Annotated in this window: 46 protein-coding genes and 2 pseudogenes (2 of these 48 running past the window's edge); 20 read left to right on the top strand and 28 right to left on the bottom strand. The window is 71.0% G+C overall.

Annotated features, from left to right (window positions below; all coding sequences use genetic code 11):
* Both ABZ725_RS03430 and ABZ725_RS03425 read left to right on the top strand, forming a co-directional pair.
* A protein-coding gene (locus tag ABZ725_RS03430) for a GNAT family N-acetyltransferase (protein WP_358801098.1) crosses the window boundary here: on the top strand, positions 1 to 524 show its 3' portion. Its footprint begins 478 nt before the window's first position; only the last 524 of its 1,002 coding nucleotides appear in the window; the start codon falls outside the window, past its left edge; its stop codon occupies positions 522 to 524.
* Entirely contained in the window at positions 521 to 1,366 is an 846-nt protein-coding gene (locus ABZ725_RS03425; protein ID WP_358801097.1) for a transglutaminase-like domain-containing protein, read from the top strand. The genes ABZ725_RS03430 and ABZ725_RS03425 overlap by 4 nt, the downstream gene beginning before the upstream one ends.
* Positions 1,367 to 1,383: 17 nt before the next feature.
* Here the strand turns inward: ABZ725_RS03425 and ABZ725_RS03420 are convergent, their stop codons facing one another.
* The 8 genes from ABZ725_RS03420 to ABZ725_RS03385 all read right to left on the bottom strand — a co-directional run bounded on the left by ABZ725_RS03420 (position 1,384) and on the right by ABZ725_RS03385 (position 9,118).
* On the bottom strand, positions 1,384 to 2,001 hold the full coding sequence (locus ABZ725_RS03420; RefSeq protein WP_351916753.1) for a response regulator transcription factor: 618 nt from the start codon (positions 1,999 to 2,001) through the stop codon (positions 1,384 to 1,386).
* Positions 1,998 to 3,197, bottom strand: a complete 1,200-nt coding sequence (locus ABZ725_RS03415; protein ID WP_358801370.1) for a histidine kinase — start codon at positions 3,195 to 3,197, stop codon at positions 1,998 to 2,000. Before ABZ725_RS03415 ends, ABZ725_RS03420 begins: the two co-directional genes overlap by 4 nt.
* 5 nt (positions 3,198 to 3,202) lie before the next feature.
* A complete protein-coding gene (locus ABZ725_RS03410; protein ID WP_358801096.1) occupies positions 3,203 to 3,943 on the bottom strand; it encodes an ABC transporter permease in 741 nt (246 codons plus the stop codon).
* A complete protein-coding gene (locus ABZ725_RS03405) occupies positions 3,940 to 4,875 on the bottom strand; it encodes an ABC transporter ATP-binding protein (RefSeq protein ID WP_358801095.1) in 936 nt (311 codons plus the stop codon). Before ABZ725_RS03405 ends, ABZ725_RS03410 begins: the two co-directional genes overlap by 4 nt.
* 99 nt (positions 4,876 to 4,974) lie before the next feature.
* Complete coding sequence (locus ABZ725_RS03400) at positions 4,975 to 7,446, bottom strand: hypothetical protein (protein ID WP_358801094.1); 2,472 nt, start codon at positions 7,444 to 7,446, stop codon at positions 4,975 to 4,977.
* 154 nt (positions 7,447 to 7,600) lie between these two features.
* Entirely contained in the window at positions 7,601 to 8,011 is a 411-nt protein-coding gene (locus ABZ725_RS03395; protein ID WP_351916761.1) for a DUF6113 family protein, read from the bottom strand.
* Positions 8,011 to 8,895 (bottom strand): N-acetyl-1-D-myo-inositol-2-amino-2-deoxy-alpha-D-glucopyranoside deacetylase, encoded by an 885-nt coding sequence (gene mshB, locus ABZ725_RS03390; protein ID WP_358801093.1) that lies wholly within the window; start codon positions 8,893 to 8,895, stop codon positions 8,011 to 8,013. Before mshB ends, ABZ725_RS03395 begins: the two co-directional genes overlap by 1 nt.
* Positions 8,896 to 8,923: 28 nt before the next feature.
* Entirely contained in the window at positions 8,924 to 9,118 is a 195-nt protein-coding gene (locus ABZ725_RS03385; protein ID WP_351916765.1) for a hypothetical protein, read from the bottom strand.
* A 180-nt stretch (positions 9,119 to 9,298) separates the two neighbouring features.
* On the opposite strand from ABZ725_RS03385, the gene ABZ725_RS03380 reads away from it, so the two are divergent.
* Complete coding sequence (locus tag ABZ725_RS03380; protein WP_358801092.1) at positions 9,299 to 11,437, top strand: prolyl oligopeptidase family serine peptidase; 2,139 nt, start codon at positions 9,299 to 9,301, stop codon at positions 11,435 to 11,437.
* Positions 11,438 to 11,601: 164 nt separating this feature from the next.
* On the opposite strand, the gene ABZ725_RS03375 is transcribed toward ABZ725_RS03380, so the two are convergent.
* The 5 genes from ABZ725_RS03375 to ABZ725_RS03355 form a co-directional block, all read right to left on the bottom strand.
* Complete coding sequence (locus tag ABZ725_RS03375; protein ID WP_358801091.1) at positions 11,602 to 12,669, bottom strand: dipeptide ABC transporter ATP-binding protein; 1,068 nt, start codon at positions 12,667 to 12,669, stop codon at positions 11,602 to 11,604.
* Positions 12,662 to 13,654: an ABC transporter ATP-binding protein gene (locus tag ABZ725_RS03370; RefSeq protein ID WP_351916771.1), complete on the bottom strand. Its 993-nt coding sequence runs from the start codon at positions 13,652 to 13,654 to the stop codon at positions 12,662 to 12,664. Before ABZ725_RS03370 ends, ABZ725_RS03375 begins: the two co-directional genes overlap by 8 nt.
* Before the next feature lie 147 nt (positions 13,655 to 13,801).
* Positions 13,802 to 14,815 (bottom strand): ABC transporter permease, encoded by a 1,014-nt coding sequence (locus ABZ725_RS03365; protein ID WP_358801090.1) that lies wholly within the window; start codon positions 14,813 to 14,815, stop codon positions 13,802 to 13,804.
* Positions 14,808 to 15,731: an ABC transporter permease gene (locus ABZ725_RS03360; protein ID WP_358801089.1), complete on the bottom strand. Its 924-nt coding sequence runs from the start codon at positions 15,729 to 15,731 to the stop codon at positions 14,808 to 14,810. The genes ABZ725_RS03365 and ABZ725_RS03360 overlap by 8 nt, the downstream gene beginning before the upstream one ends.
* A 6-nt stretch (positions 15,732 to 15,737) precedes the next feature.
* Positions 15,738 to 17,372 carry an ABC transporter substrate-binding protein gene (locus tag ABZ725_RS03355; RefSeq protein WP_358801088.1) on the bottom strand — a complete coding sequence of 545 codons (1,635 nt, stop codon included), beginning with the start codon at positions 17,370 to 17,372 and terminating at the stop codon, positions 15,738 to 15,740.
* A 563-nt stretch (positions 17,373 to 17,935) separates the two neighbouring features.
* Here ABZ725_RS03355 and ABZ725_RS03350 point away from each other — a divergent pair.
* The 6 genes from ABZ725_RS03350 (at position 17,936) to ABZ725_RS03325 (ending at position 25,032) form a co-directional block, all read left to right on the top strand.
* Positions 17,936 to 18,964: an ABC transporter permease gene (locus ABZ725_RS03350; RefSeq protein ID WP_358801087.1), complete on the top strand. Its 1,029-nt coding sequence runs from the start codon at positions 17,936 to 17,938 to the stop codon at positions 18,962 to 18,964.
* 82 nt (positions 18,965 to 19,046) lie between these two features.
* Positions 19,047 to 20,813, top strand: a complete 1,767-nt coding sequence (locus tag ABZ725_RS03345) for an ABC transporter substrate-binding protein (RefSeq protein ID WP_358801086.1) — start codon at positions 19,047 to 19,049, stop codon at positions 20,811 to 20,813.
* A gap of 119 nt (positions 20,814 to 20,932) precedes the next feature.
* Positions 20,933 to 21,913, top strand: coding sequence for an ABC transporter permease (locus ABZ725_RS03340; RefSeq protein ID WP_351916783.1), 981 nt, complete (start codon positions 20,933 to 20,935; stop codon positions 21,911 to 21,913).
* 54 nt (positions 21,914 to 21,967) lie between these two features.
* Positions 21,968 to 23,005: an ABC transporter ATP-binding protein gene (locus ABZ725_RS03335; RefSeq protein WP_358801085.1), complete on the top strand. Its 1,038-nt coding sequence runs from the start codon at positions 21,968 to 21,970 to the stop codon at positions 23,003 to 23,005.
* A 26-nt stretch (positions 23,006 to 23,031) separates the two neighbouring features.
* Positions 23,032 to 24,084 carry a dipeptide ABC transporter ATP-binding protein gene (locus ABZ725_RS03330; RefSeq protein WP_358801084.1) on the top strand — a complete coding sequence of 351 codons (1,053 nt, stop codon included), beginning with the start codon at positions 23,032 to 23,034 and terminating at the stop codon, positions 24,082 to 24,084.
* 156 nt (positions 24,085 to 24,240) lie between these two features.
* On the top strand, positions 24,241 to 25,032 hold the full coding sequence (locus ABZ725_RS03325; RefSeq protein ID WP_358801083.1) for a BTAD domain-containing putative transcriptional regulator: 792 nt from the start codon (positions 24,241 to 24,243) through the stop codon (positions 25,030 to 25,032).
* Positions 25,033 to 25,119: 87 nt separating this feature from the next.
* Here ABZ725_RS03325 and ABZ725_RS03320 read toward each other — a convergent pair whose 3' ends face one another.
* The gene (locus ABZ725_RS03320) at positions 25,120 to 28,455 is read right to left on the bottom strand and encodes a BTAD domain-containing putative transcriptional regulator (RefSeq protein WP_358801082.1); all 3,336 of its coding nucleotides are present in this window, start codon (positions 28,453 to 28,455) and stop codon (positions 25,120 to 25,122) included.
* Positions 28,456 to 28,776: 321 nt separating this feature from the next.
* On the opposite strand from ABZ725_RS03320, the gene ABZ725_RS03315 reads away from it, so the two are divergent.
* A complete protein-coding gene (locus tag ABZ725_RS03315; RefSeq protein WP_358801081.1) occupies positions 28,777 to 29,577 on the top strand; it encodes a HEAT repeat domain-containing protein in 801 nt (266 codons plus the stop codon).
* A gap of 170 nt (positions 29,578 to 29,747) precedes the next feature.
* Here ABZ725_RS03315 and ABZ725_RS03310 read toward each other — a convergent pair whose 3' ends face one another.
* Entirely contained in the window at positions 29,748 to 30,254 is a 507-nt protein-coding gene (locus tag ABZ725_RS03310; protein WP_358801080.1) for a DinB family protein, read from the bottom strand.
* Positions 30,255 to 30,412: 158 nt separating this feature from the next.
* Here ABZ725_RS03310 and ABZ725_RS03305 point away from each other — a divergent pair, with 158 nt between their 5' ends.
* Positions 30,413 to 31,153, top strand: coding sequence for a methyltransferase domain-containing protein (locus tag ABZ725_RS03305; protein ID WP_358801079.1), 741 nt, complete (start codon positions 30,413 to 30,415; stop codon positions 31,151 to 31,153).
* Between the two features lie 89 nt (positions 31,154 to 31,242).
* Here the strand turns inward: ABZ725_RS03305 and ABZ725_RS03300 are convergent, their stop codons facing one another.
* The 4 genes from ABZ725_RS03300 to ABZ725_RS03285 form a co-directional block, all read right to left on the bottom strand.
* On the bottom strand, positions 31,243 to 32,319 hold the full coding sequence (locus ABZ725_RS03300; protein WP_358801369.1) for an oligopeptide/dipeptide ABC transporter ATP-binding protein: 1,077 nt from the start codon (positions 32,317 to 32,319) through the stop codon (positions 31,243 to 31,245).
* Positions 32,320 to 32,490: 171 nt separating this feature from the next.
* Positions 32,491 to 33,558 carry an ABC transporter ATP-binding protein gene (locus tag ABZ725_RS03295; protein WP_358801368.1) on the bottom strand — a complete coding sequence of 356 codons (1,068 nt, stop codon included), beginning with the start codon at positions 33,556 to 33,558 and terminating at the stop codon, positions 32,491 to 32,493.
* A 259-nt stretch (positions 33,559 to 33,817) separates the two neighbouring features.
* Entirely contained in the window at positions 33,818 to 35,725 is a 1,908-nt protein-coding gene (gene typA / locus ABZ725_RS03290) for a translational GTPase TypA (protein ID WP_351918580.1), read from the bottom strand.
* 150 nt (positions 35,726 to 35,875) lie between these two features.
* On the bottom strand, positions 35,876 to 38,218 hold the full coding sequence (locus ABZ725_RS03285; RefSeq protein WP_358801078.1) for an ABC transporter family substrate-binding protein: 2,343 nt from the start codon (positions 38,216 to 38,218) through the stop codon (positions 35,876 to 35,878).
* 273 nt (positions 38,219 to 38,491) lie between these two features.
* Between ABZ725_RS03285 and ABZ725_RS03280 the strand changes: the two genes are divergently transcribed.
* Genes ABZ725_RS03280 through ABZ725_RS03265 form a run of 4 tightly spaced genes read left to right on the top strand, consistent with a single transcriptional unit; the run spans position 38,492 to position 42,371 of the window.
* Positions 38,492 to 38,782 carry a hypothetical protein gene (locus ABZ725_RS03280; RefSeq protein WP_358801077.1) on the top strand — a complete coding sequence of 97 codons (291 nt, stop codon included), beginning with the start codon at positions 38,492 to 38,494 and terminating at the stop codon, positions 38,780 to 38,782.
* Positions 38,783 to 38,800: 18 nt separating this feature from the next.
* Positions 38,801 to 39,634: a hypothetical protein gene (locus ABZ725_RS03275; RefSeq protein ID WP_358801076.1), complete on the top strand. Its 834-nt coding sequence runs from the start codon at positions 38,801 to 38,803 to the stop codon at positions 39,632 to 39,634.
* Positions 39,635 to 39,669: 35 nt separating this feature from the next.
* A complete protein-coding gene (locus ABZ725_RS03270; RefSeq protein WP_358801075.1) occupies positions 39,670 to 41,604 on the top strand; it encodes a fumarate reductase/succinate dehydrogenase flavoprotein subunit in 1,935 nt (644 codons plus the stop codon).
* Positions 41,601 to 42,371 carry a succinate dehydrogenase/fumarate reductase iron-sulfur subunit gene (locus tag ABZ725_RS03265; RefSeq protein ID WP_358801074.1) on the top strand — a complete coding sequence of 257 codons (771 nt, stop codon included), beginning with the start codon at positions 41,601 to 41,603 and terminating at the stop codon, positions 42,369 to 42,371. Before ABZ725_RS03270 ends, ABZ725_RS03265 begins: the two co-directional genes overlap by 4 nt.
* Here ABZ725_RS03265 and ABZ725_RS03260 read toward each other — a convergent pair.
* Both ABZ725_RS03260 and ABZ725_RS03255 read right to left on the bottom strand, forming a co-directional pair.
* Positions 42,352 to 42,684, bottom strand: coding sequence for a hypothetical protein (locus ABZ725_RS03260; protein WP_358801073.1), 333 nt, complete (start codon positions 42,682 to 42,684; stop codon positions 42,352 to 42,354). The two genes, ABZ725_RS03265 and ABZ725_RS03260, sit on opposite strands and share 20 nt — an antisense overlap.
* 79 nt (positions 42,685 to 42,763) lie before the next feature.
* On the bottom strand, positions 42,764 to 44,011 hold the full coding sequence (locus tag ABZ725_RS03255) for a hypothetical protein (RefSeq protein ID WP_358801072.1): 1,248 nt from the start codon (positions 44,009 to 44,011) through the stop codon (positions 42,764 to 42,766).
* A gap of 94 nt (positions 44,012 to 44,105) precedes the next feature.
* On the opposite strand from ABZ725_RS03255, the gene ABZ725_RS03250 reads away from it, so the two are divergent.
* Positions 44,106 to 45,758, top strand: coding sequence for a hypothetical protein (locus ABZ725_RS03250; RefSeq protein ID WP_358801071.1), 1,653 nt, complete (start codon positions 44,106 to 44,108; stop codon positions 45,756 to 45,758).
* 7 nt (positions 45,759 to 45,765) lie between these two features.
* Here ABZ725_RS03250 and ABZ725_RS03245 read toward each other — a convergent pair whose 3' ends face one another.
* The 6 genes and pseudogenes from ABZ725_RS03245 to ABZ725_RS03220 form a co-directional block, all read right to left on the bottom strand.
* Positions 45,766 to 48,492, bottom strand: coding sequence for a SpoIIE family protein phosphatase (locus tag ABZ725_RS03245; RefSeq protein WP_358801070.1), 2,727 nt, complete (start codon positions 48,490 to 48,492; stop codon positions 45,766 to 45,768).
* Between the two features lie 271 nt (positions 48,493 to 48,763).
* Positions 48,764 to 49,171, bottom strand: coding sequence for an ATP-binding protein (locus ABZ725_RS03240; protein ID WP_351918562.1), 408 nt, complete (start codon positions 49,169 to 49,171; stop codon positions 48,764 to 48,766).
* Positions 49,172 to 49,361: 190 nt separating this feature from the next.
* Entirely contained in the window at positions 49,362 to 49,772 is a 411-nt protein-coding gene (locus ABZ725_RS03235; protein ID WP_358801069.1) for a (deoxy)nucleoside triphosphate pyrophosphohydrolase, read from the bottom strand.
* A gap of 129 nt (positions 49,773 to 49,901) precedes the next feature.
* Positions 49,902 to 50,066 (bottom strand): annotated as a pseudogene (locus ABZ725_RS03230) (SPOR domain-containing protein); the annotation flags it as partial.
* A gap of 422 nt (positions 50,067 to 50,488) precedes the next feature.
* Positions 50,489 to 51,241 carry a GntR family transcriptional regulator gene (locus ABZ725_RS03225; protein ID WP_351918557.1) on the bottom strand — a complete coding sequence of 251 codons (753 nt, stop codon included), beginning with the start codon at positions 51,239 to 51,241 and terminating at the stop codon, positions 50,489 to 50,491.
* Between the two features lie 158 nt (positions 51,242 to 51,399).
* Positions 51,400 to 52,740, bottom strand: coding sequence for a DUF4190 domain-containing protein (locus ABZ725_RS03220; protein WP_358801068.1), 1,341 nt, complete (start codon positions 52,738 to 52,740; stop codon positions 51,400 to 51,402).
* 244 nt (positions 52,741 to 52,984) lie between these two features.
* Here ABZ725_RS03220 and ABZ725_RS03215 point away from each other — a divergent pair, with 244 nt between their 5' ends.
* From ABZ725_RS03215 to ABZ725_RS03200, 4 genes and pseudogenes are all read left to right on the top strand, one after another.
* A complete protein-coding gene (locus ABZ725_RS03215) occupies positions 52,985 to 54,169 on the top strand; it encodes a serpin family protein (RefSeq protein ID WP_358801067.1) in 1,185 nt (394 codons plus the stop codon).
* A gap of 35 nt (positions 54,170 to 54,204) precedes the next feature.
* Positions 54,205 to 55,107 carry a squalene/phytoene synthase family protein gene (locus ABZ725_RS03210; RefSeq protein ID WP_358801066.1) on the top strand — a complete coding sequence of 301 codons (903 nt, stop codon included), beginning with the start codon at positions 54,205 to 54,207 and terminating at the stop codon, positions 55,105 to 55,107.
* Between the two features lie 16 nt (positions 55,108 to 55,123).
* A pseudogene (locus tag ABZ725_RS03205) lies at positions 55,124 to 55,309 on the top strand (type II toxin-antitoxin system RelE/ParE family toxin); the annotation flags it as partial.
* Between the two features lie 107 nt (positions 55,310 to 55,416).
* Complete coding sequence (locus ABZ725_RS03200) at positions 55,417 to 56,604, top strand: hypothetical protein (RefSeq protein ID WP_358801065.1); 1,188 nt, start codon at positions 55,417 to 55,419, stop codon at positions 56,602 to 56,604.
* Between the two features lie 123 nt (positions 56,605 to 56,727).
* Here ABZ725_RS03200 and ychF read toward each other — a convergent pair whose 3' ends face one another.
* Positions 56,728 to 57,671: the 3' portion of a redox-regulated ATPase YchF gene (gene ychF / locus ABZ725_RS03195; RefSeq protein WP_351918548.1), read on the bottom strand. Its footprint extends 145 nt past the window's final position; 944 of the gene's 1,089 nt are visible here — the last part of the coding sequence; its start codon lies beyond the right edge, outside the window — the gene reads right to left on this strand; it ends in the stop codon at positions 56,728 to 56,730.

The raw sequence follows: 57,671 nt of genomic DNA, 5'->3' as shown, positions 1-57,671 counted from the left end.
CGGGGGCCGAGGGCGCCCAGGAGCCGCTGTGCGCGGAGCTGGAGCGGCGCGGGTGGGTGCGGGAGGTGACGGCCGAGCTGTGGGTCGGAGCGCTGGCGCCGGTCGCCGATCTGGCGACGGAGGCGGAGAGCGTGGCACTCGCGCGGGAGGCCGACGCGGCCTGGCTGGCCCGGTACCAGCGCAAGGGCGTGGACGAGGTGGCCCTGAAAGTGCTCGGCAGCGGGCCGTCGGTCTGGTTCGCCTCCGTGCCCGGACCGGAGGGCGGGGCTCCGGCCGCCATCGGACGGTGTGTCGTGGACGGGCGGTGGGCCGGGTTCGGCGCCGTCGAGGTCGATCCGGCGCAGCGGCGCAGGGGGCTCGCCACGGCCGTGATGGCCGCGCTGGCGCGGCGGGCGCTGACGGAGGGGGCGTCGGCCGCCTGGCTGCAGGTGGAGGAGGAGAACGCGGGGGCGCGGGCGCTGTACGCCGGGATGGGCTTCGCGGCGCATCACGCGTACCACCACTATCGGGAGCCGGCGGCGTGAGCGGGTTCGAGGGCGGCGAGGCGGTACGGCGGTTCGCGGAGGAGGTGCGGGCCGAGCGGCCCGATCTGGCGCTGCTGTGTCTGCTGATCGGCGCCGAGGCGGATGCCGAGCTGGACGAGGCCGGGCTGGACGCCGCTCAGATCGAGCTGGACCGGCTGGCGGGGCAACTGCCGTACCGGCCGTCGGGCGGGCCGCGGGCGTGGGCCGTGGCGCTGCGGGACCTGCTCGGCGAGGAGTACGGGTTTCGCGGGTCTGCGGCGGACTACGACCGGCTGGAGTCGTCGCTGCTGCATCAGGTGCTGAGGCGTCGGCGGGGGCTGCCGATCCTGCTGTCCGTGGTGTGGGTGGAGGTGGCGCGGCGGGCCGGGGCGCCGGTGTACGGGGTCGCGTTGCCGGGGCACTTCGTGGTGGGGTTCGGGCCGCCCGAGGACCCGGAGCGGCAGGTGCTCGTCGACCCCTTCGACGGGGGGCGGCTGCTGACGGACGAGGACACGTCGTCGCTGGTCGTCGGGGCCACGGGGGCGCCGCTGGAGGCGTCGATGCTGACGCCGGCCGAGCCGTTGGACGTCGTCGTGCGCATCCTGAACAACGTCCGGGCGTGGGCGGCGGCCCGGCCGGAGCGGTCCGATGTCGCCCTGTGGGCGGTGGAGTTGGGGCTGACCATTCCCTCGCACCCGGCCCGGTTGCGGTACGAGCGGGGGCAGTTGCTGGTGCGGCGGGGCGATTTCCTGGGCGGGGCGGCTGAGATGGAGGAGTACGCGGACCTGGTGGAGGTCGTGGACGAGGGAGCCGCGGAACGGGTGCGGAAAGAGGCGTTCGCCGCGCGGGCGATGCTGAACTGAGCCCAGCCGCAGGGCTGTTACAGCCAGCCCTTGTCCCGGGCGATCCGTACCGCCTCCGCCCTGTTGCGTACCGCCAGTTTCTGGATCGCCGTCGACAGGTAGTTGCGGACCGTGCCCTGGGACAGGTGCAGGGCCGTGGCCAGTTCCGCGTTGGTGGAGCCGTCGGCCGCCGCGCGCAGGACCTCCCGCTCGCGGTCGGTCAGCGGGTTGGCGCCCTCCGCCAGGGCCGCGGCGGCGAGCGTGGGGTCGATGACCCGCTCGCCCGCCAGGACCTTGCGGACCGCCTGCGCGAGTTGGGCGGCGGGGGCGTCCTTGACGAGGAAGGCGTCGGCGCCGGCCTCCATGGCGCTGCGCAGATAGCCGGGGCGGCCGAAGGTGGTGAGGACGACCAGCTTCAACCGCGGGAGTTCCCGGTGGAGTCGGGCCGCCGCCTCGATGCCCGTCGCGCCCGGCATCTCGATGTCGAGGAGGGCCACGTCGACGTCGTGGGCGTGGGCGGCGGCGAGGACCTCGTCGCCGCGCGCCACCTGGGCGACCACCTCGATGTCGTCCTCCAGGCCGAGCAGGGCCGCCAGGGCCTCGCGGACCATCGACTGGTCCTCGGCCAGCAGGACCCTGATCGTGCCACCACTCATGAGCGGGATCCTACGTCCGGCACCGGACCGGCCGGGACCCGGGCGGTCAGCCGGAAGCCTCGCTTGCCACCGCCCGTCTCCAGAGCGCCGCCCGCCTTCTCCAGGCGCTCGGTGAGGCCGGTGAGGCCGTTGCCGGGGCCCTTTCCGGAGCCGCCGGCGCCGTCGTCCTCGACGGAGAGTTCCAGGACGGGACCGTCGAGGGTCTGGCGGCGCACGAGGTCCACCGTGCAGCGGTCGGCGCCACTGTGCCGGACGACGTTGGTGATCGCCTCGCGCAGGGCCCAGGCGAGGGCGGACTCGCTGTCCTCGGGGACGCCGTCCAGGTCCGGTTCGGCGGGGATCGCGACGGTGATGCCGGCCGCCGTCAACGCGACCTGCGCACCCGCGAGTTCGGAGGCCAGGCGGGGGCGGCGGTAGCCGGTGACGGCCTCGCGGACGTCGACCAGCGCCTGCCGGCTGACCTGCTCGATGTCGGCGACCTGCTGGGCGGCCTTGTCGGGGTGGTCGGGGAGCATCCGGCCGGCCAGCTCGCTCTTGAGGGTGATGAGGGAGAGGGAGTGGCCGAGGAGGTCGTGCAGATCCCGGGCGAGGCGCAGGCGCTCCTCGTTGGCGGCGAGCTGGGCGACCGTGGCCCGGGCCCGGCGCAACTCGATCGTCGTACGCACCAGTTGGCTCACGCCCGTCATCGCGAAGCCGATGAGCAGGACCAGCAGCAGGAGGTTGAGCGCCTCCTCCTCGTCGGTGCGCAGGCCGACGAGGAGCAGCGTCGCGCCCGTGGCCGGGATCGTCCAGAACGCCACCCGCAGCGGGAGCACCATCCCGCAGGCCACGGAGACGTAGCAGTACAGGCCGAGCCAGGCGGAGCCGAGGGTGAGGGACAGGACGGTGGCGAGCACCGCCAAGGAGCCGATGAGGGCCCCGATGAGCTTCGACGGGTAGGGCGTGGCCCCCATGTCCCGGAAGAGGAGCGAGAGGTAGCCGGCCACGAACACCGCCAGGCCCAGCCAGCCGGCCACCGTGCCGCCGGTGGTGTGGTCGCCGGAGACGAGGTCGTGGACCGGCGAGCTGAGGAACACCAGCCAGACGCCGATCCACAGCGCCTTGCGCCGCCACAGTTCGCGCCGGTTGCGGGCCGGTTGCCCGATCGGGATCAGCGGCTCCCGCCGGGCCTCCTGGGACAGCTGGTCGTCGGTCATGCCGCTCACGCCTTCAGCGTGTCCTTCCGGTACAGCCAGGCCGCACCGCCCGTGAACAGGACGAAGAAGACGGCCAGGACGACGATGTCCTTCGCGTGCGGGGCCTGGCTCTGCTCGATCGCCTGCCCCAGGGCAGCGTACGCGTGCGTCGGCACCCACTTGGCGATGTCCTGCAGCCAGGTCGGGAAGGTCGTCGTCGGCATCCACAGGCCGCCGAGGATCGACAGGCCGAAGTAGGTGATCATCGTGATCGGGCGGACCGCGTCCCCGCTCGCGAGGTAGCCGATCGCCACGCCGAGGGCCGCGAAGACGAGGCTGCCGGCCCAGATCGCGCCGGTGAGCGCGAGCCACTGCCAGGCGTCCAGCCGGACGTCCTTCACGGCCGCGGCGACCGCGAAGACGACGACGATGGACGGCAGGCTCACCACCGCGGCGCTCGCCGTCTTGGCGAGGACGTAGCCGCGCCCCGGCAGGGTCGTCAGGCGCAGCTGGCGTACCCAGCCGCTCTGGCGCTCCTTGGCGATGCGCTCGCTGTTGCCCATCAGGACGGCCGTGAGGGCGCCGAAGGAGGCCATCGACACCATCATGTAGGTGGGCAGGGTCAGGCCCGTGCCGTCGACCTTCTCCGTGCCGTCGGCGCTGCCCGCGATGAGCAGGAACAGCACGGACGGGTAGATCACCGAGAAGAACAGGAACTTGCGGTTGCGCAGGGCGCGGGTGAGCTCCAGCTTGATCAGGCCGTTCACTTCGACTTCGCCTCCTCGGCGGTGGTGAGGGCGACGAAGGCCTGTTCCAGGCCGAGCCCGGCGACCTCGAGGTTGCGGGGGTAGAGGCCGAGGCCGTAGACCGCGTGGACGGTGGCGTCGGCGTCGGTGGACTGGATGCGGACGGTCCGGCCCGAGACGTCGAGGGCGGTGAGGAACGGCAGGGCACGCAGGGCGGCCTCGTCGATCTCGCCCGCCGGGCCGGCGTCCAGGTCGACGTCCAGGTCGAAGGCGATCCTGCGCGCCTCCGCCTTGGCCTTGATCTCGGCCGCCGTGCCGTCGGCCAGCAGCCGGCCCCGGTGCAGGACCAGCACCCGGTCGGCGATCGCGTCGGCCTCTTCGAGGTAGTGGGTGGCGAACAGGACCGTGCGGCCCTGGTCGGCCTGCTCGCGCATGGTGGCCCAGAACGCCTGCCGGGTGGTGACGTCCATGCCGGTGGTGGGCTCGTCCAGGACGATCAGGTCGCTGTCGCCGGCGGTGGCCAGGGCGAACCGGACGCGCTGGGCCTGGCCGCCGGAGAGCTTGTCGACCTTGCGGTCGGCGATCTGGGTGACGCCCGCGCGGGCGAGCACGTCGGCGGGCCGGTACGGCCTCGGGTGCAGGGCGCAGGCGAGCCGGACCAGTTCGGCGACCGTCACCTCGTCCATCAGGCCGCCGCTCTGCAGCATCGCGCCGACCCGCCCGGTGACGATCGCCTCGCGCGGGGTGGCGCCGAAGAGGCGGACAGTGCCGCTGTCGGCGTGCTTGAGGCCGAGCAGCAGGTCGAGGGCGGTCGACTTGCCCGCGCCGTTGGGCCCGAGCAGCGCCACGGTCTCCCCCGGGCGCAGGGCCAGGGTCAGGCCGTCCACGGCCCGTACGTCCCCGAAGCTCTTGGTCACCTGGTCGAACCCGACCACCGGTGCTGTCGTCGTCATGACGGCAATGGTCGTCCTGGGTACCGGGCGGGCGGCAGTGTCGGCCGTCCACGGTGCCGCATGACAGATGTCATACGGCACCGCGGCGTCGGACAGGTCCTAGCTGGGGTCGGTGTCGATGACGCCGGTCCGGTCGGTCTTGCTGACCAGGGCCGGGCGCAGCGCGCTGATGACGTCCTGGACGGTGACGGCGGTCTTCTGGCCGGTGCCGCGGGTGATCAGGACGCCGTCGAAGGCGTTCCCGTACAGCTCCTTCAGGGCGGCCTGGTCGTAGCTCTCCACCAGCTTGCCGTCGACGGCCTTGACGCCGAGGAACTTCCACAGGGAGTTCTTCGGGCTCATCGGCACGGAGTGCGCCGCGTCGGTCTCGACCGTGACCCTGTCGGACATCGCCGGTTCGGCGAACTCCTTCATCATCCGGTCGACCTCGGCGTCGGTGATCGTCGGCTGCTTGGCCGTGGTCGGGACCTTGACCGGGGTGGTCGTGCCCGTGTCGACCTGGGCGCGGTAGGCCGCCACGACGGAATCCGCGGCCTTCGCCGCGTCGATGCCCTTGCCCGCCTTGCCGTAGACGGCGACGGCCTTGCCGGACTCGAACTTGATCGTGCCCTCGGTGGCCGAGCCGGAGCCGCCCGCGGCGGTCGCCAGAGCCGCCTGGAGCTTCTCCTCGTCGACCGGCATCTCGGGCTCGACCTCACGGTGCTGCCCGAACAGCGAGCCGATCACGGAGATCGGGTTGTAGTCGCTCTTGGCGGCGGCGTCGACCGTGGCCGGCATGTCGAACTGCAGGCCCGCCTGGTCCGGCTTGAGGGTGACGGTGGCGCCGTCCACGGACAGCTTCAGCGGCGTGACGGCCCGCTTCTCGAAGGCGTCGTCGAGCTTCTTGACGGCGTCGTCGCGGGTGCCGCCGCCGATGTCCACGCCGAGCACGGTGGTGCCCTTGGGCACGTCGGAGTGGTTCATCAGCAGGCCGGCGCCGTAGAGGCCGATCCCCGCGACGACCACCAGGCCGCCCAGCAGGGGGGCCTTGCTGCGGCCCTTCTTCTTTTTCTTCTTCTTGGAGTCGCCCGCGGCCGGGCTCGGCCTGACCTGCTCCGAACCGTGCGGCGGGGTGCCCGGCCCGTCGGTGCGTGCGGGGCCCGGCGGGAAGGATCCGCCCGGCCCGGGCTGGCCGCCGGCGGGCACGACGGGGATGCCGCTGGTGACGGTGTGCCCGGAGACGTTGTCGACGGGCCGCCCGCCGTAGCCGCCCGCGCCCGGTTCGGGGGCGGGCTTCTGCGGGGTGAGGATCGCGGTGTCGTCGCTCAGACCACCGCCGGGGAGACGACCGGTGCCGGGGGCGGTGCCTGGTCCGGCGCCGGGGCCGGCGGAACGCGGGGCGCCGGGCGGGCGGGTCGCGGCGGGGGCGCCGGCCACCGGGGGCACCATCGGGCCGTCGCCGGTGACCGGGCCGCCGGTCGGGCCCGCGGGGCCGCCCTGCGGGCCGCCTCGGCCACCGGGGCCGCCGGGGCCGTCCGGACCGTTGAAGTCGTAGGAGCCGCCGAAGCCGTTCGGACCGGTCTGGCCCTGCGGACCGCCGAGCCCGTTCGGGCTGCGCCGGCCGCTCTGACCGTTCTGGCCGTTCTGACCGTTGTCGGAGAAGTACGGCAGGTTGTCGCGGCGCGGTTCGGCGGGGCCGCCGCCCTGAACCTGCCCCGGGCCCTGGCCCTGGCCCTGGCCCGGTCCCTGCACCTGGCCCGGACCTTGACCCTGGCGGCCCTGACCCTGGCCCTGGCCCGGTGCCTGGCCCGGACGGGGGCCGTTGCCGAGCGGGCCCACGGCCAGCGCCTCGGTCACGTCGAAGGAGCCGGTTCCGCCGCCGTGCCCCGGAGCCACGGGACCTCCGGTGGCGCCGCCGGGGAGCCCCGCACCGTTGGTGCCGCCGGGGCGGGGACCGCCCGACAGGCTCATGGAGCCGACCACGCCACCAGGACGCCCGGCGCCCGGCCGCGCACCGCCGGGCGCGCCGGTACCGGACCCGGCCGCGGTTCCGGCCGCCGGGCCGCTCGCGGGCGGCGTACCCGCCCCGGCGGCCGAACCGCCCGGGATTCCGGCTCCGTTGGTGGCGCCGCCGCCCTGACCGCCCTTGCCCGCCGAGGACTTACGAGGCGCGAACCAGTCGCTTCTCTTCTCCTCCGCGGAGGGCGCGGGTTCGCCGGGCAGCCTGAACGAGCCGGTCTCCGACGAGACCGAGCCGGCGGCGCCCGCAGCTGCCGGCGGCGGCGCGTCGGCGCCGGGGTCGGCTTGGGGGTTGCCGCCGGGGCCGGGGCTGTCGTCGCCCGTGCTCTCGGCGTCGGCCACGGGGGTGCGCACGACGACCGGCGGAATGGGCCGCGATCCGGGGATGTTGATGCGGATCCGGGTCGTCAGCGTGGTCTCGGTCTTGCGTTCCTCCGGCCGCGCGGCCGAACGGCCCGCGTCCGTACCGCCGTCGGACACCACGGGGGTGCCGTACGGCGGCGTGCCCGAGGGGTATGCGGCTCCGCCGCGCCCGTTGGGCCCGGAGGACGGACTGTCAGTTTCACGACTCAAGGCAGGTTCTCCAGGTTGGCTCCGCCGCCCGCCACGGCCTCACGGGCAGCTCGGCGGCGCGCACCACCATACTGGCCACTTCTGGCCCGTATCCCACGACCGTCAGGGAAACCCACACGGGACTCCCACCGGTACCCCAGGGTGAAGTGGTACGTCACTTGCCAAGTCGGACGTCGTCGCCGACCGGTTGCCGCCCCAAACCAATGGTGGCGCAGATCACAGCAAGTGCCATGCCACCGAGCAGGAAGAGGTAGGAGCCGCCTCCCGCGCCGAACAGGAAGTCTCCCTCGGGACGGCCCGCGGTGCTCAGGATGACGGAGATCATCCAGCCGGCGGCGGGCGCGACGGCCCCGCCGCGGCTGTCGAGGGCCCGCGCCCCGCCGATGAACAGCCCGGCCGCGCCGGCGAGCGCGAGGAGCAGGCCGCCCGGGAACCAGCCGGCCTGGACGAGCGCTCCGGCGAGTCCGGTGACCGCGCCGAGCAGCAGAAGTCCCACGTAGGCGACGGCCCGTCCGGCGGGGGGCAGCTGGAGCGGCTGGGCGAGCATCGAGCCACGGTCGGACATCAGGCCACCTCCTCGTCGCCGATACCGGCGAACAGGTCGGTCTCCCTCTTCTCGGCGGACTCGCCGCCGGACGCTCCGCGGACGAGTTCGTAGTACTCGGCGGTGAAGAGGGGCTGGGCGAGTCCGTTCGACAGGGCGAAGGACCGCCCGTCGGGGGCGACCTCGATCTGGGTGGCGTGCGCGCGCATCGCGGCCGCCTTGGCGCCCGCGTACGCGGCGGTGGCGTCGATCTCGGCGGTGACGCGGTCGTCGTCGACGACACCCGGTACGTCGGCGACGGCGCCGGCCTCGGCGAAGGGCAGCCGCGGAAGCTCTTCCCGCAGGTGCGCGAAGGCGGCCTCGGCGAGGGAGCGTGGGACGCGGTTCCAGTACACCTTGGGGATGCGCCGGCCGGCGCTCTCGGCGAGCTCCACCGCCCGCATGGCGACGCGGTGGGCCTGGATGTGGTCGGGGTGGCCGTAGCCGCCGTGCTCGTCGTAGGTGACGAGCACCTGGGGGCGCACCTCGAGGATCACCTCGACGAGGAACGCGGCGGCTTCGTCGACGTCGGCCTGCCAGAAGCAGGCGGGGTCGTCGTTGTCGGGGATGCCCATCATCCCCGAGTCGCCGTAGCGGCCGGCGCCGCCGAGCAGACGGAAGTCCCGCACGCCGAGTTCGGCCATGGCGGCGGCGAGTTCCCGCCGCCGGCACTCGCCCAGGGCGGCGCCGGTCAGATGCCGCAGCTCGGGCGGGATGACCTCGCCGCGTTCGCCGAGGGTGCAGGTGACCAGGGTCACGTGAGCGCCCTCGGCCGCGTACCTGGCCATGGTCGCGCCGTTGTTGATCGACTCGTCGTCCGGGTGCGCGTGCACCAGCAACAGACGCCGGCCGGGCAGTTCCGTCATGGGGCCACCCTACGAGGCGGCCGACCCGTCAGAACTTGAGGCTGCCGATCACGTCCGCCACGCTCGTGGTCAGATCGCTGATCGTGGGCGCGATCGTCGAGGACGCCAGATAGAAACCGAGCAGGATGCAGACGACAGCGTGACCGCCCTTCAGTCCTGACTTCTTGATCAACAAGAAGACGATGATCGCCAGCAGCACCACCGCCGAAATCGAGAGTGCCACGGCGGCTCACCTCCAAGAACCCGGGAACGTGGGGGCAAAAACAGAGCGAGACAACTTGTAAATCCATACAACTGCCAGCAGGTTCATACCCACAGTGCGCTAGTGATCATAACTATCAGTACGTGCGCATCTCTCGGCGCACGGCCGCACAAGGGGGCGCATGGCCAATATGGTCGGCCCATGACGACCGAGTCCGACTCCTTCCCCCGCAGGCACGCCCGCACCCAGCGTTTCACCCTCGGCGCGCCGCGTTCGTTCACGGTGGCTCCCGACAGCTCCCGGGTCGTGTTCCTGCGTTCAGGCTCCGGCACGGACCGCGCGGGCGCACTGTGGGTCCTCGACCCCGCGGACGGCACGGAACGCCTGGCGGCCGACCCGCCCGCCCTGCTCGGAGGCACCGCGGAGGACCTCTCCCCGGCGGAACGGGCGCGTCGTGAACGCAGCCGTGAGGGCGGTGCCGGGATCGTCGGCTATGCCACCGACGAGGCCGTCGAGCTGGCGTCTTTCGCCTTGTCAGGGCGGCTTTTCACGGCCGAGCTGCGGGCCGGGACGGCCGCCGAACTGCCGGTCCCCGGACCGGTGATCGACCCCCGTCCTTCCCCCGACGGCCGGCTCGTCGCCTACGTTGTCGGAGGCGCCCTGCGGGTGGTCGGCGCCGAGGGTGCGGACGACCGGGCGGTCGTGGAACCGGAATCGGAGACGGTTTCCTATGGATTGGCCGAGTTCATCGCGGCCGAGGAGATGGGTCGCTCGCGCGGGTTCTGGTGGGCCCCGGAGTCGGATCGGCTGCTCGTGGCGCGGGTGGACGACACGCCCGTGGAGCGTTGGTGGATCTCCGATCCGGCGCAGCCGAAACGTGACCCACAACACGTGCCTTATCCGGCTGCCGGGACGCCCAACGCGGACGTACGACTGTTCCTCTTCGGGCTCGACGGGGTGCGCACGGAGGTCGTCTGGGACCGGGCGCGTTACCCGTATCTGGCGCGAGTGCACTGGTCAGGGGCGGGGGCGCCGCTGCTGCTCGTACAGGCGCGCGATCAGCGCAGTCAACTGTTCCTCGCCGTGGACACCGACTCCGGGACGACCCGGATGGTGCACGCGGACGAAGATCTGATTTGGCTGGATCTTTTCCCTGGAGTGCCCTGTTGGAGCCCCTCCGGACAGCTGGTCCGGATCGCCGACGAGGGCGGCGCCCGGGTCCTCGCGGTCGGCGAACGTCCGCTGACGGGAGCCCAGTTGCACGTACGGGCGGTGCTGGACGTCACGGCCGACGACGTACTGGTCTCCGCCTCGGCCGGGGAGGACGCGGCCGCGCCGGAAATCGGCGAGGTGCATGTCTACCGCGTCAACGAACTGGGCGTCGCGCGCGTGTCCGAGGAGCCCGGTGTGCACTCGGCGGTGCGGGCGGGGAACGTGACCGTTCTGGTGTCGGCGGTGCCGGACCGGCCGGGCAGCGTGGCGCGGGTGCTGAAGGACGGGAAGCCGACGGGGATCGTCCGGTCATATGCGCAGGATCCGGGCCTGTCCCCCCGCGTGCGGCTCATCGAAGGGGGCGCACGGCGCGTCCCGTGCGCCGTGCTCATGCCTACGGACTACCCCGGTGACACCTCATCCTCCTCGTCCGGCCCCCTCCTCCCCGTCCTGCTGGACCCCTACGGCGGTCCGCACGGGCCCCGGGTGCTCGCCGCGCACAACGCCCATCTGACCTCGCAGTGGTTCGCCGACCAGGGCTTCGCGGTGGTCGTCGCCGACGGCCGGGGCACCCCGGGCCGCTCCCCCGGCTGGGAGAAGGCGATCCACCACGACTTCACGGTCAGCCTCGACGACCAGATCGACGCCCTCCAGGATCTGGCCAAGAGCCACCCCCTCGACCTCTCCCGGGTGGCGATCCGCGGCTGGTCCTTCGGCGGCTGGCTCGCGGCCCTCGCGGTACTGCGCCGCCCCGACGTCTTCCACGCGGGCATCGCGGGCGCGCCGGTGACCGACTGGCGGCTCTACGACACCCACTACACCGAGCGGTACCTCGGCGACCCGGCCGCCTCCCCGGAGGCGTACGCGAAGAGCTCGCTCATCACCGACGAGGGGCTCTCCGCCCCCGCCGAGCCCCACCGCCCGCTGATGATCGTCCATGGACTGGCCGACGACAACGTGGTCGTCGCCCACGCCCTGCGGCTGTCCTCGGCGCTGCTGTCCGCCGGGCGGCCGCACGAGGTGCTGCCGCTGTCGGGCGTCACCCATATGACCCCGCAGGAGCAGGTCGCGGAGAACCTGCTGCTGCTCCAGGTGGACTTCCTGAAGCGCTCGTTGGGGCCGGCGTAGGCCCGTGGCGCCGTAGGCACGGCAACGGGCCGGGAGACATGGCGCTCCCGGCCCGTTTACGGCACCCGCACGGCCGTACGCTGTTCAGACTGGCGCGTCCGTATATCGGAATCGGGTCAGCCAAGTTGCCTGCGTGTTAACGCGGTTGGTGTGCGTTTGGTGCCTTATGACATCCCCTCACCATGATCGTCCTCCGGTGGGACCACCTGTTTCTCCTCCGCGAAGTGGCAGGCCGAGTCGTGGGCCGCGGGGCCCGTCGCGAGCCGGAACTCCGCCGGGACCGCCAGCGCCGGCACCTCCTGCGCGCAGCGCTCCCGCGCCTTCCAGCAGCGGGTGCGGAAGCGGCAGCCGGAGGGGATGTTCGTCGGGGACGGGACGTCGCCCGTCAGGATGATCCGCTCCCGGTGCTCCCGCGCCTCCGGGTCCGGCACCGGGACCGCGGACAGCAGGGCCTGGGTGTACGGGTGGGTGGGGTGGTCGTAGATCTCGGCGTCCCGGCCGATCTCCACGATCCGCCCGAGGTACATGACCCCGACCCGGTCCGAGATGTGGCGGACGATCGAGAGGTCGTGGGCGATGAAGAGGTACGAGAGGTCGAACTCGCTCTGCAGCCGGTCCAGCAGGTTGATCACCTGCGCCTGCACCGACACGTCCAGCGCGGAGACCGGTTCGTCGGCGACGATCACCTCCGGGCGCAGGGCGAGGCCGCGCGCGATGCCGATGCGCTGGCGCTGGCCGCCGGAGAACTGGTGCGGGTAGCGGTTGATGTACTCGGGGTTGAGGCCGACGACGTCCAGGAGATCCTGGACCTTTCGGCGCCGGTCGCCCTTGGGGGCCACCTCGGGGTGGATCTCGTACGGCTCTCCGATGATGTCGCCGACGGTCATCCGGGGGTTGAGGGAGGTGTACGGGTCCTGGAACACCATCTGGATGTTGCGGCGGACCGCCCGCAGGGCCTTGCCCGACAGACGGGTCAGATCCTCGCCCTTGTAGCGGATCTCCCCCGCCGTCGGCTTCTCCAGGTTGACCAGCATCTTGGCGACCGTGGACTTGCCGCAGCCGGACTCCCCGACGATGCCGAGGGTCTCGCCGCGGTGGAGGGTGAAGTCGACCCCGTCGACGGCCTTCACCGCTCCGATCTGCTTCTTGAACAGGATGCCCCGGGTGAGCGGGTAGTGCTTGACCAGCCCGCTCACTTCGAGGATCGGCTCGGCGGCCGAGGTACTAACCATGGAGGCACTCCCTCCAGAAGTGGCAGGCGCTGGTGCGGTCCGTCCGGTCCGCGTCCGACTCGTCGACCTCGTACAGCGGGGGCACGTCCGTGCGGCACACGTCCTGGGCCATCGGGCAGCGCGGGTTGAAGGCGCAGCCCGGCGGGATGTTCATGAGGTTGGGCGGCAGGCCCTTGATGGCGTAGAGCTCATGGCCCTTCTGGTCCAGGCGCGGGATGGAGTCGAGCAGGCCGCGGGTGTACGGGTGGGCCGGGGCCTTGTAGATGTCGTGGACGGGGGCCGACTCGACGATCCGGCCCGCGTACATGACGGCGATGCGGTCGGCGACGTCGGCGACCACGCCGAGGTCGTGGGTGATGAGGATGAGCCCCATCCGGTACTCGCGCTGCAACTCCGCGAGCAGGTCCATGACCTGGGCCTGGACGGTGACGTCGAGGGCGGTGGTGGGTTCGTCGGCGATGATGAGCGCCGGTTCGAGCGCGAGCGCCATCGCGATCATGATGCGCTGGCGCATACCGCCGGAGAACTGGTGCGGGTAGTCCTTGACCCGTTCCCGGGCGGCCGGGATGCGGACGTGGTCCATCAGCTCGACGGCCTTGGCCCGCGCCTCCTTGCGGGACATCCCGCGGTGCACGGTGAACATCTCGCCGAGCTGGTCGCCGACCGACAGCACGGGGTTCAGGGACGACAGGGCGTCCTGGAAGATCATCGCCATCTCGGCGCCCCGGACCTTCCTGCGCTCCTCCTCCTTGAGCTTCAGCAGATCCCGGCCCTGGAAGAGGATCTCGCCGCCGGTGATCCGCCCGGGCGGCATGTCGAGGATGCCCATGACCGCCTGAGCGGTGACGGACTTCCCGGACCCGGACTCGCCGAGCACGGCGAGCGTCTCGCCCGCGTCCACGCCGTAGCTGACGCCGTTGACGGCCCGGGCGATCCCGTCCCGGGTACGGAACTCCACGTGCAGATCACGCACTTCGAGCAGCATCCGTCGTCACCTCAGCTTCGGTTCGAAGGCGTTGCCCACCGGCATCACCGAACACACCCCCGCGCCAGGCACGGCGGCCGGCGGCCACTGCCCCGACCGGGAGCGGAACCCCGCCCTCGCATCACGTACGTGCACGCGCATCCGTCGTCACCTCAGCTTCGGGTCGAGGGCGTCGCGGACCGCGTCGCCGAGCATGATGAAGGCCAGGACCGTGACGGCCAGGGCGCCCGAGGGCCAGAGCAGGGCGTGGGGGGCGTTGCGGATGTAGGGGGAGGCGGCGGAGATGTCGATGCCCCAGGAGACGGTGGGCGGCTTCAGGCCGACGCCGAGGTAGGACAGGGTCGCCTCCAGCGAGATGTACGTGCCGAGCGCGATGGTCGCGACCACGATCACCGGGGCGACCGCGTTCGGGGTGATGTGGCGCAGCAGCAGGCGGGAGTTGGAGGCGCCCAGGGCGCGGGCGGCCTGGACGTAGTCGTTCTGTTTGGCGGTGATCACCGAGCCGCGGGCGATCCGGGAGATCTGGGGCCAGCCGAGCAGCACCATGAACCCGATGACCGGCCAGACCGTATTGCTGGTCACCACGGAGAGGAGGACGAGTCCGCCGAGGACGACCGGGATGGCGAAGAAGATGTCGGTGATCCGGGACAGGATCGAGTCCCCGGCCCCGCCGAAGAAGCCCGCGAGTCCGCCGAGGACGCTGCCGAACAGGGCGACGCCGAGCGTGGCCAGGACGCCGACCGTGACGGACGTACGGGCGCCGTAGACGGTGCGGGTGTAGACGTCGCAGCCCTGGCCGTCGAAGCCGAAGGGATGGCCGGGCTGGGAGCCCTCCTGGGCCTTGGCGAGGTTGCACTGCAGGGGGCTCTCCCAGGTGATGGCCCCGGGCCAGAGCGAGATGAAGACCAGGAAGAGGATGATCAGACCGGCGACGATGAACACCGGGTTGCGGCGCAGGTCGCGCCAGGCGTCGGACCAGAGGGAGCGGGGCTTCTCCGAGGGGCCGGTGCCCTGGGGGCCGTCCGGCGTCGTCTCGAGCGTTTCGCCCTCTGCCGTCGCCAGGTCCATCGTGCCGCCCATGCCGGTGTCGGCGATGACGCCCTCTTCCGGCGTGCGGGCCGCGCCCTGCAGGTGGTGTTCCCCGGGCGTCGGCTCAGGCATAGCGGATCCTCGGGTCGAGTACGGCGTACAGGAGGTCGACGAGCAGGTTGGCGACGAGGAAGACCAGGACCAGCACCGTCACGAAGCCGACGACCGTCTGGGTGTTCTGGCGCAGAATCCCCTGGTAGAGCTGGAAGCCGACGCCGTGGATGTTGAAGATGCGCTCGGTGACGATCGCGCCGCCCATCAGCGCCCCGATGTCGGTGCCGATGAAGGTGACCACCGGGATGAGCGAGTTGCGCAGCAGGTGGCGGGTGACGACCCGGCGGCGGGGCAGCCCTTTGGCGACGGCGGTGCGGACGTAGTCGGAGCGCTTGTTCTCGGCGATGGAGGTGCGGGTCAGGCGGGTGACGTAGGCGAGGGAGACCGAGGCCAGCACCAGGCCGGGCACGATCAGCTCGCCGAAGGTGGCCTCCGAGGAGACCGACGGCTTGATCCAGCCCCATTCGACGCCGAGCAGCAGTTGCAGCAGCAGGCCGGTGACGAAGGTGGGGACGGAGATCACGACGAGGGTGAGCAGCAGGACCCCGGTGTCGACGGGCCGGCCCCGACGCAGGCCCGTGACCACACCGAGGGCGATGCCGATGACGATCTCGAAGAGGATCGCCACGATCGTCAGCCGGATGGTGACCGGGAACGCTGTGGCCATCAGCTCGGTGACGGGCTGTCCGTTGAACGCCGTCCCGAAGTCTCCGGTGAAGACGTTCCCCATGTAGGTCAGGTACTGCTGCCAGACCGGCTTGTCGAGGCCGAACTCCTTCTCCAGCTGGGCGGCGGTGGCCGGATCGCACTGGCGGTCGCCGCACAGGCCCGCGACGGGGTCGCCCATCACGTTCACCATCAGGAAGATCAGCAGCGTGGCGCCGATGAACACCGGGATCATCTGGAGCAGACGCCGGATCACATACCGGCCCATGGCGGGTCAGCTGACCTTGATCTCGTTGTAGACCGGGACGGAGAACGGGTTCAGCTTGACGTTGGAGAGGCGCTCCGAGTAGCCGGCGCTGCCGTTCTGGTACCAGAGGGGGATGGCGGCCATGTTGTCGCGGACGACCTCCTCGGCCTGCTGGAAGGTCTCCACGGCCTTGGCGGTGTCGGTCTCGGCGTTGGCCTGGTCGACGAGCTTGTCGAACTCCTCGTTGGACCACTTGCCGTCGTTGGAGGAGGCGTTGGTGTAGTAGAGCGGCTGGAGGAAGTTCTGGATGAGGGGGTAGTCCATCTGCCAGCCCGCCCGGAACGGGCCGCTCATCTTCCGGTCGGTGATCTGGCCGCGGAAGTCGGCGAAGGTGCCGACCGGGTTGCCGACGCAGGCCTTGTCGTTGTCGAGGGCGTTGTTGATCGAGTTGCAGACGGCGTCGACCCACTGTTTGTGGGATCCGGTGTCCGCGTTGTATGTGATCTTGACCTGGCCGCCGGGGAGCCCGCCGCCCTCCTCGATGAGCTTCTTGGCCGCGTCGGGGTCGTACTCGCAGGCGTCTCCGCACAGGCCTTCCTTGAAGCCGCCCTCCTCGCCGAGCACCGGGGAGGTCCAGTCGGTGGCGGGGGTGCGGGTTTTCTGGAAGATCGTCTCGGTGATCTGCTTGCGGTCGATCGCCCGGGAGAGGCCGGTGCGGACCTTGTCCGAGCCGGTGGTGTTCCACTTCTTGTCGTAGAAGGGGAAGGCCAGGGTCTGGATGATGCCGGCGGGGGTGTTCAGATAGCGGTCGCCGAGGTCGTTCTTGACGTTCTTGAGCTGGGCCGCGGGCACGTCGTCGACGAGGTCGAGGTTGCCGGCCAGCAGGTCGGTGTAGGCGGTGTTGTTGTCGGTGTAGACCTTGAGGGTCACACCGCCGTTCTCCGCCTTGTCGGTGCCGGGGTAGCCGTCCCACTTCTTCAGGGCCATCTGGGAACCCTTAGCGTAGGAGTCGATCGTGTACGGGCCGTTTCCGATCGGTTTCTTCAGCCAGCCCGCGTGGTCGGTGAAGAAGGACTGGGGCAGCGGGGCGTAGGCGGGGTAGCCCAGAGTGTCAGGGAAGGTGGAGAACTTCTGCTTGAGCTTGACGGTGAAGGTCTTGTCGTCGACCACCTTGAGCCCGGCGAGGGCGCCGGCGCTCTGGGCGCTGCCGTCGGCGGGATGGACCGCGGTGTAGCCGTCGATGTACTCGAAGAAGTACGCGTTCTTCTGGTTGTTCTTCAGACTGGCGCCGTAGTTCCAGGCGTCGACGAAGGATTTGGACGTCACTTTTTCGCCATTGCTGAACGTCCAGCCGTCCTTGACGGTGATGGTGAAGTTCTGGGAGTCCGTGGTCTCGATCTTCTCGGCCAGCATGTCCTCGGCGGCGCCGGTCTCCGGGTTGTACTTCTTCAGGCTCCGGAAGATCATGTCCAGGACCTTGCCGCCCTGCACCTCGTTGGTGTTGGCGGGTTCCAGCGGGTTCTGCGGGTCTCCCCAGGAGGAGCTGAGCACCGCGCCGCCGTCGCCGCCCCCGCTGTCGCTCCCCCCGCCCCCACAGGCCGTCGCCGCGAGCGCTGCCGCCGCCGCGCATACGGCCCACTTGGCGTGCGTGGCTCCGCGCATGGATGCCTCCTCATTGACCGCGCCTTTACCTGAGCGCTCCACCGTCAGCGTCGAGACGTCGAAACACTGATCCGTTAACGGTCAATATCAACTTAAAGAGTGCATATCGCACTCGGGCCGCGCCCAACGGAGGGCCGCCAGGGGGCTATTCGGGGGATGGCGCAAGTGCATCTACTGCCGACAGCAGGTTCCTGCTGGGGGGTCGAAAAGGATCTTCTGCGCAGGTCACAATGGATCTTCGGTGTAGTGCGCAACGGGTCTCCGGGATCCGATGCCGAACCGTTGGCTTGCGACCACAAGATGTACGCATTCCGACACTGAGGCGTCCGCATATCGAACTCGTTGCCCGCTTTGCGCAGTTGGCCCGAATCTGGACACGGAACGATTACGGCGCGCTACACGCGTAGCTACGGTACGGTCAAGGCCGGGTAAAGAAGGTAAAGAGAAGACCAAGGGAGACCAGAATTTATTGACCTTGAACGAATTGCGTTGAAAAAGTCCCGCGTAGCCCGTAGGGGAGTGCCCTGCGGAGTCATCAGACCCTCCCTTGGGCCAGGAGCACCATGACCCCCCCAACTCCATCAGCGGCTGCACCGCTCGAGGTGACCGACGAGAACGTCGCGAAGTCGACCACTTCCGACGCTCCGAAGGTCAACGAGAGCCGGTCTCCCGGGCAACTCGCCTGGCGCCGTTTCAAGCGGGACCGCACGGGCGTCATCTCGGCGTTCATCGTGATCGCCTTCTTCGTGATCGCGCTGGCCGCGCCGCTCATAGCCAGCCTGTACGGCAAGGACCCGTACACCACCTACGGGCTCAACACGCCCGGACTGCTCGGCGACAACAGCTACCCCGTGAAGCCCAACGGCGGCATCGACAGCGAGTTCTGGTTCGGCATCGAGCCCGGCCTCGGCCGTGACGTCTTCACCTTCCTGCTGTACGCGATCCGCAACTCGCTGCTGATCGCGACGGCCATCACCCTTCTCGTGGTGATCATCGGTGTCGTGCTCGGCGTCACCGCCGGCTACGTCGGCGGCAAGACGGACTGGTTCATCGGCCGGGTCATCGACATCCTGCTGGCCTTCCCCTCGCAGCTGTTCTTCGTCGCCTTCACGCCCGTGGTGCTCGCCATCTTCGTGCGGCCCGACGAGAACACGCCGATGTGGCTCATCGTGGGCTCCCTCGTCCTGTTGCTGACCGTCTTCGGCTGGGCGTCCATCGCCCGACTCCTGCGCGGCCAGGTACTGGCCCTGCGCGAGCGGGAGTTCGTCGAGGCGGCCAAGGTCACGGGAGCGTCTCCGGCGCGCATCATCTTCAAGGAGCTGCTGCCCAACCTGTGGACTCCGATCCTCATTCAGGCAACGCTCAACCTGCCTCTGATGGTCACCACGGAAGCGGGCCTCGCCTTCCTCGGCGTCGGCATCAAGGATCCGACCCCCGACTGGGGCGTCATGATCGGACGCGCCGCCCAGGTCTACCAGGACGACATCACCTACCTGCTCTTCCCGGGCCTGGCCATGGTGATCTTCGTACTGGCGTTCAACCTGCTCGGAGACTCGGTACGCGACGCACTCGATCCGAAGACCAAGCGCTGACTCCGGCCCTTTTCAGGACCACGGCAAAGGCGCCGGGGTGCCGGAACCCTCTCTCATCACTCTCACCTCAAGGCAGGATGCGATGTCCTTCTCGCGCAGAAACTTCCTGATAGCCACCGGTGTCGCCGCCGCCGCGGGCTCCGTGCTGACCGCGTGCAGCAGTGGGGACTCGACCAGCAACAGCGGCTCCGGTGGCAAGCAGGACGCCGCCAAGGCCAACGCGACCACGGTCAAGATCGGTACGGCCGAGGACTCCAAGGGTCCGGCCCCCGAGGTCTCCGGCGCGAAGAAGGGTGGCACCGTCTACCTGCTGAACGACGACGACTTCTCGCACCTCGACCCGCAGCGCATCTACTACGCCTGGAACTCGCTCGGCTCGATCGTCATCAACCGCACGCTGACCGGTTACAAGATCGCGGACGACGGTTCGATGACCCTCGTCGGCGACCTCGCCACCGACACGGGCACCATGACGGACGGCGGCAAGACCTGGTCCTTCACCCTGAAGGACGGCGTCAAGTGGGAGGACGGCTCCGACGTCACCGTCGACGACGTCCGTCACGGCTTCGAGCGTGCCTTCGCCAGCTTCATCACCGAAGGCGCCATGTACATCCAGCAGTGGCTGACGGGCAGCTCGGAGTACCGCAAGTCGTACCCGGGCCCGTACGGCGGCAAGCACCTGAAGTCGATCGAGACCAGCGGCAAGAAGATCACGTTCCGCCTTGCCGAGGCGCGTCCCGACTTCAACTACGTGGTGGCGATGAACACTTACGCCCCCACCCCGGTGAAGAAGGACACCAAGGAGAACTACGACAAGAAGCCGGTGTCGAACGGCCCCTACAAGGTCCAGACGCACGTCACCGACAAGTCGATGGTCCTGGTCCGCAACGAGCACTGGGACGCGGCCACGGACCCGATCCGCAATGCCTACCCGGACCAGTTCAACTTCTCCTTCGGCATCGAGCAGCTGACCGCGATCGACCGGCTGCTCGCCGACTCCGGCAACGACCAGTTCGCCGTCAGCTGGCGCACGATCCCGCAGGAGCGCGTCCAGAAGGCGCAGACCGAGGCCAAGGACCGGGTCTTCAGCGGCCTGGGCAGCGGCGTCAGCGTCTACTGGATCAACCAGACCCGGGTGACCGACAAGGCCGTCCGCGAGGCCCTGATCAAGGCCTGGCCGACCGCCGCGATCCGTCAGCTGCAGGGTGGCGCGGTCCGCGGTGACTACGCGACCGGCATCATGAGCCCGCTCGTCGCCGGCTACGAGTCGCAGGACGTGTGGGGCAAGCTGAAGAACCCGGCCGGCGACCCGGCCGCCGCGAAGAAGATCCTGGAGAAGGCCGGCAAGACCGGCGCCAAGATCGTCTACGCGTACCAGCAGGACGACACCCAGTCGAAGATCACCGTCGTCATCCAGAACGCCCTGAAGGCGGCCGGCTTCGACGTCGTGACCAAGCCGATCGACTCCACCACCTGGTACGACGAGACCGGCAAGGTCGCCAACCCGTTCGACATCTACTGGGGTGGCTGGTCCTCCGACTGGCCGACCGGTTTCTCGGTGTTCCAGCCGCTGTTCGACAGCAAGGGCATCACCGACGGCGGTTCGAACTACTGCCACCTCAAGGACTCCGCGGTCGACGCCGCCATCAAGGCCGCCACGGCCGAGCCCGACCAGGCCAAGGCCAACAAGATGTGGGCCGCCCTGGACAAGCAGGTCACCGAGACCGCGTCGTTCATCCCCGACGTGTACATGAAGCGCATCTACATGCACGGCTCCAAGCTCGGCAACGTGAAGATGGACCCGAACTTCGACGGCTGCATGCTCTACAAGCTGTACGTCAAGTCCTGATCCACACCTGAGAGGTGGGGCGGCTTCGGCCGCCCCACCCTCGGCTCGTCCACCGTGACCGCCGGTCACCCCGGCCCGGCCCGAACCACACGACGGCCCTCCGAGGAAAGCCACTCCCCATGCTTCGCTTCCTAGCCCGCCGACTCCTCGGCGCCGCGATCACGCTGCTGATCATCAGCGCGGTCACGTTCATGCTCTTCTACGCGGTGCCGCGCGACCCGGCCCGGCTGGCCTGCGGCAAGCTGTGCACCCCGGAGACCCTCGAGGTCATCCGCCACAACATGGGGATCACGGACTCGCTGCCGGTGCAGTACTGGCACTGGCTGGTGGGCGTCTTCGCCGGCCGGGACTTCGCCTCCTTCGGACACTGCGACGCCCCGTGCCTGGGCTACTCGTTCGTCAACCGCGAGCCCGTGCTCGGCACGATCATGGACCGGTTCCCGACCACGATCTCCCTCGCCCTCGGCGCCTCCGTGGTGTTCCTCGTCTTCGGCGTCGGGACGGGCATGCTGGCCGCCGTCAAGCAGGGCAAGCCCCTCGACAAGATCGCCAGCAGCGCCTCGCTGCTCGCCTCGTCGATGCAGATCTACTTCGTGGGCACGCTGGCCCTCTACGTCTTCGTGTACCAGTTGCACATCCTGGACCAGCCGTCGTACACCCCCTTCACCGACAACCCGGCCGCCTGGTTCAACGGACTGCTGCTCCCCTGGCTGGTGCTCGCGCTGATCTTCACCGCGAACTACACCCGTATGACGCGCTCCCAGATGGTCGAGACGCTCAGCGAGGACTACGTCCGCACCGCCAAGGCCAAGGGTCTGTCCAGCCGCACCGTCTTCTTCCGCTTCGCCTGGCGCGGCGCGATGGGTCCGATCGTCACCATCTTCGGCATCGACATGGGCGTGCTGCTCGGCGGCGCCATGATCACGGAGAAGACCTTCAGCGTTCAGGGCGTCGGCCTGCTGGCGGTGAAGTCCGTCCTCACCAGCGACCTGCCGATGCTGCTCGGCATCATGGTCATCACCGCGTCCTTCGTGGTGCTCGCCAACATCGTCGTGGACGCCTGCTACGCGCTCATCGACCCGCGTATCCGCCTCGCCTGACCCCCACCCGCCCCCGTCGGCTACCCCTCGCATCACCCCCACTGGAGCGTCCCCGTGACGAGCACCGATCAGCAGCCCTTCCTGTCCGTCAAGGACCTGAAGGTGCACTTCTCGACCGAGGACGGCACCGTCAAGGCCGTCGACGGCCTCTCTTTCGACCTCGTTCGCGGCAGGACGCTGGGCATCGTCGGTGAGTCGGGGTCCGGCAAGTCGGTCACCAACCTGACCATCCTGGGCCTGCACAACCCGGACAGCACCAAGATCGAGGGCTCCATCGTCCTCGACGGCGAGGAGCTGAACGGGGCCGCGGAGAAGACCCTGGAGAAGCTCCGCGGCAACAAGATGGCGATGATCTTCCAGGACGCCCTGGCCTCGCTGTCGCCCTACCACACCATCGGCCGGCAGATCGGCGAGACGTACCGCAAGCACACGGGCTGCTCCAAGCAGGAGGCCCGGGCCCGCTCGATCGAGATGCTGAAGCGGGTCGGCATCCCCCAGCCGGAGATGCGGGTGGACGACTACCCGCACCAGTTCTCCGGCGGTATGCGCCAGCGCGCGATGATCGCCATGGCGCTGGTCTGCGACCCCGAACTGCTGATCGCCGACGAGCCGACCACGGCCCTCGACGTGACCGTGCAGGCGCAGATCATGGACCTCCTCAAGGACCTCCAGCAGGAGTTCGGCACCGCGATCATCTTCATCACCCACGACCTGGGCGTCATCGCGGACATCGCGGACGACGTGCTGGTGATGTACGGCGGCCGGTGTGTGGAGCGCGGGACGAAGCAGGAAGTGCTGCGCGACCCGCAACACCCCTACACCTGGGGCCTGCTGAGCTCGATGCCGAGCCTGGACCACCCGGTGGACGTGCCGCTCAACCCGATCCCGGGTTCGCCGCCCTCGCTGCTGAACCCGCCGTCGGGCTGCCGCTTCCACCCGCGGTGCGCGTTCGCCGAGAAGGTCGAGGGGGGCCTGTGCTCCACGGAGCAGCCGCTCCTGGAGATCGTGGACGGCCGGGGTTCCGCCTGTCACCTCACCTCGGCCCAGCGCGCCGAGTACTTCTCCGACCTCGCCGACAGCGCGACGAACTGACGTTCAAGAGACGGGAATTCACCACCATGAGCAGCACCACTCCCCTCCTGGACGTCTCCGGGCTCACCAAGCACTTCCCGATCAAGGGCGGCTTCCCGATCCGGCGTACGGTCGGCGCCGTACAGGCCGTCGACGGGCTGGACTTCCAGGTCGCCGAGGGTGAGGCCCTCGGTCTGGTCGGCGAGTCCGGCTGCGGCAAGTCGACGACGGGCCGACTGATCACCCGGCTCCTCGAGCCGACGAGCGGCACGGTCTCCTACCGCGGCCAGGACATCTCGCACGCGAGCCGTAAACAGCTGGCGCCGATCCGCTCCGAGATCCAGATGATCTTCCAGGACCCGTACGCGTCGCTGAACCCTCGGCAGACGGTCGGCAAGATCGTCTCCGGGCCGATGGAGATCAACGACATCAACCCGGCCGGCGGGCGCGAGAAGCGCGTCCGTGAGCTGCTGGAGATCGTCGGTCTCAACCCCGAGCACTACAACCGCTTCCCGCACGAGTTCTCCGGCGGCCAGCGCCAGCGCATCGGCGTGGCCCGGGCGCTCGCCCTGGAGCCGAAGCTGATCGTCGCCGACGAGCCGGTCTCCGCGCTCGACGTGTCGATCCAGGCGCAGGTCGTCAACCTGCTCCAGAAGGTCCAGCGGGACCTCGGCATCGCGTTCGTCTTCATCGCCCACGACCTGGCCGTCGTACGGCACTTCTCGCAGCGCGTGGCGGTCATGTACCTCGGGAAGATCGTCGAGATCGCCGACCGTGAGGACCTGTACGGCAACCCGCGCCACCCGTACACCCGGGCGCTGCTGTCCGCGGTGCCCGAGGCCACGGTGGAGGACACCCCGCGCGAGCGCATCCGTCTGACCGGCGACGTGCCCTCGCCGATCAGCCCGCCCTCCGGCTGCCGCTTCCGCACCCGCTGCTGGAAGGCCACGGACAAGTGCGCGTCGGAGGCCCCGCCGCTGGTACAGGCCTCCGGCAACAGGCCCGGCCACCTGACGGCATGCCACTACCCCGAGACGACGGAGGCGGCGGACGCCACCCCGGCCACGGTCCCGGCGGCCCGCCTCGCCAAGAACTCGTAGCCGACAGCCCGACCGCTTCGCACCGAAGGCCCCCGCCCACCCGGCGCGGGCCTTCGGCGTTCCTTGGGTGTCGAAAGCCGTGCAGTATCCATGCGCCAGCCGAACAGTTCGTGCGCACAGTGGTGGCTCGAGTGGTTCCAGGTACGGGGGTGCGTGATGGAAATTCAGTTGTTGGGGTGTGTGGAGGCGCGGGCGAGGTCGGGGGACAAGTTGCCGCTTCCGCACGGGACCAAGCTGTTGTTGGCGGCGCTGGCGTGGACCCCCGGCGGCTTCGTGGCCGACGAGGCGCTGATCGAGCGGGTGTGGCAGGAGCGTCGGCCCCAGCGTCCGCGGGACGCCCTGTACATCCAGGCGACCCGGCTGCGGAAGGCGTTGCGGGCCGACGGGGGGCAGCGGGCCGAGGGGGTCGAGCTGGTGCGGAAGCGGGGCGGGTACCTCCTCGCCGTCGAGGAGGAGAGCGTGGACACCGCGCGCTTCCGGGGTCTGGTGCGTCGGGCTCAGCAGGCCGCCCGGGGCGGGGAGACCGACCTCGCCCTCGATCACTACGGGCGGGCCCTGGAGCTGTGGCGGGGCGAGCCGCTGGCGGACGTCCGCACGGCCTGGGCGGAGTCGGCGCGGGTGGCGCTGCGGCGCGAGCACCGGGAGGCGCTGATCGGCAGCACGGAGCTGTTTCTGCGGGCGGGGCGGCACGAGGAGTGCCTGCCGCAGTTGCACTGGCTGGCCGAGATGCACCCCTTCGACGAGAAGGTCACGGGCCTGCTGATGCTCGCCCTGCACCGCGGCGGACGCCAGGCGGACGCGCTGGACTGCTTCCAGTTGCTGCGGCTGCGGATGGTCGACCTGCTGGGCTGTGAACCGGGTCCGGACCTGCGCTCCCTGCAGGAACGGATCCTCGCCCGCGACCCGCGGCTGCGGCTCGGCAGCGCGTACGCGACGTCCGCCGTGTGAGTCGACCGGCTGCCACGGCCGACCGGTCAGCCGGTCGGCCGTGGCAGCCGCGCCAGCCGCCTCAGCGCCTCAGCCGTCTCAGCCGTCTCAGCCGTCGAAGTGTTCGGTCAGGTACAGCGTGAGTCTGGATTCCGCGTCCGGAGGGAGCTCTTGATGACGGTGGTGGGGCAGCGGCGCATCGGGCTCGGGCCCAAGGCCGATCGTCCGGTACAACGACTCCGCCTCCGCCCTGGCCGTGTGCGCCGCCCCGGCATCCCCCTGGGCCTCGTGCGCGGCGGCCAGGGCGGCGACGGCGCGCGCGTGCACGAGGCGTTGGCCGGAGGCGTGGGCCAGGTCGGCCGCGCGGGTCGCCTCGGCGCCGGCGCGGGCCGCGCTGTCGGTGTCCAGGAGGGCCAGGGCGGCAGTCAGATGGACTCGCGGGAGGGTGAGGGGGTTCCCGTCGGCCGCGAGGCCCTCGGCGCGCTCCAGGCAGTCCAGGGCCTCTGCGGGGCGCTCCTGGGCGCGGGCCAGGTCGGCGCGGGCCAGCAGGACCTCGACGAGGCCCGCGCGGTGCCCGGTGCGCTCGGCGATCTCGAAGGCGGCGTCGAGGTGTTCGGCCGTCTCCTCGGCCCGGCCCGCGCGCAGTTTCACGCAGGCGATCCCGACCAGGCTGTCGACCTGGCAGTTGCGGTTCTCCACCCGTCGGGAGACGGCGAGGGCGTCCTCGTAGGCGAGGAGCGCGCGGTCGTCCCGGCCGGTGTCGGCGCGGACCCGGCCCAGCGCCTCCAGGGCCACCGCCTCGGTGTAGGTGGAGCCCGAGTCGCGGGAGACGAGGAAGCAGGTGCGCAGCGCCGCCGTCGCCTCGTCGAACCGGGCCTGCTTCTGGCGGACCAGGGCGAGGTTGACGAGGGCCATCGCACGGTTGTGGTGGGCCGTGTCGCCGATCAGGTCGAGGGCCGTGCACGCCGCCTCCTCGGCCGCGTCGAGGCGGCCCAGGGTGAGGTTCAGGGAGGCCGTGTTGATCAGCATGATCTCTTCGTTCCTGACGTTCCCCAGGGTGCGGTAGAGGGCCAGGGCACGGTCGTAGCAGGGCAGTGCGCGGTGCAGCTCGCCCAGCAGCTTGAGGGTGACGCCCTTGCCCTGGAGGCTGCCGGCCTCGCCGTACGTCCAGCCGGCCCGGCGCGCCAGCTCCTCGGCCTCCTCGTACTCCGCCAGGGCGCCCCGCAGGTCGCCGTTGCGCCAGCGGGCGCTGCCCAGGGACAGGCACATGGAAGCCTGGCCGACGTCGTCCCCGCCGCGCGCGGCCACCTCCCGGGCGAGGGTGGCCAGCCGCATCCAGTCGGACAGCGGACGGCGGTGGTGGAAGAGGTCCTGGAGCGCGTCCACCAGCCACCACACGTACGGCGCGGGGCCGTGCTCGGCGGCGTGCCCGATGGCGGCGGCGATGTCGTCCCACTCCGCGTCGAACCAGGCGTACGCCTCCTCCGTCGTGCCGAACTCCCGTGGCAGGGAGCCCTCGACGGCGTCCGGGCGGTTGCGCATGACGTACAGGCCGAGCGTGGCGGCCGCGTTGACGACGCTCTGGAGGTAGTGGTCGAGGGTCCGGGTGACGGCGGCGGCCCGCTCCTCGGGGGCGTCCTCGGCGGCCGTGCGGTCACGGGCGTACTCGTGCACGAGGTCGTGCCAGGCCGGGCGGCCGTACTCGACGTCGCGCAGCAGATGCACGCGCTGGGCCAGCCGCAGCAGGTCGGCCAGGCTGCGCTCGTCGGTCCCGGCGGCAGCGGCGGCGGCCGGCACCGACCGGCCGGTGCCGGGCAGCACGCCCAGCGAGCGGAAGGCCCGGCGCGCCTCGTCCGGCAGCACCCCGTACGACAGGTCGAGCGCGGCCCGGACGGCGACGGACTCCTCGCCCTCGACGTGCAGCCGGGCCAGCCGTCCCCGGTCGGCGAGGTCACGGACGTATGCCCGGATACTGCCTGGCCGGTCGCCGATCCAGGAGCCGGCGACGCACAGCGCGAGCGGCAGGTGGTCGCAGAGTTCGACGAGCCGCGCGGCCGCCTCCGGATCGGCGGCCACCGCCTCCGCGCCGACCGCGCCGCTGATCAGCTCGAGCGCGGCGGCGCTGTCCAGGACGTCGCAGGAGACCCGGAACGCGCCGTCCAGGGTGACCAGGCCGCTCAGCTTGTCGCGGCTCGTCACCAGCGTCAGTGACCCCGACGAGGCGGGCAGCAGCCGGCGTACGTACGACGCGTCGGCCACGTCGTCGAGGACGACCAGCACCCGGCGGTCCGCCAGCAGCGTCCGGTACAGCGCGGTCTGCGCCTCGGCGCCCAGCGGGATGTCGCGCGGGGCGCAGCCCAGGCCCTGGAGGAGCAGCGGCAGGGCCTCCTCGGGGGTCATCGGCTCGGCGTTGTCGAAGCCCCGCATGTCGAGGAAGAGCTGCCCGTCGGGGAAGCGGTCGGCGGCCCGGTGGGCCCAGTTGAGCGCCAGGGCGCTCTTGCCGACGCCCGCCGGTCCCACGATCACGGCGAGCGGTTCGGCCGTGTGCAGGCAGGAGTCGAGGCGTTCGAGCTCCTGGCCGCGGCCGACGAAACGGCGGGGCGTGGGCGGGAGTTGGCGCGGCACGGGACGCTCGGGCGCGGCGGCGGGCGCGCGCCGGGGCGGGCCGCTGCTGGAGATGCCGCCGCCCGCGTCGCCGCCGCCTCGCAGCAGGCGCTGGTGCAGCTCCCTGAGGTCGGCCGAGGGGTCCATGCCGAGTTCGTCCACCAGGCGTCGGCGCAGCGCGGTGTACAGCTCCAGGGCCTCGGCGCTGCGGCCGTCCTGGTGCAGGGCGCGCATCAGCAGGCCGTGCGGGCGTTCGCGCAGCGGGTGGGCGGCGGTCAGCCGGAGGAGTTCGGCGATGGCCTCCCGGTGCCGGCCGGTCTCGATCTCGGCCTCGGCCATGCCCTCACGGGCCACGAGGTGCAGTTCGCCGAGGCGTTGGCGTTCGGCCTCGCGCACCGCGACTTCCGACAGATCGGTCAGCGGCTCGTCCCGCCACAGCGCGAGGGCCTGTTCGCCGCTGCGCCGGGCCGCCCGCCAGTCGCCGTCGGCCGCGGCCCGGGAGCCGTCCCTGATGAGGTTCTCGAAGGCGAGCAGGTCGAGTTCGTCGGGGCTCGCGTGCATGACGTAGCCGGGCCGACGGGTGGTCAGCAGCTCCGGTCCGGTGGGCCCGAGCGCGCGCCGCACCTCGGCGACGAGGGCCCGGACGCGGGCCGCGCCGGCGCCGGGCGGACGGTCGTCCCACAGGCACTGGATCAGCCGGTCGACGGAGACGACGTGGTTGGCGTGGAGCAGGAGCACCGCGCACAGCGCCCGTTGCCGGCCGGTGAGCACGACGGCCCGCCCGTCGATCTCGACGTCCAGGGGTCCGAGCAGGCGGAACCGGGGCCGTGGGGAGAGCATTCACAGAACGTAGTCCAGGGACAACGGCCGGGCAACGCCGACCCTCACCAACGGTGACCGCTGGGACGCGCGGGGGTCGGAATCCGGCCAATATGGCGGACCAGGGCCGCGGTTGCCGTCGCCGATACGCCAGGCGGCGAAGCGCGGTGGCGAAGCGAGGTGGCCAAGTGAAGTGGAGCGGGGCGGGCGCCGCGTTTCCCCCGTTGATGCCCGCCCCGCACCAACAGTCTCCGCCGGCCGACTTTCCCGGCTCCTTCGGCGTTCCTTCATCCGTCTTTCAGCACCGCCCGACCAGCGGAAACCCTCGCTAGCATGCGTCTCATGGCGATGTTCGTGCACCTGACGTCCGCGGCGAACGCGCCGCGCATCCGGCGGTCCGGCATCCGCGCGAGCGGTCAGGGGCAGGGCGGCGCGCGCGGAGTGCACTGCTTCCCGGTGCTGCCGTCGTACACCCTCACCCACCAGTGGCTGCGCGAGCTGGCCCGGTTCGGCAGCCGGGGCGGGCTGGTCGCCGTCCATGTGCGACTGGACGACGCCCAGGAGGTGTCGGCGGGTCACTACCGGGACCGCCCCCGGGACGAGGGGTCGCAGATCACCGCCGCCGAGGCGGTACGGCGGATCGCGACGCTGGAGGACCCGCGCGGGTGGGAGGTGTTCGTGCCCCGGGCGATCCGGCCCCGCGAGGTGCACCGGATCCGCAGGGCGCCGCAGGTGGTCGGCTGGCGGTATCTGCCGAACGCGCACGGAACGAAGCCGTGCACCTGCTTCGGCTGCCGCGTGCGCGGCGGCTACGGCGCCCGCAGACTGCTCGAACGGCTGCCGCACCCGCTGGACGGCCCGCCCCCGCCGCCGCGCGTGCTGCTGGCGCGGATCGCGGCGGCCGGTGATCCCGGGGACCCGGCCGTGCTGCGGGAGGCGCTGCACTGGTTCGGCATGCGCGGGCGCGGCCCGCTCGCCGAACTGGCGCAGCTGGCCGGGCATCCCGACCCGTCGGTGCGGGAGGACCTGGTCTGGGCGGTGGCGCGCTGGTCCACCCCGGGCGTCACGGACCTGCTGGACCGCCTCGCCGCCGACCCGGACCCGGAGGTCCGGGAGGCGGTGGAGGCGATCCGCGAGGAGTAAGCGCTCCGCTGGAATCGCCGAGACATGCCGTCGAGGACATGTCGTCGATCGTCAGCGGGGCCGCCGTGGCCGGTCGCGCCCCGCGGCGGAGCCGCAAGTCGATGCAGCCCCGCGCCCCTTCAGGGCGCTGCCGTCCCGCACAGCGCACCCAGGGCCTGCTCGGGTTACCGCTACACGCCCGTCCGGCCGTCGATCAGTTCGCGCAGGATGTCGAGGTGGCCGTTGTGCCGGGCCGTCTCCTCGATCAGATGCAGCAGGATCCAGCGCAGGTCCACATGACGGCCGTCCCGGGTCGCCGTGCGCGCCTTGGTGTCGAGGTCGTGCTCGGCGACCAGTTCGCGGTGGCTCTCCGCGTGTTCGGCGTACTCGTCGAGCACCCGCGCGAGCGGAAGATCGACGGCGATGCGCATCTCGCGGTCGGGGTCCTCGTCGGTCCACGGCCCCTCGTCCTCCTCGCCGAGGAACACGACCCGGAACCAGTAGTACTCGACCCAGCGCAGATGGTTGACCAGGCCGCTCGGGGTCATCAGCGGCGAACCCGGCAGGGGCGCCTTGCGGGCGTCCGCGTCGGAGAGGTCCTCGCACTTGGCGCGGGCGGTGTCCCGGGCGTAGTCGAGGTAGGTGGTGAGCTGGGTCCGCTCGTCCCACGCGGGGGGCATGTCGTCTGTTCTCGTCATCGCGGACGAGCATGTCCCCCGCCGGCCCGTCTGTCGAACGGATTCCGCAGGGGATCCGGATGAGAGTCCGAAGGGGACTCCGGATGGGGATTCCGGATAAGGATTCCGATGTTGTGGATCTTGTCGTGTGTCACATCGGGGTGTGGCAGACTGCCGCGGTGGTCGATCATTCGTTCGCGGATCTCACCCTCGCCTCCCTCTACGACACCATCAACCCGTGGGGGCCGGACGACGACTTCTACCTGGACCTGGTGAGATCCGCCGACGCGGTGCTGGACGTCGGCTGCGGCACCGGCCGGCTCCTCGCGCGGGCCGCCGCGGACCGCCACCCCGGGCGGCTCACCGGCCTCGACCCGGCCGCCGCGATGCTCGTCCAGGCCCGGCGCCGGGCGCCCGGCGTGGAGTGGCTGCTCGGCGACCTCCGCACCCGCCTGTGGAACGGCGAGTTCGACCTCGTCACGATGAAGGGCCACGCCTTCCAGGTGCTCCTGGGCGACGACGAACTGCGCACCGCGCTGCGGGCCGTCCGGTCCGCCCTGGGCGACGGCGGCCGGTTCGTGTTCGAGACCCGCAACCCGGCGACGCGGGCCTGGGAGACCTGGACCCCGGACCGGGTGCGCGAGGTCAGCGACGCGGACGGCCGTGTCGTACGAATCTGGCACGAGGTCGAGGACCCGCCGGCCGGCGACCGGGTCACGTTCACGGAGACCTTCGAGTCCCGCGACTGGCTCCGCCGGCGCGTCAGCCGGACCACGCTCCGTTTCCTCGCCCCCGAGGCTCTCTCCGGCTTCCTCGCCGAGGCGGGGTTGCGGGTGGTGGAGCAGTACGGGGACTGGGGGCGGGGGCCGTTGACCTCGACCAGTCCGGAGATCATCACCGTGGTGACGCCGGACAGATGAGGCTGGACAGATGAGGCCGATGCGGGCGTTGCCCGGGGGCTTACGGCCCCCGGACCCCCGCTGTCGGCCCTGACCGACCGGGCCTCGCCTCAATCGCCGGACGAGCCGTTCTTGCTCCCGCTCTCCTCCAAGGCCACCAGCGCCGGGTCCAGCACGATGTCCTCCTCACGGGCCTCGATCGTCGGCTCCTCGGGGAAGTGACAGGCCGTCGAGTGGCCCTCGTGGTTGCCCGGGATCCGGACCAGCGGCGGTTCCTCGGCCGCGCACCTGTCCTGCGCCTTCCAGCAACGGGTGCGGAAGCGGCAGCCGGAGGGCGGGGCGATCGGCGAGGGCACGTCCCCGGCGAGCCGGATCCGCTGTCGCGCCGACGCCTCCCCGTCCGTGGCCTTCGCCTCGGGGACCGCGGAGAGCAGGGCGTGGGTGTACGGGTGCCGCGGCCGGGTGTAGATGGACTCGCGGTCGCCGATCTCGATGATCTTCCCGAGGTACATGACCGCCACGCGCTGCGAGAAGTGCCGTACGACGGCCAGGTCGTGGGCGATGAACAGGAACGCGATGCCGAGCTCCCGCTGCACGTTCTGGAGCAGGTTGACCACCTGTGCCTGGATCGACACGTCGAGCGCGGACACCGGCTCGTCGGCCACGATCAGCTTCGGCTCCAACGCCAACGCCCGGGCCACGCCGATACGTTGCCGCTGACCGCCGGAGAACTCGTGCGGGAAGCGGTTGTAGTGCTCGGGGTTGAGACCGACGATCTCCAGCAGTTCGCGCACCCGCTTCTCCCGGCCGCCCTCGGGCTGGATCCCGTTGATCTCCATCGGCCCGGAGACGATCTTGCCGACCGTCTGCCGCGGGTTGAGGGAGGAGTAGGGGTCCTGGAAGATCATCTGGATCTCGGAGCGGATCGGCGCCAGCTCTCTGCGCGTGGCGTGGCCGATGTCCTTCCCGCGGTAGGTGATCGTGCCGGCCGTGGGCTCCAGCAGCCGGGTGATCAGCCGGCCGGTCGTGGACTTGCCGCACCCCGACTCCCCCACCAGGCCGAAGCTCTCGCCCACCCGCACGCTCAGGTCGATGCCGTCCACGGCCTGCACCTGGCCGATCGTGCGCCGGATCGGGAAGCCGCCCCTGACCGGGAAGTACTTGGTGAGTCCCTCGACGACGAGCAGCGGCTCCCCGTCGACGGGACTGTCGGCCGGGTCAGCCGTGCCGGCCGGGTCGGCGGCCTCAGCCGTCGCGACCGTCCCAGCCGTCACGGCCGTCCCAGCCGTCTCGGCGTCGGCCTCGCGCGGGGCGGGGAGCGTCGCTTCCTCTTTCTCCACGTGGTCCTCCTACTCCGGTTACGCCAACCGGGGCTTGATCTCGGTCAGGAAGATGGTCCGCTTCTGCTCCGCCGTGAGGTGGCAGGCGGCGGCGCGGTCCGGGGCCGACAGGGGGCGTTCGGTGACACAGCGGCCGCCGCCGACCCGGTGCTGGAAGGTGCAGCGGGGGTGGAACCGGCAGCCGGACGGCGGGTTCAGCAGCGAGGGCGGGGCGCCGGGGATGGGGGCGAGCGGGTTGCCCAGGTCCGAGTGCAGTCGGGGCATGGAGTTCAGCAGGCCCCAGGTGTACGGGTGTTGCGGTGAGTGCAGCACCTGCCGGGTCGTCCCGCGTTCGACCGCGCCGCCCGCGTACATCACCATGACGTCGTCGGCGATGTCGGCGATGACCCCGAGATCGTGCGTGATGAAGACGATCGCGGTGCCGAACTCCCGCTGGAGGTCCTTGAGCAGGTCGAGGATCTGCGCCTGGACCGTCACGTCGAGCGCCGTCGTCGGCTCGTCGGCGATCAGCAGGTCGGGGTCGCAGACCAGCGCCATCGCGATCATCGCGCGCTGCCGCATGCCGCCGGAGAACTGGTGGGGGTAGTCCTTCGCCCGTTCCCGGGCGTCGGGGATGCCGACCTTGTCGAGCATCTCGACCGTCCGCGTCCAGGCGGCCTTCCTCGATGCGCCCCGGTGCTTCATGTACGGCTCGGCGATCTGCCGGCCCACGGTGGAGTACGGGGACAGCGCGGTGAGCGGGTCCTGGAAGATCATCGCGACCTTGCTGCCGCGCAGCCGCTCCAGCTCCGACTCCCGGGCGGTCGTCAGCTCCTGCCCCTCCAGCAGGATCTCGCCCTCGACGGTGGTGAACATCGGGTTGTGCAGGCCGAGGATCGTCAGGCCGGTGACGGACTTCCCGGATCCCGACTCGCCGACGATGCCCAGGGTGCGGCCGCGTGCGAGGTCGAAGGAGAGCCCGTCGACGGCCTGGACGACGCCGTCCTGCGTGGTGAAGCCGACGTGCAGGTCCCGCACCGAGAGGAACGCGCCCGCGTCGGCCGGTCCGGACGGCTCGGACCCTGGCCCTGGCACCGGCCCTGGCATCGGCTCCGGCCCTGGCTCCGGCTCCGGCTCCCCGGCGTCCTCGGTCACCGTGGTCACGACGAACCCCCTCACGACAGGCGGGCCGGAAACCGGCCTAGGACAGCCTTGCGCGCGGATCGACGCAGGCATAGACGGCGTCGGGGAGAGGCTGGGGCGGGGCCGAAAAAGCCCGGGCGCCCCCGTCATGGGGGCGCCCGGGCTCAGGCGGCCGGCAAAAGGCCGTCGAGCGGCCGTCAAGTGGCCGTCAAGTGGCCGAGGATCAGCCGTGCTTGGCGCGGCTCGCGGTGCGGGCGCGGTCACGCTGGTCGAGGACGACCTTGCGGATGCGGACCGCCTCCGGGGTCACCTCGACGCACTCGTCGTCGCGGCAGAACTCCAGGGACTGCTCCAGGGAGAGCTTGCGCGGCGGGACGATCGCCTCGAACGAGTCGGCCGACGACGACCGCATGTTCGTGAGCTTCTTCTCCTTGGTGATGTTCACGTCCATGTCGTCGGAGCGCGAGTTCTCGCCGACGATCATGCCCTCGTACACCTCGGTGCCGGGGTCGGTGAACAGCACACCGCGTTCCTGGAGGTTCGTCATCGCGAACGCGGTGACGGCGCCCGAGCGGTCGGCGACGAGCGAGCCGTTGTTACGGGTCGTCAGCGTGCCGAACCACGGCTCGTGGCCCTCGTGGATGGAGTGCGCGATGCCGGTGCCGCGCGTACCGGTGAGGAACTCGGTACGGAAGCCGATGAGGCCGCGGGACGGGACGACGAACTCCATGCGGACCCAGCCGGAGCCGTGGTTGGACATGTTGTCCATCCGGCCCTTGCGGACGCCCATGAGCTGCGTGACCGGGCCCATGTGCTCCTCGGGCACGTCGATCGTCATGCGCTCGACGGGCTCGTACGTCTTGCCCTCGACCTCCTTGGTGACCACCTGCGGCTTGCCGATGGTCAGCTCGAAGCCCTCGCGGCGCATCTGCTCGACCAGGATGGCGAGCGCGAGCTCACCACGGCCCTGGACCTCCCAGGCGTCCGGCCGCTCGGTGTCGAGCACGCGCAGCGAGACGTTACCGACCAGCTCGCGGTCCAGACGGTCCTTGACCTGGCGGGCGGTGACCTTGCGGTCCTTGACCGCGGCCTTGTTGTCCGCGCCCTTGCCGGTGGCACCGCGGCCGACCATCGGCGAGGTGTTCGTACCGATGGTCATGGAGATGGCCGGCTCGTCGACCGTGATGAGCGGCAGCGGGATCGGGTTCTCCGGGTCGGCGAGGGTCTCGCCGATCATGATGTCCGGGATGCCCGCGACGGCGCAGATGTCACCGGGGCCGGCCTTCTCGGCGGGCTTGCGGGTGAGCGCCTCGGTCATCAGCAGCTCGGTGATGCGCACGTTGGACATGGTGCCGTCGCGCTTGATCCACGTGACGGTCTGGCCCTTGCGCAGCTCGCCCTGCTCCACGCGGAGCAGCGCGATACGGCCGAGGAAGTTGTCGGCGTCCAGGTTGGTGACGTGCGCCTGGAGGGGGGCCTCGGTGTCGTACTCCGGAGCCGGGACGTGCGACAGGATCGTGGAGAAGAACGGCTCCAGGCTGTCGCTGTCCTGCGGGACCGTGCCGTTCTCCGGCTTGGTGAGCGAGGCCACACCGTCACGCGCACACGCGTAGACGATGGGGAACTCGATCTGGTCCTCGTCGGCGTCGAGGTCGAGGAAGAGGTCGTAGGCCTCGTTGACGACCTCGTCGATGCGGGAGTCGGGGCGGTCCGTCTTGTTGATGCACAGGATGACGGGCAGGCGGGCCTGCAGCGCCTTGCGCAGCACGAAGCGGGTCTGGGGCAGCGGACCCTCGGAGGCGTCGACGAGCAGCACCACCGCGTCCACCATCGACAGGCCGCGCTCGACCTCGCCGCCGAAGTCGGCGTGGCCGGGGGTGTCGATGATGTTGATGGTGACGACCTCGCCGCCATCCTTGGGGTGGTACTTCACGGCCGTGTTCTTGGCCAGGATCGTGATGCCCTTCTCACGCTCCAGGTCGTTCGAGTCCATCATGCGGTCGTCGAGCGACTCCGCGGCGTGCGCTGCGAAGGCACCGGCCTGCTTGAGCATGGCGTCGACCAAGGTCGTCTTGCCGTGGTCGACGTGAGCGACGATGGCGACATTGCGGATGTCGTGGCGCGTGGCCATATAGCGGCGTTCTCCCGGAGTGTGAGGGCGACCCTGCTGCGTACGTCTGTGTTACGCGGGCCCTGCCGGGCTTGACACGCCACGGCCTCACCCCATGGTACGTGGCCCTGCGACGGACGGCCTCCGCAGGGCCACTCGGCCGGTTCCGGCTCAGTCCTCGGAGGGGCTCACGGAGGGGCTCACGGAGGAGTTCGGGGCGGGTGTCGAGGCGCCCTTCGCGCCGCTCGCCCCCTTCTTCAGGAAGCCCATGTCCTCGTAGACGGGGGTCTCGAAGCCGAAGGCGCCCGCGTTCGCCACGTTCTTGCGGACGGCCGTGAGCTGGGGCCGCTGATAGAGCGGAATCGATCCGGCAGCCGCCCAGATCCGGGAGTCGGCCTTGCGCAGCAAGGACCGCGCCTCGCCCTCGTCCAGGGTGCCGATCGCCTGGTCGAAGAGCTGGTCGACCTGGTCGGTGCCGACCCGCGTGTAGTTCTGCTCGACGCTCAGCGAGCCGTCGGCGGCCGGGACGGGCTTGGCGTAGATCGGCCGGGCGTCGGTGGCGGGGAAGGCGGAGGCGGGCCAGGAGTACAGGGCGAGGTCGTACTGGCCGGAGGCGATGTGGTCCTTGAAGTAGCTCTCGTCGGAGACCTTGGTGATCTCCGTGCGGATGCCGACCTTGGCCAGCATCTTCGTGATCCGTTCGGCGACCGCCGCCAGGGACTCCGAGCCGGGGCCGGACGGCAGCACGAACCGCAGGTCGAGCGCCTTGCCGTCCTTGGCCAGCGCCTTCGCCGGAGCCACGGCGGGCGCGGCGGAGCCGGCCGGCGCGGGGGTCGCGTCCGGGGCCGCGGTGCCCTTCGGGGCGTAGGCGCCGGGGGCGCCGCCCTGGTGCGGCTGCTTGTACTGCTTGCCGTCCTGGGCGAGCTGCCGCCCGCCGTTCTCGCTCTTGTGCGCGCTGTTCTGCGCGTTCTCGCCCTTGGCCGCGGTGTGCTTCTCCTCACGATCGGTCTCGGCCGGTGCCTTGTCGTCCTCGCCGACGATGTAGGTGCCGTCGTCGCCGTCCGCGGAGTCGTCGTCGGAGTCGTCGTCGGCCTTCCTGCCCGCCGAGCCGGCCGCCTTGCCGCCCTTCTCCTTGATCGGGCCGCCGGCCACCCAGCCCGCGTCCGCGAGCAGCGCCTGCGCCTCGGAGGTGTCCTGGCCGCCGAGCGCCCCGCTGTTGTCGGCGTAGACGTCCTGTCCGGCCAGGGCCAGGTGACTGCCGACGGGCTGCGCGGGCAGCCTCAGCGGCTTCAGCACCAGCCGGGCCAGCTCCTTGCGGTCCAGCGCCCTGGCCACGGCGCGGCGCACCCGTTCGTCCGCCAGCGGCCCTTCCGAGCCGTTCAGGGCCAGCTGGGTGTAGGCCGGCTCCAACGATCTGCGCACCTCGAAGCCGCGCAGCGCCTTCTGCTGCTGCTGCCACTGCGCGATCGCGCTGCGCAGCTTCGTGCGGGCCTCGTCCTCGTTGTCGTCCGCGTCCTCGTTCTCGTCCTCGTCGTCGGCCGCCTCCTCGTCGGAGCCGTGGGCGAGCGCCCAGGAGCGCAGCGCCTTCGCCGCGCCGACCTCGGAACCGGGGCCGGCGAGCGGTCCGGCCGAGCCGTTCGCGGCGCCTTCGATGCGCTGTGCCGCGGTCGGGTCGACCTCGGCCAGATCGATCTTCCCGGCGGCCAGCGCGGTCGCCCGCTCGTCCCTGGGGACGGCCGTCAGAACGAGCTCGGAGAGCTTGGCCGGACGCCCCCACCAGCGCGGATTGCGGGTGAGGCGCACCTCGTTCTTCTTGCGGTCGATCTGCTTCACGAGGAACGGCCCGGCGGTCACCTTCAGCTTGCGCCGCACCCCGTCGTTGAAGGCGTCGGGCGTGCCCATGACGTCCTTCGGGTACAGCGGGGAGAACAGCGACCGCCAGTCGGCGTAGCGCCGGCTGAAGGTGACCCGGACCTCCAGGTCGTTCTCGCCGCGCTCGATCTTCTCGATGCGGTCGTAGCCGGCGTTGCGGGCGGTCCAGTACGCGGTGTCCTTGCCCGCCAGCGCGCGCCACTGGGCGGCGAAGTCGGCGGCGCCGATCTCCCGGCCGTCGCTCCAGACGGCCTGCTGGTTCAGCTTGTACAGCACGACCTGCTTGGGCTCGGTGTCGACGACCTTCGCGGACTCCAGGTAGTCGGCGTCGCGCTGCGGCCTGCCGTTCGCGTCGATGCGGTACATCGTCGGCAGCACGGCCTGGGCGACCCGGGTCGTGGTGGCGTCGGCGTCCGCCTGGAAGGTGTTGAAGGTCTCCGGCACCGCGTCCACCGCCCAGCGCAGGGTGCCGCCCTCGGCGATCCGGGCGCGGGCGGCCGGGGCGATGTCCTGGCGGGCCAGCGGCTTGCCGACCTCGTCGGCGGAGCCGCAGCCGGTCAGCAGGGGCACCGCGAGCACGCCCGCGGTGAGGAAGGCGACCGAGCGCAGCACCGCGCGCGGACCGACGCCGTCGTGGGACATCTCTGGTACCTCCGGTGACGCGGGTGCGTTTTGATCACGTTTGGCGGTATTTTGGAGTTGATCAGATCTACGGCTCTCTGAAGAGGAACTGAAGACGAAAGGATTCGCCTGCCGGGAGCGACACGGCGGCGGGCGCGTCCAAGGCCACCCGTGCGGAGCAACGCACCCGCCAATCGCTGCACACGCCTTCACATTCACCGGTGTGACGCGCAACACTCGCAGGCGCATGAACGTTGCCGTCCAGGGCACCGCCCACGGAAGCGAGGTCATGTCATGTCCGTGCACGACGACCTGACAACGGTCCAGCGCTGTCTCGACGACCTCTCCCGGTCCGTCGGCCGCCTGGAACAGCAGCTCGGCAGCGGCGGCCTGGAGATGCGCCGCGTCCGCACCGACGCCGCCCATCTCAAGGAGAGCGTCGCCCTGCTGCGCGAGGCCGCGGCCCAACCCCACGCACCGCGCAAGCCCGAGCTGGTCACCATCCCCGACACCCCGTACGACGACTCCCTGTGGATCGACACCGACGACGAGGGACTCGGCGCCCGGGACCGACACGCACCCTGACCCGACCGGAGTCCTGAGTTGGCCACTGGTACGGAACCTCCACCCACCGACCCCCATCCCCGAAGCGGCGTCCGCGGCGCCGGCCGCGCCGCGATCGCCGCGCCCCATCTGCGGACCGACCGCTGGTGGCTGGCGCCCGCCGCCACCGCCGCCGGTCTGCTGGCGTTCATCGTCTACTCGACGTGGCGGGCCTTCGCGAACGCGGACTACTACGCGGCGCCGTACGTCTCGCCGTTCTACTCGCCCTGTCTGGCGGAGAACTGCGACACGATGCGCCACGGCCCCAACGCGGATCTCCTCGGCGGCTGGTGGGGCATCTCCCCCGCGATCATCATCCTGATCTTCCCACTCGGCTTCCGCCTGACCTGCTACTACTACCGCAAGGCCTACTACCGGGGCTTCTGGGCCTCGCCCCCGGCCTGCGCGGTGGCCGAGCCGCACGCGAAGTACACCGGTGAGACCCGCTTCCCGCTGATCCTGCAGAACATCCACCGGTACTTCTTCTACGCCGCGATCGTGGTCGCCGGGATCCTGACGTACGACACCGTGCTCGCCTTCCGCGACGAGCACTACAACTGGGGCCACATGGGCCTGGGCACCCTCGTCTTCCTGCTCAACATCACGCTGATCTGGGCGTACACGCTCTCCTGCCACTCCTGCCGGCACATCGTCGGCGGCAAGCTGAAGCACTTCTCCAAGCACCCCGTGCGCTACGCGGCATGGCAGTTCGTCGGCAAGCTGAACGCCCGTCACATGCAGCTCGCCTGGGCGTCGCTGGTGAGCGTGGCCCTCGCCGACTTCTACGTGTACCTGGTCGCGTCCGGTGTCTTCGACGATCCGAGGTTTTTCTAGATGCGCGAGCTGCGCGAGACGAGTGGGGCCTTCTGATGTCCGTGGTCGACCGCCAGGAGTGGGACGTCGTCGTGGTCGGCGCCGGAGGCGCCGGGCTGCGTGCCGCCATCGAGGCCCGGGAGCGCGGCGCCCGCACGGCCGTCATCTGCAAGTCGCTGTTCGGCAAGGCGCACACGGTGATGGCCGAGGGCGGCATCGCGGCGGCGATGGCCAACGCCAACGAGCACGACAACTGGCAGGTCCACTTCCGCGACACCCTGCGCGGCGGCAAGTTCCTCAACCAGTGGCGGATGGCCGAGCTGCACGCCCAGGAGGCCCCGGACCGGGTGTGGGAGCTGGAGACCTGGGGCGCCCTCTTCGACCGCACCAAGGACGGCCGCATCTCCCAGCGCAACTTCGGCGGCCACGAGTACCCGCGCCTCGCCCACGTCGGCGACCGCACCGGCCTGGAGCTGATCCGCACGCTCCAGCAGAAGATCGTCTCCCTCCAGCAGGAGGACTTCCGCGAGACGGGCGACTACGAGTCCCGGCTGAAGGTCTTCCAGGAGTGCACGGTCACCCGGATCCTCAAAGACGGCAGCCGGGTGTCGGGCGTCTTCGCCTACGAACGCGAGACGGGCCGCTTCTTCGTCCTCCAGGCGCCCTCCGTGGTGATCGCGACCGGCGGCATCGGCAAGTCCTTCAAGGTGACGTCGAACTCATGGGAGTACACGGGCGACGGCCACGCCCTGGCCCTCCTCGCCGGCGCACCCCTGCTGAACATGGAGTTCGTGCAGTTCCACCCGACGGGCATGGTCTGGCCGCCCTCGGTGAAGGGCATCCTCGTCACCGAGTCCGTCCGCGGCGACGGCGGGGTGCTGCGGAACTCCGACGGAAAACGCTTCATGTTCGACTACGTCCCGGACGTCTTCAAGGAGAAGTACGCCGAGTCCGAGGAGGAGGGCGACCGCTGGTACGAGGACCCGGACCACAACCGGCGTCCCCCCGAGCTGCTCCCCCGTGACGAGGTGGCCCGCGCCATCAACTCCGAGGTGAAGGCGGGCCGCGGCTCCCCGCACGGCGGAGTCTTCCTCGACGTGTCGACCCGGATGCCGGCCGAACGGATCAAGCGCCGGCTCCCCTCCATGTACCACCAGTTCAAGGAGCTCGCGGACGTCGACATCACCGCGGAGGCCATGGAGGTCGGACCGACCTGCCACTACGTGATGGGCGGCATCGCCGTCGACTCCGACACGGCGGCCGCCCGCGGGGTGCCGGGGCTGTTCGCGGCCGGCGAGGTGGCCGGCGGTATGCACGGCTCCAACCGGCTCGGCGGAAACTCGCTGTCCGACCTGCTGGTCTTCGGCCGCCGGGCCGGACTGCACGCGGCACGGCACACGGCGGACCTCGACGGAGCCCGCCCCACGGTGGACGACGCCCAGATCGACGCGGCGGCCGCGGAGGCGCTGCGCCCGTTCTCCGCGGAGGGCGAGGAGCCCACCGGGAAGCCGCCGGAGAACCCGTACACCCTTCACCAGGAACTCCAGCAGACCATGAACGACCTGGTCGGCATCATCCGCCGGGAGGGCGAGATGGAGCACGCCCTGGAGAAGCTGGCCGAACTGCGGGTACGGGCGCGCCGGGCCGGCGTCGAGGGCCACCGCCAGTTCAACCCGGGCTGGCACCTCGCCCTCGACCTGCGCAACATGCTCCTGGTCAGCGAGTGCGTCGCCCGGGCCGCCCTGGAACGCACGGAGTCACGCGGCGGACACACCCGCGAGGACCACCCGACGATGGACCGCGGCTGGCGCAACGCCAACCTGCTGTGCGCACTCGTCGACGCGACCGGCGACCTGGTGGCGACGGACCCCGTCCGCGGCCAGATCGCCCTCACCCGCGAGACCACCGAACCCATCCGCCCCGACCTGCTCGCCCTTTTCGAGAAGGAGGAGCTGGTCAAGTACCTCACCGAAGAGGAGCTGTACGAGTGAGCAGCTACGAGGCCCGCTTCCGGGTCTGGCGGGGCGACGTCGACGGCGGCGGCCTGAAGGACTTCGAGGTCGAGGTCAACGACGGCGAGGTGGTGCTGGACATCATCCATCGTCTCCAGTCCACACAGGCCCCCGACCTCGCCGTCCGCTGGAACTGCAAGGCGGGCAAGTGCGGTTCGTGTTCGGCGGAGATCAACGGGCGGCCCCGGCTGATGTGCATGACGCGCATGTCGGTGTTCGACCGGGCGGAGACGATCACCGTCACTCCCCTGCGCGCCTTCCCGGTGATCCGTGATCTCGTCACGGACGTCGGCTTCAACTACCAGAAGGCCAGGGAGGTCCCGTCGTTCGTGCCGCCGGAGGGGGTCGGGCCCGGCGAGTACCGGATGTTCCAGGAGGACGTGGACCGTCCGCAGGAGTTCCGCAAGTGCATCGAGTGCTTCCTGTGCCAGGACACCTGCCATGTCGTCCGCGACCACGAGGAGAACAAGCCGGCGTTCGCGGGCCCGCGCTTCCTCATGCGGGTCGCCGAGCTCGACATGCACCCGCTGGACGGGGCCGAGGAGAGCGGCCTGGACCGCAAACGCACCGCCCAGGACGAACACGGCCTCGGCTACTGCAACATCACCAAGTGCTGCACGGAGGTCTGCCCCGAGGGCATCAAGATCACGGACAACGCGCTGATCCCCTTGAAGGAGAGGGCGGTCGACCGCAAGTACGACCCGCTGGTGTGGCTGGGGTCGAAGATCAGGAGGCGGTCGTCGTAGCCGTCGGGGGCAGCGGGGGCGTGCGTCCGGGACGCCGCGCGAGCGCCTGGACGCCGAGCCCGGCGAAGTTGACGGCCATTCCGACGAGCGGGATGTAGTAGTGCACCGCCGGGCCGCCGGGGGCCAGTGGGCCCAGGAACACGAAGAGGCTCAGGCCCAGGGCGCTCATCAGGGCGCCGGCGCCCCACAGTCGCGGCCGCAGCACGGAGCGGCGGCGGAGCGGCGGCATCCACTCCCGCGTGACGGCCGCGATGCCGAGCGCCGCCATGACCGTCACACAGACGACCATCGTCCCCACCAGTGCCCAGTACATGCGCTCAGGATCCCAGCAACTCCCGTACGCGCAAGGGATTTGACCCGACGATGGCCTGCGGACGGGGAAGAGTTGGGTCCTACCGGACCCAGCCCTCCCGGTACGACGTCCAGTCCTGCTCGGTGGCCGTGAAGTCGACGTACGCCGCGACGCCGAAGTTCGCACGGTCGGCGTCGGTCCGGGACAGCCCCAGCCGGACGCCCCGGACGGCGGCGGCGACCGTCTCGGCGTGCGCCCAGTGGCCGAACCGGTTCTCTCGGTAGAAGGGCAGGCCCATCAGCAGATCGGTGCCGGGCGGGGTGACCTCCAGGGCGAGGGAGGTCTGCTGGGCGACGTAACCGCCGTACGTGCCCTCCAGCGGCTGCATGGTGTCGTACGACATCACGGCGATCTGGTCCACGCGGCGGGCGACCTGGCCGAAGAACTTCTGCGACCACCACTTGGGGTGACCGGTGGTCGTGCCCCAGAAGGAGTGGAAGCCGGGCACCGGGTCGATCTGGTGGGCGGCGACGGAGAGCCGGGCGTCGTGGGCACGGGTGACGGCGCGCAGGGTGTCCAGAAGGGTGAGGTAGTCGGCGTCGTCGGAGTGCAGGGGCTCCAGGTCGAAGTGCGCGCCCTGGAAACCGACGGCGAGGATCTCCCGGGTCGACCGGACGACGGCGGCGCGGGTCGCCGCCCGCTCCAGCCGCATGCCGTTCGGGCTCTCGCTGGCGAGGACGTCGCCGAGCCAGGCCTGCACCCGGAGCTGCGGCGCCTCCCGGTGGACGGCGGCTATGAACCAACGCGCGTTGGCGTACGCGGACTCGGGCAGTGTGCCGTCGTGCTCCAGCGGGCCCGCGTGGACGTAGAGGTCCCGCATGCCGGTGTCCCGCAGCCGGTCGGCCAGCGCCTTGACGTCGGCGTCCTTCTTACGGCCGTCGACCCAGGCGTGGCCCAGCCAGATGGCGTCCTTGCCGCGGGTGTACGTGCCGTCGGCCGGGTCGCCCAGGTAGTTCACGCGGAGGGCGGTCAGGGCGGCGAGCACCGGCACGACGAGGAGCAGGACGAGGCCGAGGGCGACGCGGAGCAGCAGCCGTCGGCGACGCCTGCGCCGAGGGACCGCGGCCGCCTCGGCCGCGTCATCGGCCGCGTCATCAGCGGCGTCATCAGCGGCGTCTTCGGCTGCGTCTTCGGCCTCCGGTGGCTTACCCGCCTCGGCTGCGTGATCGGCCGTATCATCGACTGCGGGTGGCGTCTCCCCCTCGCCCGCCGTCTCGGGCACCCCCTCGGCCGCCGCCTCCGTCTCCGCCCCTGCTTCCGTCCCCGGCTGCCCCACTGCGCGTTCCACCGCGGTTCCCCCTCCCGTGTTGTTCCGCCCCACCGCCCCCGTCTCGGGTGTATCCCGGTCGCGTGGCCGTATTCGCGGCCATACGCTCCCAAATGTGACCTCTTCCTTGCTCCGAGGCCGGCCGCGGCGTTCCGCATCGCACATATCCGTGCGGGTGGCGCATGCCGCGCTGGGCGGAGCGGTCGGGGTCGTGTGGCTGGTGTTGCCAGGGATGACGTCCGGCGCCGACGCTCCGGTTGCGATCAAGGGGCCCACGCCCGCCGCGAGCGCCGCCGTGGCCCAGGAGGACGAGAGGTCCACCGTCGATCTGGTGCTGCCGCTGGCCGCCGTCGCCGTGGCGGGCACGGTCGCCGGGTACGCGTACATACGCCGGGTCCGGCGCACCCGCGACCGGACGACCCCCGGCGGGACCGGCAGCCCACCGCCGCGGACGTCGTCGCCGCCGCTCGCCGTCCCCGACGAGCAGGCCTGCGCGGCGCTGGTCGCCGCCGACAACCGGATGCGGGCGGCGCGCGCCGAACTCGGCTTCGCCGAGGCGCTGTTCGGTGCGGAGGCCGTGGCGGAGTTCCGCCGGGCCGTCCGCGAGGCGGAGCACGAACTCGCCGCGGCGTTCCGGATGCGGCAGCGCTACGACGAGGGGGTGCCGGCGGAGGCGGCGGCCCGGGGACACGCGCTCGCCGGGATCGTCGGACGCTGCGAGGAGGCGGGACGGCGGCTGGACGCCGTGGCCGACGACTTCCAGCGGCTGCGCGGACTGGAACACGGGGGGTTGGGTGAGGCTCTGGGGGTCGCCGAGGGCCGCTTCCGGGAACTGGCGGGGCGGGCGGGGGCCTCGGAAGCCGTCCTCGCCGGGCTCCGGACCCGGTACGCGCCCACCGCCACCGCCTCGGTCACCGGGAACGTCGAACAGGCAAAGGACCGGCTGGTGTTCGCCACCTCCCTGCTGAACGAGGCCCGCCAGTCGGCCGACTCGGGACGACCCGAGCAGGCGGCCCGGCACCTGCGTGCGGCAGAGGGCGCGGTCGACCAGGCGGCCGTCCTCGTCGAGGGGGTCGACCGACTGGCCGCGCAGCTGCGCACGGCCGAACAGACGGTGCCGGCCGCCCTCACCGGCGCGGAGACCGAGCTGTCCTGGATCCGGGACCAGGAACAGAACCGGGAACGGCAACGGGGACGAGAACGGGATCAGGAACAGGAACGGGCGGCCGGGGGTGCCGCGCCCGCGCGGCAGACGACCCATGACCTCGCCGCCACGCCCCCGGGCGAGCTGCACTCGCGGCTGGCGCATGCCGATGCCGTGCTCGCGTCCGTGCGGCAGGAGTTGACCCGCGGGCAGCTCCATGACCCGGTCGGGGTGCTGCGGCGGATCGTGCGGGCGACCGCGCCGGTCGCCTCGGGGCGGGCCGGGGTGTTGCCGGCCGCCGCGCTGCTCACCGCCCGCGTCGCCGTCGCCGCCGCGGCCGACTTCGTCGCGACGCACCGCGGTGCGGTGGGGGCCGCCGCACGCACCCGGCTGGCGGAGGCGGAACGGCTGCTCGCCACCGGGGACCCTGCGGACCGTCCGCCCGCCGACGCCCTCGCCCTGGAGGCGCGGGAGCTGGCCGAACTCGACGTGCGGGCGCACGGGAACCCGTACGCGGGACCCGGCGCGGCCGGTGTCGGCGGGGCCGTCCTCGGCGGCATCGTCCCGGCCGAGGATCCCGGCAGCGGAACGCCGCCCGGCTTCGCCGGACCCGCACCCGGCTGACCGCGCGTCAGAACAGGCTCAGCAAGGCCTCCGCCGGGTCCGTCAGGCCCGTCTCGCCGTCCGGCAGCGGGAGTTCGAACCACACCGTCTTCCCGCGCGGGGTGCGGCGCGAGCCCCAGGCGGCCGAGAGGAGGCCGACTAGCTGGAGGCCGCGGCCGCCCTCGTCGGTGTCCCGGGCGCGGCGGCGGCGCGGCTGGACGAGGCCGGAGTCCCAGACCTCGCAGACCAGCGTGCCGTCCAGCAGCAGCCGGAGTCTGATCTCGCCCTCGCCGTACCGCAGGGCGTTGGTGACCAGCTCGCTGACCAGCAGTTCCGTCGTGTCGACCAGGGGTTCCAGGTCCCAGGACAGCAACTGCCGGCGCGCGTGCTCTCTCGCCCGGCCCACGCTGCGCGGCTCGCGCGGCAGGGTCCAGTCGCCGACCGAGTCGGCGGGCAGGCCCTGGACGCGTGCCATCAGCAGGGCGAGGTCGTCCTCGCCGTGGTGGGTGTCGAGGGTGTTCAGGACGTGGTCGCAGACGTCCTCCAGCGGCCTGGAGGGGTCCGTCAGCGCTCCGACGAACGCATTGAGGCCCTCGTCCAGCGGGTGGTCCCGCGATTCGACCAGTCCATCCGTGTAGAGCGCCAGCAGCGCGCCTTCGGGGAGTTCGACCTCCACCTCCTCGAAGGGCTCGCCGCCCACGCCGAGCGGCATGCCCGGCGGCACGTCCAGCATCAGGGCCGGCTCGCCGGGTTCGACGAGGACCGGGGGCAGATGGCCAGCGTTGGCGAAGGTGCAGCGCCGGGTCACCGAGTCGTAGACCGCGTACACGCAGGTGGCGAGGTACACCTCGGACAGGTCGGCCTCGCGGGGGCGGCGGGCGGCACGGGTGGCCTGCTGGACGCCGCCGGGGGTGCCGAGGCCGCGCGCGATCTCGTCCAACGCGGAGAGCACCTCGGCGGGTTCGAGGTCCAGCAACGCCAAGGTGCGCACAGCGGTCCGCAGTTCGCCCATGGCGACGGCGGCCCGCAGTCCGCGGCCCATGACGTCGCCGACCACCAGGGCGGTCCGGTGCCCGGGGAGTTCGATGACGTCGAACCAGTCGCCGCCGACCTCGCTGGGGCGGCCGGTGGAGGCGTTGCCGGGGAGGTAGCGACAGGCGATGTCGAGTCCGGAGGCGACCGGGTCGCCGGGCGGCAGCAGCGACCGTTGCAGTATCAACGCCCGCTCGTGCTCCCGCCGGTACAGCCGCGCGTTGTCGATGCAGACGGCGGCGCGGGCGGCCAGCTCCACGGCCAGATCGCGGTCCCGGTCCCCGAACGGCTCGCTGCCCTTCGTCCGCGAGAACTGCGCGAGGCCGACGACGGTGTCGTGGGCGACCATCGGGACGGCGAGGGTGGACTGCACGAGGCCGCCCTCCTCGCCGGGGATGAGCTGCGGGCGGGCGGTGCGCAGGGCGTCCGCGCAGGGCGAGTTGAACGGGAAGTGGTGGACCGCGCCGACGGCGACGGGCGCGCCGCTGCCGGCGAAGGGGGCGTCGGAGACGGCGGAGGAGAAGGCGACCCGGCGCAGTTCCGCGCTGCCGTCGGCGAGGCCGGGCGGGGTCTCGTCGCCGGCCAGGAGGCCCTGGTAGAGGTCCACGGTGGCGAGGTCGCAGAAGCCGGGCACGACGACGTCGAGGAGCTCGCGCGCGGTCGTCTCCAGGTCGAGGGAGTTCCCTATGCGGGCTCCCGCCTCGTTCAGAAGGGCGAGATTGCGCCGTGCGGCGGCGGCCTCGCGGGCGGCGGCGCGCCGGGCGGTGATGTCGGTGCCGAGCCAGGCGACGCCGATGGGACGGCCGCTGCCGCTGTGCACGCGGTAGAGGTTGATCGACCAGTGGCGGCGCTCCTCGGAGCCCGGCACAAAGCCGGTGACGTGCATGTCCGTGATGGATTCGCCGGTCTGCAGGACCCTGCGCAGGGTCGCGCTGACCCGTTCGGCCTCGGGCCGGGGCAGGTAGTCGTGGACGCCCTTGCCCCGGTGGTCGTCGGGGTCGCCGCCGAAGATGGAGGAGAAGCGGTGGTTGGCTCGGCGGATCCGCAGGTCGGGGTCGATCAGCAGGAACCCGAACGGGGATTGACCGAAAATGGCCTGCGAGGCGGCGAGGTCGGTCTCGATGCTGCGGAGCGTGCGGACGTCGACGACGATGCACACGGCGGCCTTCTCGCCGTCCAGGCTCTGCGTCGGCATGACGTACACCTCGGCGAGGCCCTGCTCGCCGCGTCCGCCGCCGGGCACCGGGTCCGGCATCCGGAACGGCACGACGCCGGTCCACTCACGGCCGTCCAGGATCTCGGCCATCTTGCGCTGGCCGCGTTCACGCAGGTCCGGGTCGACGAAGGCGTCGATGGGGTCCATGCCGACGGCCTTGTCGGCGGAGATGCCGAAGATCTGCTCGGCGCGCAGACTCCACTGGTCGACGAGGCCGTCGGGGCCGATCGAGAACGAGGCGACCTTGATGTAGTCGTAGATCGAGCCGGGCGGACTGCTCTGCCACATGGCGTCACCGTGCGCCGCCGCCTCGCCCACGCTGTCGTCCACACCGTCGACCGGGCCGCCGGTCACGCGGTCGGCCGGGCTGTCGGTCACGCGGTCGGCCGGGTCGTGCGCGGCGTCTGCGGCAAGCACGGCGTCCGCGGCGAGCACGCCAGAACTCTTCGCCCTCGCGCCGCCCGACGGGTCCTCGGACTCCGTGGCCTTCGCTGGTATCTCGCTCACGCGAACCGTCCCCTCCAGCTCACCGCGTCCGGCACCGGTCACCGGCGGCGGCTGCCCGCAGTATCCAGCACTACGGGTCCGCACGACACGGTGTTCACGATCACAGCACGGTCCAGGCGTTTTTTGGCCCGTTCCGCGACAACACTTCCAGTCTTCTAACCAGCGGACACGTCGTCGAATCACACCTTCCACAACCGGTCGGCGACCAGAACCGGACGGATGACACCGCCGCCCCCGCTGTACACCGGGCTCATCCCCCCGTCACGCGCCGTCAACCCGGCACCGCGAGTTCGAACCACACCGTCTTTCCGGTGTCCCCGGGCCGGGTGCCCCAGCGGCGCGAGGAGGAGGCGACCAGCTGCAGCCCGCGTCCGCTCTCGTCCTCGGGCCGGGCGACGCGCTCGCGGGGCGGGTCCGGCAGCGGGTCGGAGACCTCGACCAGCAGCACGTCGGCCAGGCCCTCGGGGCGGACCAGCCGGACCCCGATGGGACCCGTCGCATGCCGCAACGCATTGGTGACCAGCTCACTGACCAGCAGAGCCGTGATGTCGCCCAGGCTGTCGAGGCCCCAGCCGCGCAACTGGTTCCGGACGGCGCTGCGGGCGGTGCGCACGGCACCGGGCTCCGCGGGAAACGTCCACTCGGCGCGGTCGCCTTCGGTGTCGATCACGCCGATCACTTCCCAGGCCAGCGAGTAGACCCCATGTCCGATTTCATAGGGTTAAGGAGCACATACCCGATATCCGCGAGCCAGTACCGCAAGACAGGGCGCACAGTGGCACAAACGGCGTACCGTCCGCCCCACCCGGCGATCAACGCGCCCCCGGGGCGAACCGGGACCGCCACGCGCGCCCTGCGGCAACCGCCGTTCAGCGGGTTTCGGTGGGGAACCTCGTGAGGGTTTCGCGTACTGCGGGGACGTCCTGGTCCAGCCAGTCGACGTCCCAGATGTCGTCCGGGGTGAGCCAGCGCAGCGCGTCGTGGTCCTGGAGGGGCCGGGCGGCGGGGGAGCCCGGGCGCAGCCGGGCGGTCCATACCTGGAGGATGTAGGGCGACCTGAGGGGCCACTCGCCGGGGACACGTTCGACGGTCTCCGCCTCGACGCCGAGTTCCTCGCGCAGTTCGCGCACGAGGGCCGCCTCGGGGGCCTCGCCCTTCTCGACCTTGCCGCCGGGCAGTTCCCAGCGCCCGGCGAGTTCCGGGGGTGCGCTGCGGCGCGCGGCGAGCAGGCGGCCGCCGTCGAGCAGGGCGGCTCCGACCACCACGATCCGTTCCGTCATGCGCCGGAGCCTACGGGACCGGGCACGTCAGTTCCGGGCGCCCTCTCCCCCGTTCTGCGCCTGGACCGGGGCCTGAGGTTGCGCCTGGGGCTGGGACTGCGCCGGGGTCTGACCCTGGCCCACACCCTGGCCCACCCGCTCGACCCAGTAGAGCTGCTTGTGGCCGCGCGCATCGAGGCTGTCCGCGATCTTCTGGGCCTCGGCCCGGGTCGCGTACCGGCCCACGCGGTACCGGTTGCCGTTGTCGTCCTGCCGTATGACGTGCCAAGGCAGAGAGATGGTGCTGTCGTTCATCGCGCCCCACGCCCCCTTCTCGCCCCGGCCCGCCCGGATCCCGTCCGCGGCACGCCTCGCGCACCGCCTTCCAAGGAAACCGCAATCCGCATATGCCCGAGCGTACGCCTTACCTTTACGCACCGAACACGGCTTTGCACAAAGAGGTACGCAACCAGCCAAGACGCAGGGGGCGCACGGGGCCGAACGCGCCGTCCGCGCGCCGCAATGCGTCCGGTTGGCGGGGTTCTTTGCACGTACCGGGCGACCTGCGAGAACGACCGGAAACGACCGGATCCCGACGGCCCGCGGACGGGCCCGCAGCACGCGGATACCAGGGGCAACTGCCGGAAGGGTGTGCGCCGTCCGAGCGAATGCGCTACCGCCCCTGCCCACTCCCCCGCCCCTCCCCACCCCGCTCGTCGCCGCCCGCTCCGGCGGGGCTACTTCACCGGCAGGTGGTACGCGACCCGGTAGCGGTCCGCCGGAATCACCACGTCGGCCGTCTCGACCGGGCGGCCCGAGGCGTAGTACGTGCGCTGGACGACCAGGACGACATGCCCCGGAACGCCACCGAGGGCGAGCAGTTCCTCGGCAAGGCCGGGACGGGCCCCCACCTCCTCGGTGACGTTGTCGACGATGACGTCGATCGCCCGCATCCGCTCGACGACGCCCATGCCGCCGAGCGGGCCCTCCTCGGGCAGCATGACCGGCGTGCGGCCGGTGACGGCGAGGGGCTCCCACGAGGTGGACAGCATCATCACCTCGCCGGCCTCCCGGAAGACGTACTTCGTGCACATCACACGGTCGCCCGACTGGATGCCCAGCCGCTCCGCGACCGCGACGCTCGCCTCGACCTGCTCGCTGCTGGACTCCCATGTGCCCCGCGTGTGCGCCTCCGCCTGCTCCTGACGGAACGGCGTGGCCCCGCTGACAGGGCGATAGCCGGAGCGGGAGATCCGGCGCGGCACGGGCCGCTCACGCACATACGTTCCCGAACCGGAACGGCCCTCGACCAGGCCCTCCGCCATCAGCACCTTGCGCGCCTCGAGGGCCACGGTGTCGGAGACCCCGTACTCCTCGCGGATTCTCGCCTGCGAGGGAAGGCGGGTGTGCGGTGGCAGCGACCCGTCGGCGATCTTCTTGCGGAGATCACCCGCGACACGCAGATACGCCGGCTGCTCACCGAATGTCACTGGCCACTCCCATCAGGTTGTACAGACAGCTACAGCCTGGCAACCGTGGGTTGTGCCGTGCAAGCGAAGGCCAGAGAATCACTCGATGTGATGACAAGTGCCCGGGAAACGCATTAGCCAGGCACTTTCTCCCCGCTTTCTCCCCACTACGGACGCGATCACACATCCAGACCGCTGTCGCTGTCGCCCCCGCCCGTGTCGCCGCTCCCGCCGCCGGAGTCCTCGTCGTAGGTGGGCGGCGTGGTGGCCAGCCCCAGAGCCTCGCGTGCGGTGACGGTGGTGTCGCCGTCGACGTACTCGTAGGCGGTGTCGTAGTGCTCGTAGAAGCCGTCGGCGTCGGTGGCCTTCTCCGCCGCCGCCCACTCCTTGCTCGCGGTCTGCATGTCCTTCACCAGCGCCCCGACGGGCGCCTCGGCCGCCGCGGACCAGCTGTGCGCACCCAGCACGAGCGCCTGCGCGCCGGTCACGTCCCCGGTGTCCCCGGCCCAGGTCCGGTTGCTCTCCAGGTCCTCCTCGGCGTACTCCTCCGGCTCCTCGAAGAGCACCTCGTCGACGGCGGCCATCGCCTTGAGGAAGGCCAACTGGTCGGCGTCCAGGGTCGTCTCGTCGGCGCGCAGCGAGCCGGTCAGGGTCTTGCTCTCGTCCACGTTGGCGAAGACGCAGGTGATCTCGCGGTCGCCCCATGCCCAGCTCTCGGACGTGGGCGTGAGGTAGTAGACGTCGACCTCGTCGGTCAGCGCCCACGGGTCCATCGCGTAGGCGTCCTCCAACTCGTAGCACTTGTCGTCGGCCACGTCGGTGACGCGGTCGTCGCCCGGGTAGTCGCTGCCGGACAGCGGGACGGACGCGAACACCTCGGCGTCGTGCTCACCGGAGCAGGACACCTCGTCGACGTCGTAGACGTCCTCGTCGAAGGTCTTGCCCGGCACGTCGAAGCAGTCGCCCTTGGCGAGCGAGAAGCTGGAGTTGGCGCTCGCGCCCTCCTTGAACCCTTCCCAGAAGTCGGAGGCGCCGCCGGTGGCCAACGCCAGGACCCACAGCGCGAGTCCGACGGAGGACAGGATCGAGCCGGCGATCGCCATCCCCTTGCCGCGCTCGCCCTTCTTCTTGATCTGCACCAGCGCGATGATCCCGAGGACCAGGCCGACGGCCGGCAGGAAGCAGAGGATGCCGAGGACGAGGGAGGCGATGGCCACGCCGTTGATGGGCGAGGGCTGCCCGTAGGGGTTGTACGCCTGCCCCCAGCCCGGGTAGGGCGCCATCCCGTAGGGAGCCTGCGGGTACGGCCCCTGAGGGCCCTGCGGGCCGAGAGGACCCTGCGGCCCGTACGGCCCCTGCGGCCCCTGCGGCCCTTGGGCGTACGGGTCGGGCACGGGCGGGGGCGGGGGCGGGGCGAAGGGGTCCTGCGGATACGGGCTTCCCGGGTACGGGCTCTGCGGCTGCGGAGGCTGGTACGGGTCCTGGGGCTGGTGGGGCCCGGGAGGCGGAGGTATGGACACGAGTACCGTGCTCCTGGTTCAGACGGTTCAGGCAGTTGTCAGGCGGTTGTCAGTCAGTTGTCGAGACGGCTGTCACGACGGCTGTCGGTCAGTCGTCGAGGCAGTCTTCGCGACAGTCGGTCGAGCGGTCGGTCAAGCGGCCGTGCAGGTGCTTGGGTCAGTCTGACAGGGGGTTCTGACAGTTGCGCTGAACTGGTGTACGACTGGGCGCATCGTAAGCGCGGTACGAGCGGGGGCGGGCGGAATGGCGGTCACGAAAGCAACGATCCGGGCGGTCAACGCGCTGACCGGCCGATGGGCCGGGGTCGTGGACGAGGGCTCGGTCTTCTCGGCCGCGGGGGTGTGGCCGCTGCTGGCGTTCTTCGCGGACGGGGCGACGGGCCCGGCGCGCAAGGAGCTGGCGGAGGCCCTCGGCGTACCGGCCGGCGAAGCCGCCCCCGCGGCACGGGAGTTGCTCGCCACGATGGCGTCGATGCGCGGTCTCGACACGGCCCTCGGGCTGTGGACCAAACGCACTCTGGAACTGCGCGAGGCCTGGGAGGCGGGGCTGCCGGCCGAGGCGCACGGCGCGCTGACGGCCGACCCGGTCGCCGACCAGCAGGCCCTGAACGCCTGGGCGGCGAAGCGGACCGGCGGGCTGATCGAGCGGATGCCGGTGGTGTTGACGGACGAGACAGAGATGGTGCTGGCCAGCGCACTGACCCTGCGGACGAAGTGGCTGCGCCCCTTCGACGAGGTCCCCCTGTACAGCCCGCACTGGCCCGGCCGGACCGACCCCACGCTGCTCGGCCTGCGACGCCGGACCCTCCTGCTGGACCGCATCGGCGTCGCGGACACGCCCGACGGACACCTCACCGAGCTGAAGGTGTTCGGCACCGACGGCATCGACGTCCATCTGCTCCTCGGCGAGGAGCAGATGACGCCGGGCCAGGTGCTGGGCGCGGGGGTGGGCCTGCTCGCCGGCCGGCACCCGGTGGTACCCGGCACGATGCTTCCCTACGGGGACGTCGGTCCCGGCCTGCGCGTCGAGAAGGTGCGCTCCATGACGCCCGACCCGCCGACGCTGGACGTCATGACGGCGGCGTTCGGCGTCACCGCCGAGCACGATCTGCTCGCGCACCACGAACTGTTCGGCCTCACGACCGCCCGGGACACCGACGAGGGCCACTTCCCCGGCATCAGCGCCCTCCCGCTGGCCATCGGTTCGGCTCGGCAGTCCGCGATGGCGGAGTTCGGCGCGAAGGGCTTCCGAGCGTCCGCGGTGACGGCCTTCGCCCCCGTCGGAGCCGGTGCGGTACCCCACCTCCGCTGGACCACCACCAGGCTCACAGCCCGCTTCGACCGCCCCTTCGGCTTCCTCGCCCTGCACCGCCACTCCCGACTGGTACTGGCAGCAGGATGGGTCACGGAACCGAAGCCCTTCCACTGACCGGCAGACAGGCAGACAGACAAACGGAGTTCAACATGTGGAAGCAGAGCCTGGACGCGGCCGGAATCAGGGAGCCGCAGCTGCGCCGCGACTACACCGCCCAGCGGCGACTCGTCGCACGCGCCCGCCGCAGTTCCTATCTGGCGGCCCGACTGCTGCTGCCACGGCCCGTGCTGCCCCATGTGGTGGCCGCGACGGCCCTGATGCACCACAGCGACAACGTCCTGGACACCGGCCCGAAGCCACAACGGATCGCGGCCTGGGCGTCCTGGGAGCAGCAGCTGCGCAAGGCACTGGAGACGGGCGAGGCCGACGTCCCCCTGATCCGCGCGCTGCTGCACACCATCACCGACAACCCGCGCCTGCGACCGGCGCTGGAGGAGTACCTGTCCACGGCCGACACCGATCTGGACTTCAACGGCTTCACCACCGAGTCCGACTACCAGGCCTATGTGGACGCCTACTCGCTGCCCGCCTTCTGGCTGGTCGCCGTACTGCTGGAACCGGAGACCGACGCGGGCCGCTACCGGGCGCTGTGCCGGACGTTCATCGACGGCAGCCAACGGCTGGACTTCGTCAACGACCTGGCCGAGGACCTGCGGGAAGGCCACCTGGGCATCCCGACCCAGACCCTGGAACGGTTCTCGGTGTCGATGGAGGACCTCACGGCAGGCGTGCAGTCGCCGGCCCTGGGCGAACTGGTGACCCACGAGGTCGAAACCGCCCGCGCGGCCCTGCACACAGCCCGCGAACTGCCCACCCTGGTCGCGACCTCCCACCAGGCCCTGCTGGCCGCGGTGATCGACATCGAGCTCCTGACCGCGGAAGCAGCCCTGACCTGCGGCGCCGCCCTCCTCCAGGGCTCCGCGAACCCACCGCTGCCGGGCACCCTACGAGCACTACGAGACGCCCGCCGCAGGGCCCGCGGACAACGCTGACCAGCCAACCAGTCCAGCACTCCGACGTCTGCGGCGGCTGGAGAGCGACCCGCTCGGCTTCAGTGCCACCGCACTCGTGTCCCAGCCCGAACGCCGCCGTCTACGAGTGGGCGACCATCGCGTCGTCTACACGATCGACAACGGTGAGCTGGTCGTGTGGGTCGTACGCATAGGGCATCGCTCCACCGTTCACGACGCCTGATCCTGCGCCGGGAACACCTGCGGTGGGCCAGAATCCGCTGGAGGTAGCGGCGCCGATGCCCGAACCGGCCGTGCCGGGTTGTCAGTGGTGGCTGTTTTCATGACGCCATGAGCACTGTGCACGAGACCGCCGCCCACCTCCCCGGCCCCGCCGAACTCCGCACCCATTTGCGCGCGTTGGCCGTCTTGGACGCCGCGATCTGCGACGATCCGCAGTTCTGCTGCTACGCCTTCGACGCCACCTGGGGACCCGGCAAGGAAGCGGCCTTGATGGACAACGGCTCGGGGGACGACTTCTCCGTCCTCTTCACGCCGGCCGGCGTGCTCATACGCGGCTTCGCCCACGAGTCGGAGATGAGTCCGTACGGGACGGACAACGAGCAGGTCTGGCCCGGTGTCATCGACGATGTGCCCGCCTCGCTGCGCCCACTCCTCGACGAACCCGCCTTCCACGACGAGGGCATCGACGCCCCTCGCGTCACCGCCTGCCTGTGGCGGGAGACCGGCGACACAACCTGGCACGCCGGCTCGACCATCGCCTTCCCGGCCGGCAGCGAGGACCCGGACGGCTCCGGCTTTCTCTTCCAGCTCCTCTCCGACCCCTCCCCCGAGGCCGTCCAGGCCTACTTCGAGGACTACTACGAGCGCCCCGTCCCCCTCGAAGCCGTTCGCCACGTCCTCGCCGGGCATCCCCTCACCCCTGCGATCGCCGCGGCCCTCAACCCTGCCGCCCTCTCGGACGACGCCCTGCTTCGCAGGATCGCCGCGCATCCCGAGGTCACCGCCTACCTGGCCTGCGACGGCGAGTTCGACCTCGCCCGCACCGACCCGATCGAGCCGATCGCCCTGCCCAACAGCCTCCCGACGGAGCCCGTCGCCGGCTGCAACGCGGGCGGCACCCACTACCTCTGCGGCCCGGCCGTTCCCGACGGCCGCCGCCCCGTCCTCTACACCGATTCCGAGGGTCAGGCCTCGCTGATCGCCGAGTCCCTTGCGGAGGCCCTGACCCTCGCCATCGTCCTCCCGTCCTGGCACGACGCCTTGGCCGGCTTCCGCCCTCCGGCCCTCAACTCCGACTACCTCGACGATCACCCGGACCACCCCGTCGTCCGCGGCCGGCTCCTCGCCGCCCTGAAGCTTCCCCCGGCCGACGACCCGGAAGTCCTGGACCGCTTCCTCGCCACAGCCGCCCGCACCGTCCCCGACGGCTTCCTCCCGTACGTTCTCGACGAGGAGGACGCCCTCTTCCAGCCGATGCTCGAACCGCCTACCGACCAGGGCTCCACGCCCAGGTGATGACACGTCGGAAAGTCCAGCACCCGTCCGGCACGGGAACCGGCAAGGGGTCGACTCCCGAAAGAGTCGACCCCTTGCCACCTGCGAACTTGACGAACTGCCTAGCTCGCAGTGAGGAACCGATCACACATTGAAGCGGAACTCCACCACGTCCCCGTCCTGCATGACGTAGTCCTTGCCCTCCATGCGGGCCTTGCCCTTTGCTCGGGCCTCGGCGACCGAGCCGGTCTCCACCAGGTCGGCGAAGGAGATGACCTCCGCCTTGATGAAGCCCTTCTGGAAGTCGGTGTGGATGACGCCGGCGGCCTCGGGGGCGGTGGCGCCCTTCTTGATGGTCCAGGCGCGGGATTCCTTGGGGCCTGCCGTGAGGTAGGTCTGCAGGCCGAGGGTGTTGAAGCCGACTCGGGCGAGGGTGGCCAGGCCGGGCTCCTCCGCGCCGACCGACTCCAGCAGTTCCATCGCGTCCTCCTCGTCCAGCTCGGCGAGGTCCTGCTCCAGCTTGGCGTTGAGGAAGATCGCCTCGGCGGGGGCGACCAGGGCGCGCTGCTCGGTCTTGAAGTCCTCGTCGACCAGTTCGTCCTCGTCGACGTTGAAGACGTAGAGGAACGGCTTGGTGGTCAGGAGGTGCAGGTCGTGCAGGAGCTCCTCCTTGCCGGAGCCCTGGGCGATGCCCGCGGAGAACAGGGTGTCGCCCTTCTCCAGGATCTCCTTCGCCGCCTCGACGGCCGCGACCTTCGGGACGACGTCCTTCTTGATCCGCGACTCCTTCTGGAGGCGGGGCAGGACCTTCTCGATCGTCTGGAGGTCCGCGAGGATCAGTTCGGTGTTGATCGTCTCGATGTCGTCCTTCGGCGAGACCTTGCCGTCGACGTGGACGACGTTCTCGTCCTTGAAGGCGCGGATGACCTGGCAGATCGCGTCGGACTCGCGGATGTTCGCGAGGAACTTGTTGCCCAGGCCCTCGCCCTCGCTCGCGCCGCGCACGATGCCCGCGATGTCGACGAAGTCGACCGTCGCCGGGAGGATGCGCTGGGAGGAGAAGATCTCGGCCAGCTTCGTGAGGCGCG

Source organism: Streptomyces sp. NPDC006872 (assembly GCF_040635845.1).
In the GTDB taxonomy this organism is placed as follows: Bacteria; Actinomycetota; Actinomycetes; order Streptomycetales; family Streptomycetaceae; genus Streptomyces.
The sequence above is the reverse complement of the archived record's forward strand: the minus strand, read 5'-3'. Positions and strand labels throughout refer to the sequence as shown.

Bases quoted from the DNA above. Each gene is read 5' to 3' on its own strand.
- ABZ725_RS03420 (WP_351916753.1), bottom strand. From the start codon at position 2,001: ATGAGTGGTGGCACGATCAGGGTCCTGCTGGCCGAGGACCAGTCGATG.
- ABZ725_RS03415 (WP_358801370.1), bottom strand. From the start codon at position 3,197: ATGACCGACGACCAGCTGTCCCAGGAGGCCCGGCGGGAGCCGCTGATC.
- ABZ725_RS03405 (WP_358801095.1), bottom strand. From the start codon at position 4,875: ATGACGACGACAGCACCGGTGGTCGGGTTCGACCAGGTGACCAAGAGC.
- ABZ725_RS03395 (WP_351916761.1), bottom strand. From the start codon at position 8,011: ATGTCCGACCGTGGCTCGATGCTCGCCCAGCCGCTCCAGCTGCCCCCC.
- mshB (WP_358801093.1), bottom strand. From the start codon at position 8,895: ATGACGGAACTGCCCGGCCGGCGTCTGTTGCTGGTGCACGCGCACCCG.
- ABZ725_RS03380 (WP_358801092.1), top strand. From the start codon at position 9,299: ATGACGACCGAGTCCGACTCCTTCCCCCGCAGGCACGCCCGCACCCAG.
- ABZ725_RS03375 (WP_358801091.1), bottom strand. From the start codon at position 12,669: ATGGTTAGTACCTCGGCCGCCGAGCCGATCCTCGAAGTGAGCGGGCTG.
- ABZ725_RS03370 (WP_351916771.1), bottom strand. From the start codon at position 13,654: ATGCTGCTCGAAGTGCGTGATCTGCACGTGGAGTTCCGTACCCGGGAC.
- ABZ725_RS03365 (WP_358801090.1), bottom strand. From the start codon at position 14,815: ATGCCTGAGCCGACGCCCGGGGAACACCACCTGCAGGGCGCGGCCCGC.
- ABZ725_RS03360 (WP_358801089.1), bottom strand. From the start codon at position 15,731: ATGGGCCGGTATGTGATCCGGCGTCTGCTCCAGATGATCCCGGTGTTC.
- ABZ725_RS03355 (WP_358801088.1), bottom strand. From the start codon at position 17,372: ATGCGCGGAGCCACGCACGCCAAGTGGGCCGTATGCGCGGCGGCGGCA.
- ABZ725_RS03350 (WP_358801087.1), top strand. From the start codon at position 17,936: ATGACCCCCCCAACTCCATCAGCGGCTGCACCGCTCGAGGTGACCGAC.
- ABZ725_RS03345 (WP_358801086.1), top strand. From the start codon at position 19,047: ATGTCCTTCTCGCGCAGAAACTTCCTGATAGCCACCGGTGTCGCCGCC.
- ABZ725_RS03340 (WP_351916783.1), top strand. From the start codon at position 20,933: ATGCTTCGCTTCCTAGCCCGCCGACTCCTCGGCGCCGCGATCACGCTG.
- ABZ725_RS03330 (WP_358801084.1), top strand. From the start codon at position 23,032: ATGAGCAGCACCACTCCCCTCCTGGACGTCTCCGGGCTCACCAAGCAC.
- ABZ725_RS03325 (WP_358801083.1), top strand. From the start codon at position 24,241: ATGGAAATTCAGTTGTTGGGGTGTGTGGAGGCGCGGGCGAGGTCGGGG.
- ABZ725_RS03320 (WP_358801082.1), bottom strand. From the start codon at position 28,455: ATGCTCTCCCCACGGCCCCGGTTCCGCCTGCTCGGACCCCTGGACGTC.
- ABZ725_RS03315 (WP_358801081.1), top strand. From the start codon at position 28,777: ATGGCGATGTTCGTGCACCTGACGTCCGCGGCGAACGCGCCGCGCATC.
- ABZ725_RS03310 (WP_358801080.1), bottom strand. From the start codon at position 30,254: ATGACGAGAACAGACGACATGCCCCCCGCGTGGGACGAGCGGACCCAG.
- ABZ725_RS03295 (WP_358801368.1), bottom strand. From the start codon at position 33,558: ATGCCAGGGCCGGTGCCAGGGCCAGGGTCCGAGCCGTCCGGACCGGCC.
- typA (WP_351918580.1), bottom strand. From the start codon at position 35,725: ATGGCCACGCGCCACGACATCCGCAATGTCGCCATCGTCGCTCACGTC.
- ABZ725_RS03285 (WP_358801078.1), bottom strand. From the start codon at position 38,218: ATGTCCCACGACGGCGTCGGTCCGCGCGCGGTGCTGCGCTCGGTCGCC.
- ABZ725_RS03280 (WP_358801077.1), top strand. From the start codon at position 38,492: ATGTCCGTGCACGACGACCTGACAACGGTCCAGCGCTGTCTCGACGAC.
- ABZ725_RS03270 (WP_358801075.1), top strand. From the start codon at position 39,670: ATGTCCGTGGTCGACCGCCAGGAGTGGGACGTCGTCGTGGTCGGCGCC.
- ABZ725_RS03260 (WP_358801073.1), bottom strand. From the start codon at position 42,684: ATGTACTGGGCACTGGTGGGGACGATGGTCGTCTGTGTGACGGTCATG.
- ABZ725_RS03235 (WP_358801069.1), bottom strand. From the start codon at position 49,772: ATGACGGAACGGATCGTGGTGGTCGGAGCCGCCCTGCTCGACGGCGGC.
- ABZ725_RS03215 (WP_358801067.1), top strand. From the start codon at position 52,985: ATGGCGGTCACGAAAGCAACGATCCGGGCGGTCAACGCGCTGACCGGC.
- ABZ725_RS03210 (WP_358801066.1), top strand. From the start codon at position 54,205: ATGTGGAAGCAGAGCCTGGACGCGGCCGGAATCAGGGAGCCGCAGCTG.
- ABZ725_RS03200 (WP_358801065.1), top strand. From the start codon at position 55,417: ATGAGCACTGTGCACGAGACCGCCGCCCACCTCCCCGGCCCCGCCGAA.